Source organism: Chromobacterium sp. LK1 (genome assembly GCF_001043555.1).
GTDB classification, from domain to species: Bacteria; Pseudomonadota; Gammaproteobacteria; order Burkholderiales; family Chromobacteriaceae; genus Chromobacterium; species Chromobacterium aquaticum.
Genome location: NZ_LDUI01000052.1, coordinates 1 through 56,189 on the forward strand (window position 1 = coordinate 1; position 56,189 = coordinate 56,189).

General features: G+C 64.3%; 50 protein-coding genes (1 of these 50 running past the window's edge). 29 read left to right on the forward strand and 21 right to left on the reverse strand.

What is annotated here, in order from left to right; translation table 11 throughout:
* The first annotated feature begins 66 nt into the window (after positions 1 to 66).
* Positions 67 to 444, forward strand: coding sequence for an acyl-CoA thioesterase (locus VI26_RS19845; protein WP_019102937.1), 378 nt, complete (start codon positions 67 to 69; stop codon positions 442 to 444).
* A gap of 184 nt (positions 445 to 628) precedes the next feature.
* Positions 629 to 2,065 carry an OmpP1/FadL family transporter gene (locus VI26_RS19850; protein WP_048411498.1) on the forward strand — a complete coding sequence of 479 codons (1,437 nt, stop codon included), beginning with the start codon at positions 629 to 631 and terminating at the stop codon, positions 2,063 to 2,065.
* Here VI26_RS19850 and VI26_RS24735 read toward each other — a convergent pair.
* Entirely contained in the window at positions 2,053 to 2,337 is a 285-nt protein-coding gene (locus VI26_RS24735; protein WP_156183976.1) for a hypothetical protein, read from the reverse strand. The genes VI26_RS19850 and VI26_RS24735 overlap by 13 nt on opposite strands.
* Before the next feature lie 198 nt (positions 2,338 to 2,535).
* Here VI26_RS24735 and VI26_RS19855 point away from each other — a divergent pair, with 198 nt between their 5' ends.
* Positions 2,536 to 4,911: a 3-hydroxyacyl-CoA dehydrogenase/enoyl-CoA hydratase family protein gene (locus tag VI26_RS19855; RefSeq protein WP_048411499.1), complete on the forward strand. Its 2,376-nt coding sequence runs from the start codon at positions 2,536 to 2,538 to the stop codon at positions 4,909 to 4,911.
* A 194-nt stretch (positions 4,912 to 5,105) separates the two neighbouring features.
* Entirely contained in the window at positions 5,106 to 6,308 is a 1,203-nt protein-coding gene (locus tag VI26_RS19860) for an acetyl-CoA C-acyltransferase (RefSeq protein ID WP_048411500.1), read from the forward strand.
* 61 nt (positions 6,309 to 6,369) lie between these two features.
* Here VI26_RS19860 and VI26_RS19865 read toward each other — a convergent pair whose 3' ends face one another.
* On the reverse strand, positions 6,370 to 7,803 hold the full coding sequence (locus VI26_RS19865; RefSeq protein ID WP_231581068.1) for a PilZ domain-containing protein: 1,434 nt from the start codon (positions 7,801 to 7,803) through the stop codon (positions 6,370 to 6,372).
* Positions 7,804 to 8,042: 239 nt separating this feature from the next.
* Between VI26_RS19865 and VI26_RS19870 the strand changes: the two genes are divergently transcribed.
* The 3 genes from VI26_RS19870 (at position 8,043) to VI26_RS19880 (ending at position 12,389) form a co-directional block, all read left to right on the forward strand.
* Positions 8,043 to 10,250: a patatin-like phospholipase family protein gene (locus VI26_RS19870; RefSeq protein WP_197081545.1), complete on the forward strand. Its 2,208-nt coding sequence runs from the start codon at positions 8,043 to 8,045 to the stop codon at positions 10,248 to 10,250.
* 295 nt (positions 10,251 to 10,545) lie between these two features.
* A complete protein-coding gene (locus VI26_RS19875; RefSeq protein ID WP_048411503.1) occupies positions 10,546 to 11,475 on the forward strand; it encodes a triacylglycerol lipase in 930 nt (309 codons plus the stop codon).
* 14 nt (positions 11,476 to 11,489) lie between these two features.
* On the forward strand, positions 11,490 to 12,389 hold the full coding sequence (locus VI26_RS19880) for a lipase secretion chaperone (RefSeq protein WP_156183977.1): 900 nt from the start codon (positions 11,490 to 11,492) through the stop codon (positions 12,387 to 12,389).
* Between the two features lie 8 nt (positions 12,390 to 12,397).
* Here the strand turns inward: VI26_RS19880 and trpC are convergent, their stop codons facing one another.
* The 3 genes from trpC to bluB all read right to left on the reverse strand — a co-directional run bounded on the left by trpC (position 12,398) and on the right by bluB (position 14,478).
* On the reverse strand, positions 12,398 to 13,204 hold the full coding sequence (gene trpC / locus VI26_RS19885; protein ID WP_048411505.1) for an indole-3-glycerol phosphate synthase TrpC: 807 nt from the start codon (positions 13,202 to 13,204) through the stop codon (positions 12,398 to 12,400).
* A gap of 87 nt (positions 13,205 to 13,291) precedes the next feature.
* Positions 13,292 to 13,804 (reverse strand): prolyl-tRNA synthetase associated domain-containing protein, encoded by a 513-nt coding sequence (locus VI26_RS19890; protein ID WP_048411506.1) that lies wholly within the window; start codon positions 13,802 to 13,804, stop codon positions 13,292 to 13,294.
* A 32-nt stretch (positions 13,805 to 13,836) separates the two neighbouring features.
* A complete protein-coding gene (gene bluB / locus VI26_RS19895; protein ID WP_048411507.1) occupies positions 13,837 to 14,478 on the reverse strand; it encodes a 5,6-dimethylbenzimidazole synthase in 642 nt (213 codons plus the stop codon).
* Between the two features lie 429 nt (positions 14,479 to 14,907).
* Here bluB and VI26_RS19900 point away from each other — a divergent pair, with 429 nt between their 5' ends.
* The 6 genes from VI26_RS19900 to aroF all read left to right on the forward strand — a co-directional run bounded on the left by VI26_RS19900 (position 14,908) and on the right by aroF (position 21,563).
* Positions 14,908 to 16,362 (forward strand): aminoacyl-histidine dipeptidase, encoded by a 1,455-nt coding sequence (locus VI26_RS19900; protein ID WP_048411508.1) that lies wholly within the window; start codon positions 14,908 to 14,910, stop codon positions 16,360 to 16,362.
* 139 nt (positions 16,363 to 16,501) lie between these two features.
* Positions 16,502 to 17,710, forward strand: a complete 1,209-nt coding sequence (locus tag VI26_RS19905; RefSeq protein WP_048411509.1) for an MFS transporter — start codon at positions 16,502 to 16,504, stop codon at positions 17,708 to 17,710.
* A 274-nt stretch (positions 17,711 to 17,984) separates the two neighbouring features.
* Entirely contained in the window at positions 17,985 to 19,058 is a 1,074-nt protein-coding gene (gene pheA, locus VI26_RS19910; protein WP_048411510.1) for a prephenate dehydratase, read from the forward strand.
* Between the two features lie 299 nt (positions 19,059 to 19,357).
* Complete coding sequence (locus tag VI26_RS19915; RefSeq protein ID WP_048411511.1) at positions 19,358 to 19,939, forward strand: TIGR00730 family Rossman fold protein; 582 nt, start codon at positions 19,358 to 19,360, stop codon at positions 19,937 to 19,939.
* A gap of 18 nt (positions 19,940 to 19,957) precedes the next feature.
* Positions 19,958 to 20,524: a hypothetical protein gene (locus tag VI26_RS19920; protein ID WP_048411512.1), complete on the forward strand. Its 567-nt coding sequence runs from the start codon at positions 19,958 to 19,960 to the stop codon at positions 20,522 to 20,524.
* Between the two features lie 22 nt (positions 20,525 to 20,546).
* The gene (gene aroF / locus VI26_RS19925; RefSeq protein WP_048411513.1) at positions 20,547 to 21,563 is read left to right on the forward strand and encodes a 3-deoxy-7-phosphoheptulonate synthase; all 1,017 of its coding nucleotides are present in this window, start codon (positions 20,547 to 20,549) and stop codon (positions 21,561 to 21,563) included.
* A gap of 70 nt (positions 21,564 to 21,633) precedes the next feature.
* Here the strand turns inward: aroF and VI26_RS19930 are convergent, their stop codons facing one another.
* The 3 genes from VI26_RS19930 to VI26_RS19940 form a co-directional block, all read right to left on the reverse strand.
* The gene (locus VI26_RS19930) at positions 21,634 to 22,278 is read right to left on the reverse strand and encodes a TetR/AcrR family transcriptional regulator (RefSeq protein ID WP_048411514.1); all 645 of its coding nucleotides are present in this window, start codon (positions 22,276 to 22,278) and stop codon (positions 21,634 to 21,636) included.
* A 97-nt stretch (positions 22,279 to 22,375) separates the two neighbouring features.
* Positions 22,376 to 23,242 carry a mechanosensitive ion channel domain-containing protein gene (locus tag VI26_RS19935; protein WP_053074545.1) on the reverse strand — a complete coding sequence of 289 codons (867 nt, stop codon included), beginning with the start codon at positions 23,240 to 23,242 and terminating at the stop codon, positions 22,376 to 22,378.
* 15 nt (positions 23,243 to 23,257) lie between these two features.
* Positions 23,258 to 24,868: a peptide chain release factor 3 gene (locus tag VI26_RS19940; protein ID WP_048411515.1), complete on the reverse strand. Its 1,611-nt coding sequence runs from the start codon at positions 24,866 to 24,868 to the stop codon at positions 23,258 to 23,260.
* Between the two features lie 111 nt (positions 24,869 to 24,979).
* On the opposite strand from VI26_RS19940, the gene VI26_RS19945 reads away from it, so the two are divergent.
* From VI26_RS19945 to VI26_RS19985, 9 genes are all read left to right on the forward strand, one after another.
* Complete coding sequence (locus tag VI26_RS19945) at positions 24,980 to 27,223, forward strand: TonB-dependent receptor domain-containing protein (protein WP_082151171.1); 2,244 nt, start codon at positions 24,980 to 24,982, stop codon at positions 27,221 to 27,223.
* Between the two features lie 100 nt (positions 27,224 to 27,323).
* Entirely contained in the window at positions 27,324 to 27,941 is a 618-nt protein-coding gene (locus VI26_RS19950; protein ID WP_048411516.1) for a riboflavin synthase, read from the forward strand.
* A gap of 2 nt (positions 27,942 to 27,943) precedes the next feature.
* Positions 27,944 to 28,600, forward strand: a complete 657-nt coding sequence (locus VI26_RS19955; RefSeq protein ID WP_048411517.1) for a diphthine--ammonia ligase — start codon at positions 27,944 to 27,946, stop codon at positions 28,598 to 28,600.
* A gap of 61 nt (positions 28,601 to 28,661) precedes the next feature.
* Positions 28,662 to 29,768, forward strand: a complete 1,107-nt coding sequence (gene ribBA, locus VI26_RS19960; protein WP_048411518.1) for a bifunctional 3,4-dihydroxy-2-butanone-4-phosphate synthase/GTP cyclohydrolase II — start codon at positions 28,662 to 28,664, stop codon at positions 29,766 to 29,768.
* Positions 29,769 to 29,847: 79 nt separating this feature from the next.
* Positions 29,848 to 30,318 (forward strand): 6,7-dimethyl-8-ribityllumazine synthase, encoded by a 471-nt coding sequence (ribH, locus tag VI26_RS19965; protein WP_048411519.1) that lies wholly within the window; start codon positions 29,848 to 29,850, stop codon positions 30,316 to 30,318.
* Between the two features lie 66 nt (positions 30,319 to 30,384).
* Complete coding sequence (gene nusB / locus VI26_RS19970) at positions 30,385 to 30,831, forward strand: transcription antitermination factor NusB (protein WP_048411520.1); 447 nt, start codon at positions 30,385 to 30,387, stop codon at positions 30,829 to 30,831.
* An 82-nt stretch (positions 30,832 to 30,913) separates the two neighbouring features.
* Positions 30,914 to 31,864, forward strand: a complete 951-nt coding sequence (gene thiL, locus VI26_RS19975; protein WP_048411521.1) for a thiamine-phosphate kinase — start codon at positions 30,914 to 30,916, stop codon at positions 31,862 to 31,864.
* Positions 31,848 to 32,366 carry a phosphatidylglycerophosphatase A gene (locus VI26_RS19980; protein ID WP_048411522.1) on the forward strand — a complete coding sequence of 173 codons (519 nt, stop codon included), beginning with the start codon at positions 31,848 to 31,850 and terminating at the stop codon, positions 32,364 to 32,366. The genes thiL and VI26_RS19980 overlap by 17 nt, the downstream gene beginning before the upstream one ends.
* A gap of 177 nt (positions 32,367 to 32,543) precedes the next feature.
* A complete protein-coding gene (locus tag VI26_RS19985; RefSeq protein WP_048411523.1) occupies positions 32,544 to 33,401 on the forward strand; it encodes a neutral zinc metallopeptidase in 858 nt (285 codons plus the stop codon).
* Positions 33,402 to 33,464: 63 nt separating this feature from the next.
* On the opposite strand, the gene VI26_RS19990 is transcribed toward VI26_RS19985, so the two are convergent.
* Genes VI26_RS19990 through VI26_RS20010 form a run of 5 tightly spaced genes read right to left on the reverse strand, consistent with a single transcriptional unit; the run spans position 33,465 to position 38,627 of the window.
* Positions 33,465 to 34,322: an efflux RND transporter periplasmic adaptor subunit gene (locus VI26_RS19990; protein ID WP_048411524.1), complete on the reverse strand. Its 858-nt coding sequence runs from the start codon at positions 34,320 to 34,322 to the stop codon at positions 33,465 to 33,467.
* 44 nt (positions 34,323 to 34,366) lie between these two features.
* Positions 34,367 to 34,564 carry a DUF1656 domain-containing protein gene (locus tag VI26_RS19995; protein WP_048411525.1) on the reverse strand — a complete coding sequence of 66 codons (198 nt, stop codon included), beginning with the start codon at positions 34,562 to 34,564 and terminating at the stop codon, positions 34,367 to 34,369.
* Positions 34,554 to 36,704: an FUSC family protein gene (locus VI26_RS20000; protein ID WP_053074547.1), complete on the reverse strand. Its 2,151-nt coding sequence runs from the start codon at positions 36,702 to 36,704 to the stop codon at positions 34,554 to 34,556. Before VI26_RS20000 ends, VI26_RS19995 begins: the two co-directional genes overlap by 11 nt.
* Positions 36,691 to 37,206, reverse strand: coding sequence for a MarR family winged helix-turn-helix transcriptional regulator (locus VI26_RS20005; protein WP_048411526.1), 516 nt, complete (start codon positions 37,204 to 37,206; stop codon positions 36,691 to 36,693). Before VI26_RS20005 ends, VI26_RS20000 begins: the two co-directional genes overlap by 14 nt.
* Positions 37,203 to 38,627 carry an efflux transporter outer membrane subunit gene (locus VI26_RS20010; protein ID WP_048411527.1) on the reverse strand — a complete coding sequence of 475 codons (1,425 nt, stop codon included), beginning with the start codon at positions 38,625 to 38,627 and terminating at the stop codon, positions 37,203 to 37,205. Before VI26_RS20010 ends, VI26_RS20005 begins: the two co-directional genes overlap by 4 nt.
* A gap of 272 nt (positions 38,628 to 38,899) precedes the next feature.
* On the opposite strand from VI26_RS20010, the gene VI26_RS20015 reads away from it, so the two are divergent.
* On the forward strand, positions 38,900 to 40,534 hold the full coding sequence (locus tag VI26_RS20015; protein ID WP_048411528.1) for a methyl-accepting chemotaxis protein: 1,635 nt from the start codon (positions 38,900 to 38,902) through the stop codon (positions 40,532 to 40,534).
* Positions 40,535 to 40,600: 66 nt separating this feature from the next.
* Here the strand turns inward: VI26_RS20015 and VI26_RS20020 are convergent, their stop codons facing one another.
* Positions 40,601 to 41,389 (reverse strand): APH(3')-II family aminoglycoside O-phosphotransferase, encoded by a 789-nt coding sequence (locus VI26_RS20020; protein ID WP_048411529.1) that lies wholly within the window; start codon positions 41,387 to 41,389, stop codon positions 40,601 to 40,603.
* Between the two features lie 128 nt (positions 41,390 to 41,517).
* On the opposite strand from VI26_RS20020, the gene VI26_RS20025 reads away from it, so the two are divergent.
* The gene (locus tag VI26_RS20025) at positions 41,518 to 43,143 is read left to right on the forward strand and encodes an NAD(P)/FAD-dependent oxidoreductase (RefSeq protein ID WP_048411530.1); all 1,626 of its coding nucleotides are present in this window, start codon (positions 41,518 to 41,520) and stop codon (positions 43,141 to 43,143) included.
* Between the two features lie 102 nt (positions 43,144 to 43,245).
* On the opposite strand, the gene VI26_RS20030 is transcribed toward VI26_RS20025, so the two are convergent.
* Positions 43,246 to 43,989 carry a DUF2182 domain-containing protein gene (locus VI26_RS20030; protein WP_048411531.1) on the reverse strand — a complete coding sequence of 248 codons (744 nt, stop codon included), beginning with the start codon at positions 43,987 to 43,989 and terminating at the stop codon, positions 43,246 to 43,248.
* A gap of 13 nt (positions 43,990 to 44,002) precedes the next feature.
* Positions 44,003 to 45,520, reverse strand: a complete 1,518-nt coding sequence (locus tag VI26_RS20035) for a tyrosinase family protein (protein WP_231581069.1) — start codon at positions 45,518 to 45,520, stop codon at positions 44,003 to 44,005.
* A 291-nt stretch (positions 45,521 to 45,811) separates the two neighbouring features.
* Here VI26_RS20035 and VI26_RS20040 point away from each other — a divergent pair, with 291 nt between their 5' ends.
* Positions 45,812 to 46,696 carry a TraB/GumN family protein gene (locus tag VI26_RS20040; RefSeq protein WP_048411533.1) on the forward strand — a complete coding sequence of 295 codons (885 nt, stop codon included), beginning with the start codon at positions 45,812 to 45,814 and terminating at the stop codon, positions 46,694 to 46,696.
* Between the two features lie 152 nt (positions 46,697 to 46,848).
* Here VI26_RS20040 and VI26_RS20045 read toward each other — a convergent pair whose 3' ends face one another.
* A complete protein-coding gene (locus VI26_RS20045) occupies positions 46,849 to 47,277 on the reverse strand; it encodes a cytidine deaminase (RefSeq protein WP_048411534.1) in 429 nt (142 codons plus the stop codon).
* 120 nt (positions 47,278 to 47,397) lie between these two features.
* Complete coding sequence (locus tag VI26_RS20050; RefSeq protein WP_048411535.1) at positions 47,398 to 48,288, reverse strand: LysR family transcriptional regulator ArgP; 891 nt, start codon at positions 48,286 to 48,288, stop codon at positions 47,398 to 47,400.
* A gap of 209 nt (positions 48,289 to 48,497) precedes the next feature.
* On the opposite strand from VI26_RS20050, the gene VI26_RS20055 reads away from it, so the two are divergent.
* From VI26_RS20055 to VI26_RS20070, 4 genes are all read left to right on the forward strand, one after another.
* Entirely contained in the window at positions 48,498 to 50,870 is a 2,373-nt protein-coding gene (locus VI26_RS20055) for an EAL domain-containing protein (protein WP_048411632.1), read from the forward strand.
* Between the two features lie 69 nt (positions 50,871 to 50,939).
* Positions 50,940 to 51,569 (forward strand): LysE/ArgO family amino acid transporter, encoded by a 630-nt coding sequence (locus tag VI26_RS20060; protein WP_048411536.1) that lies wholly within the window; start codon positions 50,940 to 50,942, stop codon positions 51,567 to 51,569.
* 202 nt (positions 51,570 to 51,771) lie between these two features.
* Positions 51,772 to 52,323 (forward strand): hypothetical protein, encoded by a 552-nt coding sequence (locus VI26_RS20065; RefSeq protein WP_048411537.1) that lies wholly within the window; start codon positions 51,772 to 51,774, stop codon positions 52,321 to 52,323.
* 6 nt (positions 52,324 to 52,329) lie between these two features.
* Complete coding sequence (locus VI26_RS20070; protein WP_048411538.1) at positions 52,330 to 53,064, forward strand: hypothetical protein; 735 nt, start codon at positions 52,330 to 52,332, stop codon at positions 53,062 to 53,064.
* 331 nt (positions 53,065 to 53,395) lie between these two features.
* Here VI26_RS20070 and prmB read toward each other — a convergent pair whose 3' ends face one another.
* The 3 genes from prmB to trpD all read right to left on the reverse strand — a co-directional run.
* On the reverse strand, positions 53,396 to 54,310 hold the full coding sequence (gene prmB / locus VI26_RS20075; RefSeq protein ID WP_048411539.1) for a 50S ribosomal protein L3 N(5)-glutamine methyltransferase: 915 nt from the start codon (positions 54,308 to 54,310) through the stop codon (positions 53,396 to 53,398).
* A 102-nt stretch (positions 54,311 to 54,412) separates the two neighbouring features.
* Positions 54,413 to 55,789: a phosphomannomutase/phosphoglucomutase gene (locus tag VI26_RS20080; RefSeq protein ID WP_048411540.1), complete on the reverse strand. Its 1,377-nt coding sequence runs from the start codon at positions 55,787 to 55,789 to the stop codon at positions 54,413 to 54,415.
* Positions 55,790 to 55,859: 70 nt separating this feature from the next.
* On the reverse strand, positions 55,860 to 56,189 hold the final stretch of the coding sequence (gene trpD / locus VI26_RS20085; RefSeq protein ID WP_048411541.1) for an anthranilate phosphoribosyltransferase. 699 nt of this gene lie beyond the right edge of the window; the window shows 330 of its 1,029 coding nt (coding positions 700–1,029); its start codon lies off the right edge, out of view; the stop codon is at positions 55,860 to 55,862.

Sequence of the window (56,189 nt, forward strand, 5' to 3'; positions counted from 1 at the left end):
GGCCGCTTGGCTGAAATGCCGCCAAGTCGCAGGCGCCGAGCGGCGCATAATAACAAAGGAGCAAGCATGGACCGCCCTGAAGTCCGGATCCCGACGCTGCGCGTGCGCGCGCTGCCCACCAGCACCAATGCTTACGGCCGGGTCCAGGCCGGCTGGCTGATGAACCAGATCGACATGGCCGGCAGCCTGGATGCCGAACGCCTGTCTCGCGGGCCGGTGACCACGGTGGCGGTGAACACCTTCCAGTTCGCCGCGCCCATCCTGCTGGGCGATGTGGTGGATCTTTATGTCGAGAGGCTGAGGATAGGCCAGAAATCCATCACGCTGAAAATCACGGTCGAGGCGGAGCGCATCGATGGCTCGCACGAGGCGATCACCGAGGTGGTGGCCACCTATGTGGCCGTTGATTGCGATGGAAAATCGCGACTTTTGGGCGATATTTAGCGCATTTCAGTGCTTTTTTGCGTGCTTGTTGCAGAAATGTCTCATTAAACGTTTGTTTGGAACAAACACTCCAAAACCTTGGTGGAATTGCTCTAATTCTCTGGTAGCATCAAATATGACCAGTGCGTGCCATTGGTCATCTAAATCATAAAACGCTACAGCAATACAAAGAGAGAGGGAGAACATGAAACTCAAGCACCTCAGCCTGTCCGTGATGGTCATGGGCGCAACATTCGGTCTAATGTCCACCCAGGCCGTGGCCTCGGGTTATCAGTTTGGTTCGCAGAGCGTGTCCGGTCAGGGCACCGCGCATGCCAACGGCGCCGAAGCCAACGATCCTTCCACCATCTTCGCCAACCCGGCCGGCCTGTCGCGGCTGGACGGCACCCAGATTTCCGGCGGCGCGACACTGGTCGTGCCGCATTCTGAATACACCGACAACGGCTCGACCAATATTCTTGGGCAGCCGACCGGTGGTGGTAATGGCGGTTCTTTCGCGCCCAAGGCGGTGGCCGCGCCCAATTTCTACCTGTCGCACAAAGTGAACGACAAGATCAATGTGGGTGTCGGCGTGTTCGTGCCCTATGGTGCCAAGCTGGATTATGGTTTTGACTGGGCTGGCCGTTATGCGTTGAAAAGCGTGAACCTGCAGTCGTTCAACATCAACCCGTCGATGTCATTCAAGTTGGATGACCGTCACTCCTTCGGCTTCGGTATCTCCGCGCAATATATGGATGCCAAGTTGCAGCAGATGGCGGATGCAGCCTCGGGTTTGAAGCAGACTTTTGGCCCGTTGGCGGCGGGTGTGAGAGGTGATGGTCTTGCGGATGTGCAGGGTGATGACTGGGGCTTTGGTTGGAATATCGGCTATATGTTCCAGTTGGATGAGAATACCCGCTTTGGCCTCGCGTATCGTTCCAGTATCAAGCAGTCGTTGTCTGGTACGTCCACTTGGACGTTTAACAATGTCCAAGGTAATGTGGTGATTCCACCGATTCCTGGTTTGCCACTGCCCCCGGGAACCTATCGAGGGAGCGTATTGGCTAAAGCTAAGCATCCGAATGCTTCGGCTAAGGTGGATGTCACCACGCCGGAAACTGCTTCCGCCAACTTCTTCCATCAGTTGAATCCGAAATGGGCGCTGATGGGCGATGTGACCTGGGTGGCCAACTCCCAGATGAAGAATATCGCCATCCAACAGTCCACGGTGAATGGCACAGCGCAGGGCGATATGGTGATTCACCAGAACTGGCGCGATACCTGGCGCGTGTCCCTGGGCGCCAACTACCAGTACAACGACACCTGGCTGTTCCGTGGCGGCGTGGCTTGGGAGCAGTCGCCGCTGCAGTCCGACAGCGACCGTCACCCGGCGCTGCCGGATAGCGACCGCCTGTGGCTGTCGCTGGGCGCCAACTACAAGATCAATAAGCAAAGCTCGGTGGATGTCGCCTACAGCTTCATCAACTTCACCAACGCCAATGTGAACTACACCGACGGTTGCAGCCCGACAGGCAAGAGTCCGACGACCGGCGCCGCGTGTACCGGCAACGGCGGCACGGTCAAAGGTAGCTACAAGACCTATCTGCAGTTGATCGGCCTGCAGTACAACTATCGCTTCTGATTTTGATCCGGCCGGGGGGTCCGGCTGAGTGAAGGGGCGGGCGCTTGCGCTCGCCCCTGCTTGCGTTGTTGGCCGACCTGGCTGGCTGCTTTTTGCCCTGATTTTTCATCGAACACCCCCTGTTTTTTTGCCCAAATTGGGTTAGACTTATTCGAGAGAAAAGCGAGTGTTTGATATTTTTCAATACAAACTTTTCCTGACTGCGTTTGGCGGTGTTTGCTATGGCTGCCAAGCCGGTTTTTCAGTAGATTGATGGCTATCCGCCATGGCATGGGAAAGCATTCCCATCCGGGCAAGAGAGCCGGGCTGGCCGGGTATTACACAAGCACTTCCGACCAGCCGAGTAGTGCCGGCTGTAGCGGCGGCGCGCCGCCGACTCAGCGCAAGGACGAACAACGCCCGTCCTTGAAGCAGGCTGAGCAGGCGAGAGGGGCCTGTCTCATGTTGTGTTTCAACAAAACGAGGAAACCATGTCTCAAACCAAGTTCAACGTACGCAAGGTCGCCGTGCTAGGCGCTGGCGTGATGGGCGCTCAAATCGCCGCCCATCTGGTGAATGCCAAAGTTCCGACCATCCTGTTCGATCTGCCGGCCAAGGAAGGCGACAAGAACGGCATCGTGCTCAAGGCGCTGGAAGGCCTGAAAAAGCAGAAGCCGGCGCCCTTGGCCAACAAGGATGCCGTCAACCACATTCAGCCGGCCAATTACGACGACCATCTGCACCTCTTGAAGGATTGCGACCTGGTGATCGAGGCCATCGCCGAGCGCATGGACTGGAAAGTGGACCTGTACCACAAAGTGGCGCCGCATCTGGGCGAGCACACCATTTTCGCCACCAATACTTCCGGCCTGTCGATCAACACCCTGGCGCAGGGCTGCCCGGACAGCGTGCGCCCGCGTTTCTGCGGCGTGCATTTCTTCAATCCGCCGCGCTATATGCACCTGGTGGAAATCATCCCCTGCCTGACCTCGGACGCTCACATCCTGGATAATCTGGAGCGCTTCCTGGTGTCCAGCCTGGGCAAGGGCGTGGTGCGCGCCAAGGATACGCCCAACTTCGTCGCCAACCGCATCGGCGTGTTTTCGATGCTGGCCACCATCGCCAACGCGGCCAAGTTTGGCATCCGCTTCGATGTGGTGGACGATCTGACCGGCCCGCGCTTGGGCCGCCCCAAGTCCGCCACTTTCCGTACCGCCGACGTGGTGGGCCTGGACACCTTCGCCCACGTGGTCAAGACCATGCAGGACACCCTGCCGCAAGATCCGTGGCATGGCCTGTTCCAGACCCCGGAGTGGATGCAGAAGCTGATCGCCGCCGGCGCGCTGGGCGCCAAGACCAAGGCCGGCATCTATAAGAAAGACGGCAAGCGCATGTTGGTGCTGGACCCGGCCAAGGGCGAGTATGTCGGCGCCGGCGAGAAGGGCGACGACGCGGTCAAGGACATCCTGAAGATCGCCAATCCGGCGGAGAAATTCCAGAAACTGCGCGAGAGCAGCCACCCGCAGGCGCAATTCCTGTGGGCATGTTTCCGCGATGTGTTCCATTACATTTCCCACCATCTGGCCGATATCGCCAACTGCGCGCGCGATGTCGACTTCGCCATCCGCTGGGGCTTCGGCTGGAGCGTGGGTCCGTTCGAAACCTGGCAGGCCGCCGGTTGGCAGCAAGTGGCCAAGTGGCTGGACGAAGACGTGAAAGCCGGCAAGGCGCTGAGCGCCGCCGCGCTGCCGGCCTGGGTGCTGCAGGGCGACCGCGCCGGCGTGCACTTCGCCGAAGGTTCCTTCGATCCGGCCGGCAACAAGCTGGTGGGCCGTTCCACGCTGGACGTGTACCAGCGTCAGCTGGCGCCGGCCAAGGTGCTGGGCGAGGCGGCGGCGCCGCTGGGCGAAACCGTGTTCGAGAACGAGGGCGTGCGCGCCTTCACCACCGGCGACGAAGTATTGGTGGTGTCGTTCAAGAGCAAGGCGCACGCGATCGGCCCGGCCGTGATCGAGGGCTTGAACAAGGCCATCGACATCGCCGAAGACCGCTTCAAGGGCTTGGTGATCTGGCAGACCGAGGAGCCGTTCTCCGTTGGCGCCGATCTGCAGTCTATGATGCCGGCCTTCATGATGGGCGATTGGGACGCGATCGACGCGACGGTGCGCCGCTTCCAGGAAACCTCGATGCGCCTGCGCTATTGCCAGGTACCGACGGTGGCGGCGACCCAGGGCTATGTGTTCGGCGGCGGCTGCGAATTCGCGATGCACTGCGACAAGACCGTGGCGGCGCTGGAATCCTATGTCGGCCTGGTGGAAGTGGGCGTTGGCCTGCTGCCGGGCGGCGGCGGTTGCAAGGAGTTCGCGCTGCGCGCCGCTCAGGAAGCGCGCGGCGATGTGCTGGCCGCGCTGAAGGACTACTTCATGGCCATCGCCACCGCCAAAGTGGCCACCAGCGGCTTCGAGGCGCAGGAAATCGGCTTCTTCCGCAACGGCGACCCGGTGGTGTTCAACGCCTACGAGCTGCTGCACGTGGCCAAACAGCAGGCGATCGCGCTGGCCGAGGCCGGCTATCGTCCGCCGCTCAAGGTCAAGGGCTTCCCGGTGGCCGGCCGCAGCGGCGCCGCGTCGATCAAGGGCCAGTTGGTGAACATGCTGGAAGGCAACTTCATTTCCAAGCATGACTTCTTCATCGCCGGCCTGATCGCCGACGTGATGACCGGCGGCGACATCGAAGCCGGCACCCTGGTCAACGAGCAGTGGATTCTGGACCTGGAACGCAAGGCCTTCATGACCTTGCTGAAGAACTCCAAGACCCAGGATCGCATTGCCAATATGTTGACCACCGGTAAGCCGCTGCGCAACTAAGTGCTTGGGGATGATTCTGCTGCGCGCGCCGATATCGAATGCTGCGATGCTCGCCGTACCGCATGTACGGCTGCGCTTCTCGCTTCGATCTCGGCCCGCTCGCGACGAATCCTCCCGCAAGCACGGCCAATAGCCAGATGAAAGGCCGCCTGATCGCCGTAGCGCGGATCAGGCCGCCGACAGGAGAATCAAAAATGAGCAAACAAGTACAAGAAGCCTACATCGTCGCCGCCACCCGCACGCCGGTGGGCAAGGCGCCGCGCGGCATGATGCGCAATGTGCGTCCGGACGACATGCTGGCGCATGTGATCACCGGCGCGCTGGCCCAGGTGCCGAACCTGGATCCCAAGCTGATTTCCGATTGCGTGGTGGGTTGCGCGTTTCCGGAAGCGGAGCAGGGTCTGAACATGGCGCGCATCGGCGTGCTGCTGGCCGGTCTGCCCGACACCGTGGGCGGCATCACCATCAACCGTTACTGCTCGTCCGGCATCAACGCGGTGCAGATGGCCGCCGACCGCATCCGCCTGGGCGAGGCCGACGTGGTGATCGCCGCGGGTTCCGAGTCGATGTCCCTGGTGCCGATGATGGGCAACAAGGTGTCGCTGAATCCGGAAATCTTCAGCAAGGATGAGAACTACGGCATCGCTTACGGCATGGGCCTGACCGCCGAGAAAGTGGCGCAGCAATGGGGCGTGTCGCGTGAAGATCAGGACGCGTTCGCGGTGGAGTCGCATCGCCGCGCGCTGGCCGCGATCGACGGCGGCAAGTTCAAGAGCGAGATCACGCCGCTGGAAGCGATCTACCGCACGCCTAATCTGGAAACCGGCGAAGTGCTGGTCAAGAAGCGGGTGCTGGACACCGATGAAGGCCCGCGTCGCGAAACCACGCTGGAAGGCCTGGCCAAGCTGAAGACGGTATTCGACGCCAAGGGTTCGGTGACCGCAGGCAACTCCTCGCAGATGTCCGATGGCGCCGGCGCGGTGATTCTGGTGTCCGAGCGCGTGCTCAAGGAGTTCAACCTGACGCCGCTGGGTCGCTATGTGACTTTCGCGGTCAAGGGCGTGCCGCCGGAAATCATGGGCATAGGCCCGAAAGAGGCGATCCCGGCCGCGCTGAAGCAAGCTGGCCTGCAGCAGGACGATCTGAAGTGGATCGAGCTGAACGAAGCGTTCGCGGCTCAGGCGCTGGCGGTGATCCGCGATCTGAACCTGGACACTTCCAAGGTCAACCCGCATGGCGGCGCGATCGCCCTGGGTCACCCGCTGGGCGCCACCGGCGCCATCCGCACCGCCACCCTGGTGCACGGCATGCGCGATGCCGGCCAGAAGGGTTACGGCATGGTGACCATGTGCATCGGCACCGGCATGGGCGCAGCCGGCATCATCGAAGTGCTGTAAGACGCGTTTTTTCGACGCAAAAAAACCGGCTCGCGATGGTGAGCCGGTTTTTTATTGCGCCTCAGTCGACTTTGGACAGGGTGTCGAAGTCGCTGTGGCTGCAATCCTCGTACTCATGCTGCGGCGTCTTGAGGCGGATCTGGTAGGACTTGCCCTGCGCCGCCAGTACCAGTTGCTTGTCCGGCTGGGTCAAGGCCTTGGGCATCAAGAAGCAACGCTGGCCCTTGCGCGAATTGGGCTGGGTGATGTAGATCGCGGTGGACGGCGGCGACTCCGGGCGCTCCGGGTCCAGCAGCGATACGCCGACCGGGCTTTGACCGAGGATCTCGATGCCGACCTTGGTGCCGTTGCTCTGACGCAGTATCCGGCGGATCACGCCAAGCAATAGCGGGTGATTCTCCGCCTTGACCAGGATGACGCGGCCGATGGCCAGCTGTTCCACCGCCTTGCCGATGAAGGTGAGGCCCATGCCGGTGGCGCTGATGTCATTGATGCGCCAGTCGCTGGCCCGCTCGGAATCATGCTCCTGCACATCCTGAACCTTGACCTGGTAAGCGACGCGCTCGAAGCCGATATTGACCAGCGCATTGGACGCATGCAGGGAGCGCTCCGACTTGCGCAGCGACTTGCCGCCGTCGGTAGACCAGCGGATGGCCAGTTTTTCGCATAGAATGGCCCATTCCTCGCGCTCCAGATTGCCATCCATGGCGGCGAGGGCGGGCGGAATGCGGCGGTCCAGATCGAACATCAGATCAGCCAATCGGCTGGTGATGACATAGGCGGACCAATAGCGGTGCCATTTGCCGGCCATGCCGCGCAACATCGCCTGCGGCGGCTCAGGCATCGACAGATTGTAGACGAAGATGGGTTCCTCCACCGGTGGCTGCTTGTCCAGCGGTATGCCCTGGCTCAACATCATCAGCAACTGATCAACGGCGACGATTTCCCGGTGCAGCATATTGTCGGTTTGCGCCAGAAACAGCATGCCGGCCTGGATCAGCAATTGCTCGCAGCTGAATTCTTCCGGACTGTTCAGATACAGTTTGACCGGATGGCGTGCGAAACCGCTTTCCTCCGCCTGACTGTAAAAGCGGAAGCCGTTCTGCCAGGCCGAGCCTTCCGGCTTCAGGTAGCGCAGCGAATTCCAGGCGATCAGGCGCATCTGGTGGTGCAGGCCGCGGGTGGTGATGATGCGGATCTCGTCGTCGGGCACCGCGTTGGGGTGGCTTTTGTAGAGCCTCAGACAGATCTGGTAGGCGGAGGACAGCTCATGCCAGTAGGCGAGGATGGTGGGCAGATAGCCCTTGCTGCCGCCCTTGGACTGCAGATAATCCTGGCACAGCTGGCGGTGGATGTTATTGGCCTTGTCATCAACATAGACTAAGGTCTTGACACGTTCCTTGAGCGATATCTCGGTGTCGGTATTGATTTTTGCGACGGCCTTGATGATTTCGACCAGGGCGCCGAAATACTCGGCCTGCGGCAAATCGCGCACTAATAGCGTCGCTGACTGCGCCACTTCGGACGCTGTCGTGTTTTTGTTCAGAAGGGAACTGACTAGTGATTTGAAGTCAAACATTTAGCCCGGCTTTATAGGAAATTATGTTTTCATTAGCATATCGCTATATCTTACGCCACGCGCAGGCGCGGGTGAAACGGTAATTCTCATTATTTACCCATATGCTTACAAATAACAATCACGGGAATCGGCGGCAGCGGCTGCTGGGCTTGATCTTGGCCGGTGTTTTGGCGCAGACGGCCTGGGCCGGCGCTGAAGCCGCGGTCGACGCCTATCCGCCGCAAGGCGTGGGTCTGGTGCTGGGAGGCGGCGGCGCGCGGGGTTTTGCCCATTTGGGGGTGCTCAAGGAATTGGAGCGTTTGCGGGTGCCTATCGCCTGCATCGCCGGCACCAGCGCCGGCGCCTTGATTGGTGGTATTTATGCAAATGGCTTGCCGCTGGAGCAGATGGAGCGCGAATTCGATGGCGCCGACTGGGAGGCCTTGCTGTCCGGCAAGCCGGTGCGCGCCGATGTGCCCTATGACCGCAAGCGCGATGATTACAAGAACTATCTGGATATTACCTTCGGCCTGAAGAAAGACGGCCTGGGCGTGCCGCGCAGCGCGATCAATTCCCAGGAAATCGAGCTTTACATCCACAAGTTGACCCGCGATCGGGTGGTGGGCAATTTCGATCAATTGCCGATTCCGTTCCGCGCCATCGCCACCGATCTGGCCACCGGCGAACCGGTGGTGTTCTCCCAGGGCTCGCTGGCGCGCGCGCTGCGCGCCAGCATGGCGGTGCCGGGTCTGTTCGACTTGATCGAGGACGATGAGGGCCGCTTGCTGGTGGATGGCGGCCTGGCGCGCAACCTGCCTATCCAGGACGTCAAGGGCCGCTGCGCGGATCATGTGATCGTGGTCGATGTGTCCACGCCGCTGATGAAGGCGGGGGAAATCCATTCGCTGTTCGACGTGGTGGCGCAGACCTCCAATCTGATGGTCAGCCGCAACGCCAAGGAGCAGATGCGCAAGCTGGACAAGAGCGACATCGTGATCAAGCCGGATCTGAACGGCTACACCTCGGCCTCCTTCAATGAGCACCAGGCCATTACCCAGCGCGGCGAGGCAGCCGCCAAGGCGCTGGCCAAGCAGCTGGAAGCCTATTCGGTGTCGGAGGAGGAGTACGCCGCGTGGCGGCGCCGGCTGGCACGGCCGCATTTCCCGCTGATAGACAAGATCCAGGTGGAGGGTAAACCCGGCCAGTTCACCAAGCCGGAGCAATTGGCCAAGTCGCTGGCCTTCTCCTCGGTGGTTGAGCCGGTCAGCAGCGCCCAATCCAGGCTGCGCGGCGTGTTCGCCGGCGGCGATTACGACCGGTTGACCTATCGCGTCGACAATGTGTCCGGCCGTAATGTGATGACGGTGCTGCCGCTGGAGCGCAGCATCGGTCCTAATTTCATGCGTTTTGGCCTGAATCTGAGCAGCGCGACGCCGGGGGAGAGCAACTTCAATTTCTTGGCCTCGCATGAATGGCGCAACGCCAATAGCGCCGGCGGCGCCTGGCGCAACGATGTGTCCATAGGCCAGAACAAGCTGATCAAGACCGAGTGGTATCAGCCGCTGTACGAAGGCAGCCCGGTGTTCACCGCCGCCTCGCTGGGCTATCGCCAGGACTTCCTGCCGGTTTACAACTCTGACCACACGCTGAATCTGGAGTGGAATAATAATGTCGGTAGCGTGCGCCTGGATGGCGGCCTGGCCTTGGGGCGCTATGGCGAGTGGCGGATAGGCGCGTACCGGGACGACAACCATTTCAGCTCGCGGGTGTCATGGCTTCCCGGCGTGGTGCCGCCGAACTACCGAGATGCCGGCATTGCCAGCAGCCTGGTGGTCGATCAGTTCGACAATCCGAAATGGCCGCGCGCCGGCTATTTCTTCAGCGGCCGCGTCACCAAGAGCATTCCGTCCTGGGGCAGCGATGTCAATCTGACGAGTTACGACACCGTGCTGGAGTACGCCAAGACCCTGGGCAGCGTGACGATGCGGCTCAGCGCCAAGAACAAGGGAGCGTTGAACCGCGGCAACGACGAAGCTTTCCTGGTGGTGCCCAGATCGCTGGGCGGCTTCCTGAACCTGAGCGGCTATCAGGATTCCGAGTTGATCGGCGAGCGCTCATCCTTGTTCCGTTCCATGCTGTACTGGCGCGCATCCAGCCTGCCGGCGGCTTTGGGGTCCGGTGTTTATGCCGGTATTTCTATGGAATTGGGCAAAATCTGGGGCAGGGTAGGGACCAACGATTGGTCGCAGAGCAATAGCGACTGGATTCCCGCCGGCTCGGTGTTCCTGGCCGCCGACACCATCATCGGTCCGTTCTTCGTCGGCATGGGGACGGCAAGAGGCGGCAAGCCGACTGCCTATCTCTATCTGGGTACCGACTATTGAACTGATCTCGGTTTATCCGCTGTTGGGAAAACCAAAAACGCTATATGGCGCAAGCCATATAGCGTTTTGTTTTTACTGGGCATTAGTGGGCGCTAGCTGTGGCCAGGCGTTGTTGTTGATCTTTTGGACGGTTGAATTTTAAGTTCATGTATTTTCTGTTGTTGATATGTTACGTAAAAATACAAACGTTTGAATAATTCTGGTGTTTTTTCCGGCTTTCCCCTATCAACAGTCGTGGGCCCAAAAACCAGAGTAAATACTCAGCCCGCATTTCATCGACTAGAGGAGAAACACCATGAAGAAGTTGCTACACGGAGTACTGCTGTGCCTGGGTTTGCTGCTGCCCTTGACCGCGGCCCATGCCGCGGCCGGCTACACCCAGACCCGCTACCCCATCGTGCTGGTCCACGGCTTGTTCGGTTTCGGCCAATTACTGGGGGTGGATTATTTCTACCAGGTGCCGGCGGCCTTGCGCGGCGACGGCGCCCAGGTGTTCATCGCCGAGGTGTCGGCGCTCAATAGCAATGAAGCGCGCGGCGAGCAGTTGCTGCAGCAGGTGCAAAAAATCATCGCCATCACCGGCGCGGCCAAGGTCAATCTGATCGGACATAGCCAGGGCGCGCCCACCGCGCGCTACGTGGCCGGCGTGCGGCCGGACCTGGTGGCGTCGGTGACGTCGGTGGGCGGGGTCAACAAGGGCTCGGTGGTGGCCGATATCGCGCGCGGCGTCGCGCCTCCGGGATCGGTGTCGGAAGCGGTGGCCGCCGCGGTGGCCAAGGCGCTGAGCACGGTGATCCAGTTCTTCGCCGGCACTTCCGGCCAGCCGCAATACCCGGCAGGGGCGCTGGACTCGCTGACCACCGCCGGCTCCGCCGCCTTCAGCGCCAAGTTTCCGCAAGGGGTGCCGAGCAGCGCCTGCGGCGAGGGCGACTACCAGGTGAACGGCATCCGCTATTACTCATGGACCGGTTCGGCCACGGTCACCAATGTGCTGGATCCCTTGTCCGCGCCCATGGGCGTGCTGGGCCTGGCTTTCGGTTCCACGCCCACCGATGGCCTGGTCGGCGCGTGCTCCGCGCATTTGGGGCAGGTGATTCGCGATAATTACCGGATGAATCACATGAATGAGATCAATCAGAGCTTTGGTCTGGTCAGCCTGTTCGAAGTGAGTCCGGTGAGCTTGTACCGGCAGCAGGCCAACCGTTTGAAGAACGCGGGGCTGTGATGCGGCGGGCCTGGATGGCTTGGGGCTGCGCGCTGCTCTTGGGCGTGTTGGCCTGGCTGGGCTGGCCCGCCGCCGATGACGCTGCGGCGCAGGCTGGCGGCACGGCCCCGCTGGCGGCGGCGCCATCGCAGCGCGGCACCCAGGCCGATGGCCGGGCCGGCGTGGAGGCGGGCGGCGCCTTGCGGGTGGACGCCGAGCTGCGGCGCTTGTTCGACTACCAACTGGCGGCGCTGGGGGAGCGGGATTTATCCGCGGTGCGCAAGGCGGTGCAACAAGCGTTGCAGTCTCAGTTGAGCGGCGCGGCCCTGCGGCAGGCCTTGGAATTGTTCGACCGCTACGTCGCCTACCGGCGGGCCTTGAGCGAGACCAAGCTGGCGGGGGGGGGCGCGGCCGAGGGTTTGCAGCGGATGAGAGCGCTGCGTCTGCAATTCCTCTCCGCCCAAGAGGTGACCGGCCTGTTTGGCAGCGAAGACGTCTACGACGATTTCACCGTCAAGCGCTTGCGCATCATGGCCGACGCTGGCCTGAGCGCCGCGCAGCGGGCGGCGCAACTGAAGGCGCTGGAAGCCGGCTTGCCGGCCGAATTGCGCGCGGCGCGCCAAGAGCCGATCAAGCACCTGGCTTTGGCCGAGGCGGAAGAGGCGCTGAAGAAGCAGGGCGGCGGCGAGCAGGAACTGTACGCCTTGCGCGCCGGCATGGTGGGCCAGGCCGCCGCCGATCGCTTGTCGCAACTGGACCGCGAGCAGGCGCAGTGGCAGTCACGCGTCGATGCTTACCGGCGGGACGCGCAGCGCGTGCAGGCCACGCCCGGCCTGGACGCCGCGCGGCGGGATCAGGCGCTGGCCGACTTGCGCGCCAGGCGCTTCAATGCGCGGGAGCAATTGCGGCTGGAGGCGTTCATCCCGCCGCAATAGCCGACCGTTTAGTGGTTTTCTTGGCTCTGAAACAGCCGGGAGAGTCCTTCTCCCGGTTCTTTTTCGCGCATGAAGGCTTCGCCCACCAGGAAGGTGTGCACCTCGTGGCTGCGCATCAGCCGCACGTCGTCGATGGTGGCGATGCCGCTTTCGGTGATGGCGATGCGGCCGTTCTCGATTGGTGGCAGCAGCTTCAGCGTGGTGGCCAGGCTGACCTCGAAGCTGCGCAGATTGCGGTTGTTGACGCCGATCAGCTCGGTGCGCAGTTGCAGCGCCTGTTCCAGTTCCTCGGCGTCGTGCACCTCGGCCAGCACCGCCATGCCCAGTTCCATCGCCAGCGCTTCCAGCTCGCGCATCAGCGGCAGCTCCAGCGCGGCGGCGATCAGCAGAATGCAGTCGGCCCCCATCGCGCGGGCTTCGTATACCTGGTAGGGGTCGACAATGAAATCCTTGCGCAGCACCGGCAGCCGGCAGGCGGCGCGGGCGGCCTGCAGATAGGCGGCGTCGCCCTGGAAATACTGGCGGTCGGTCAGCACCGACAGGCAGGCGGCGCCGTGCTCGGCATAGCTGGCGGCGATCTCGGCCGGACGGAAGTCCTCGCGGATCACGCCCTTGCTCGGACTGGCCTTCTTGATCTCGGCGATCACCGCGGCCTGGCCCAGCGCGTGTTTGGCACGCAGCGCGGCGACGAAATCGCGGCGGTCGCCGCTGCGTTGTTCCGCGGCGGCGCGCACCGCGCTCAGCGGCTGCTGACGCAAGGCGGCGGCGATTTCCTCGCGCTTGGTGGCGATGATGGTGTTGAGTATGTCTGACATGCTTGAGTCTGCGATCCAGGCGAAGCGAAAGAAACGACCATCATGCAGGAACTGCCGTGGCCTTGACAAGCCGTGGCGCCGTTCCGGCTAGAGCGGGTCCGAGGGGGCTTGGCGGCGCGGCACCGCGACGAGGCGCGGCGCATGGCCGGTCAAGTCCAGGAAGCGCAGCAGTTCTTCCATCGGCAGCGCCAGCGTGCTGGTATTCACCAGCGGGTGACAGAGGATGGCGTGCTGACGGCTCAGCTCCTGGTCAATCACCACGGCGACCTGGCGCTCGCTGTCATTGAGCGCGGCCAGCAGCGTCACCGCGCCCGGCGTCAGGCCCAGATAGCGTTGCAGGCGTTCCGGCGAGGCGAAGCGCAGGCCTTTGAGCTCCAGCTGCTCGCCCAGGGCCTTGATGTCGACGCCGGCGGCGGCGGGCACCGCCAGCAGCACGTGCTGGCGGCCCTTGGCATCGCATAGAAACAGGTTCTTGCATTCCGCGCCGGGCAGGCCTGGCGTCAGGCGAGCGGCTTCTTCGCAGGTATAGACCGGCGGGTGATCGAAGCGTTGATGGCGGATCTGGTGCCGCTCTAGAAAGCGGTATAGGGCGTGTTCCATCCCCGCAGGCTAGCATGGCGCCGGCCGGCAGCTCAATGGTCGCGCCAGCGGTCCTCGAACACCAGTTGCTCCAGCGGTTGGCGGCTGGCCCACTTTTCCTGTTCCAGCATCGGTTGGGGATAGAACTCGGCGACATGGCCGAGGCACAGCACGGCGATGGGCTTGGCGCCTTCCGGCATGCCCAGCAACGCGGCCAGCGCGGCCGGGTCGAACAAGGACACCCAGCCCAGGCCCAGTCCTTCGGCGCGCGCCGCCAGCCACAGGTTCTGGATGGCGCAGGCCACCGAGGCCAGGTCCATTTCCGGCAGGGTGCGGCGGCCGAACACATGGCGCTCGCGGCCGTCCATCAGGGCGGCCACCAGCACCTCGCCGCAGTCGCGGATGCCTTCCACCTTCAGGCGCAGGAACTCGGCCTGGCGCTCGCCCAATTGCTCGGCGGTGCGCAGCCGCTCCGCGTCCACCAGTTTGCCGATGCTCTCGCGCAAGTCGCGGTCGACGATGCGGATGAAGCGCCACGGCTGCATATAGCCGACGCTGGGCGCGTGATGGGCGGCTTCGAGCAGGCGCCGCAGCAGCGCCGGGTCCACCGGGTCCGGCAGGAAGTGGCGCATGTCGCGGCGCTGCTCTATCACCCGGTAAATGGCGGCGATGTCTTGATCGGGATAGCGGTGCATGGCGGACCTTTCTTTAGATGCTGTCCAAAGTCTGCTAGGCAGGGTGAGACTTTGTGCGGCGAGAGCGATTTTCCCATGCGGATGCGCCATTAGTCCAAAGCCGCTTGCTTCACCGTTTTGCCTTGTCTCGCCCCGGCTCGCGGGCCTTGGAGCAGGCGGTGGCGAACAGACGGGGGGCGACTTTCCAGTGTCGGAGGATAGCGACTTTGTTACAGCTGGCAAATAGCATGGCGACGCCCCGTGACCGGCGCATGACTTCGGTCAAGCGATTCAGCGCATTAGACGCTTTTGGCATGAGTTTCCCACATGACGCCGCGCATGCGACCGTGATAAAGTCGACAGTCTGAATTTCCGCGTTGCCGCTTTTGTGCGGCGCGTTGGGCCATGGCAGTGGCCGCCATGGCGAATCGATGATTTAGAGGAATCTCCGTGACCCAAATTGCAGAACTGGAACCAAAAGTCGTCTGGGAGCATTTCCAGACCCTGTGCGAAATCCCGCGTCCGTCCAAGCATGAACAGCAGCTGCGCGACTATCTGAAAGGCTGGGCGGAACTGCGCGGCCTGAGCACCGTGGTGGACGAGGTCGGCAACCTGATCATCCGCAAGCCGGCGACAGCGGGCTATGAAGACCGTGTCGGCGTGGTGCTGCAGGGCCATCTGGACATGGTGTGCCAGGCCAATGCCGGCACCGAGCACGACTTTTTCAAGGATCCTATCCGTCCGGTGCTGCAAGACGGCTGGCTGGTGGCGGAAAACACCACCCTGGGCGCGGACAACGGCATAGGCGTGGCGCTGGGCATGGCGGTGCTCAATAGCGAGGAGGTGCCGCACGGCCCGATCGAGGTGCTGCTGACCCTGGACGAGGAAGCCGGCATGGGTGGCGCGCTGGGCCTGGGCACCGGCCTGCTGCAGGGCCAGTACCTGATCAATATCGATACCGAGGAGTGGGGCGAGTTCTACATGGGCTGCGCCGGCGGCGTCGACGTCAATGTCAGCCGCGCTTACGCGAGCGAAGCGCTGCCGGCCGGCTACCAGGCCGCCAGCCTGGTGATCAAGGGCCTGCGCGGCGGTCATTCCGGCGCCGACATTCATCTGGGCCGCGGCAACGCCAACAAGATCCTGATTCGCCTGATCCGCGAACTGGAAGCGGAAACCGATCTGCGCGTGTCCTCCTTCAAGGGCGGCACCGCGCGCAATGCCTTGTCGCGCGAGGCTTTCGCCGCCGTGGCCTTCCCAGCCGCCGACGCGGCCAAGGTGGCGGCCAAGCTGGACGCGTTCCAGAGCCTGCTGCGTTTCGAACTGGCCGGCGTCGATGAGGGCGTCACCGTGGTGCAGGAACAGATCGCGTTGGGCAGCGTGCTGGCGCGCGCCGACCAGAGCGCGATCTTCGCCGCGCTGCACGCGGCGCCGCATGGCGTCAAGCGCATGAGCCAGCGCGTCGAGGGCGTGGTGGAAACCTCCAACAATCTGGGCGTGGTGGTGCTGGAGCAGGGCAAGCTGTTCGCCAATCTGATGGTGCGTTCCTTGCTGGATTCCGGCACCTGGATGCTGGCGCGCGAGGTGGAAAGCCTGTTCCTGCTGGCCGGTTGCCAGGTGGGCATGGAAGGCGGCTATCCGGGCTGGGCGCCGAATCCGCAATCCAAGCTGCTGGCCTTGTTCCAGCAGGTCTATGCCAAGGAATTCGGCGGCGAGGCCCAGGTGCAGGTGATCCACGCCGGCCTGGAATGCGGCATCCTGGGTTCCAAGTACCCGGGCATGGACATGGTGTCCTTCGGCCCGAACATCCGCGGCGCGCATGCGCCGGGCGAACGCGTGGAAGTGGAATCGGTGGGCAAGGCCTGGCATTTGCTGAAGGCGGTGCTGGCGGCGGTGCCCGCGCGTTAAGCCTCGTCGAACAGCGGTTCGAGACGATACCCGGCCAGCGCCAGCGCTGGCCGGTTTTGTTTTTGCTGTCCTGGTTTTGCCCTATGATCACAACTGATCACCACTGCCTCGCCGCTGTGGTTTCGCATGGAGACAGTCAATGAACGATTCCATCAAACGCCTGCTGCTGGCTGGCGGCCTGATCGTGTCGCTGGCCATGGGCATACGCCATGGCTTCGGTTTTTTCATGCCGCCGATGACCCAGGCCTTCGGCTGGAGCCGCGAGGCCTTCGCGCTGGCGCTGGGCTTGCAGAACCTGGTGTGGGGCCTGGCCCAGCCATTCGCCGGCGCGCTGGCGGATAGGCACGGCTCCGGCAAGGTGTTGCTGGGCGGCGCGCTGCTATACGTCGCCGGCCTGGGCCTGATGACGGTGTCCGGCACGCCGCTGCTGTTTTCGCTGTCCGCCGGCCTGCTGCTCGGCCTGGCCTTGTCCTGTGTCACCTATAGCGTGATTTTCGGCGTGGTGGCGCGCAATGTGCCGCCGGCCTACCGTTCGCGCGCGATGGGCATCGTCGCGGCGGCCGGTTCCTTCGGCCAGTTCGCGATGATTCCGGTGGAACAGGGGCTGATCGATGGCCTGGGCTGGCTGCCGGCGCTGCTGATCCTGGCCGGCTGCGCGGCCTTGATGCTGCCCTTGTCTCGCTGGCTGGCGCGCGAGGACCGGCAGGCGCCGCCGGCCGCGGCCACGCATCTGCTGCGCGGCATGGCGGCCACATTCGCCACCGCCTGGAGCGAGCGTGGCTTCCGCCTGCTGATGGCCGGTTATTTCGTCTGCGGTTTCCAGGTGGTGTTCATCGGCGTGCACCTGCCGGCCTATCTGCGCGACCATGGACTGGGCGGCCATACCGCCAGCCTGGCGCTGGCGCTGATCGGTCTGTTCAATATCTTCGGCACCATGGCGTTCGGCGAGCTGGGCAGCCGCTGGTCCAAGCCCGGCCTGCTCAGCTTCATCTACCTGGCGCGCAGCGTGGTGATCGCCATCTTCCTGTTGTTGCCGCTCAGCGGCGCGTCGGTGACGGTATTCGCCGCGGCGATGGGCTTTTTGTGGCTGTCCACGGTGCCGCTGACCAATGGCGTGATCGCCGGCATGTTTGGCGTGCGCCATCTGGGCATGTTGTCCGGCGCGGTGTTTTTCTCGCATCAGCTGGGCAGCTTTCTCGGCGTGTGGCTGGGCGGCGTGATCTATGATCTGCGCGGCAATTACGATCTGGTATGGCTGCTGGCGATAGCGCTGGGCCTGCTGGCCGCGGCCGCCAATCTGCCGGTGCGGGAAACGCCGTCGGCCAGCTTCGCCAAGGAGGGCGCGTGAAGTCGGTGCTGCTCGCCGCTGGCGCGGCGGCGCTGCTGGCGGTGCTGACCGGCATGTATTTGCGCGCCGATTTCGTCGTCGACCTGGCCAACCGGGTGTGGACCTGTTTTGGCTGATCGCGGAAGGCTTGGTTTGAGCCGGAGCGGGTTTTCTCGCGGCAAAGGCTTGCGAGCGCTGCGCATCTCGCGGAAACTGGACGTTTCGAGAACCGAGCGCCCGAGTCCGGGCGCGCGCGCCTCCACCGGATGTGTGCAATAGAGAAAGACTGGAAGCCGTGTCGGAACATCTACTTAAACAGCATCGCGACGCCATCGACAATATCGATGTCGAAATCCTCAATCTGCTGAATCAGCGCGCCAGTCACGCGCGCGAGATCGGCGAGATCAAGGGCGGAGGCATCATCTATCGGCCCGAGCGCGAGGCGCAGGTGCTGCGCCGCGTCAAGGAGCTGAATCCGGGTCCGCTGCCGGGCGAATCGGTGGCGCGCCTGTTCCGCGAGGTGATGTCCGAATGCCTGGCGCTGGAAAAACCATTGTCCATCGCCTACCTGGGGCCGGAAGGCACGTTCAGCCAGCTGGCCACGCTCAAGCACTTCGGCCATGCCGCGCGCACCGTGGCCTGTAGCTCGATAGACGAGGCCTTCCGCCTGGTGGAGTCGCGCGGCCTGGATTACGTGGTGGCGCCGGTGGAAAACTCCACCGAAGGCGCGGTGGGCCGCACGCTGGATCTGATGGTGACCAGCCCCTTGAAGATCTGCGGCGAAGTGGTGCTGCGCATTCATCACCATCTACTGCGCAAAACCGAAGGCATGGACGGCATCCGCCGCGTGTACGCGCATGCGCAGGCGCTGGCGCAGTGCCACGAATGGCTGAACAAGAATTTGCCGGAAGCGGTGGAGCGGGTGTCAGTGGCCAGCAATGCCGAGGCGGCGCGACTGGCGGCCGAGGACGAGGGCGCGGCGGCGATCGCCGGCCAGGCCGCGGCCGAGCGCTACGCCTTGCTGAAGCTGGCGTCCAATATCGAGGACGAGCCGAACAACACCACCCGTTTCCTGGTGCTGGGCTTGCAGGATGTGGGCGCCACCGGCCAGGACCGGACCTCGGTGGTGGTGTCGGCGCCGAACCGGCCGGGGGCGGTGCACCACTTGCTGGCGCCCATCGCCGGCAACGGGGTGTCGATGAGCAAGTTCGAATCGCGGCCGTCGCGCGCCGGGCTGTGGGACTACGTGTTCTTCATCGATATGGAAGGGCATCGCGACGACGCCAATGTGCGGCAGGCGCTGGCCGGCTTGGCCGAGTGCACGTCCTTCGTCAAGGTGCTGGGGTCCTATCCGCAGGCGGTGCTCTGAGAACCTGTTTACGATCTGCTGCGCGTCGTGAAACGTGACACGGTGAGTACCGTTTCGAAATGCTCATGTACCGCGTGTACATTCCGCTTTCTCAGCGGTTTTCGCCTTGTCTCGCTCTGGCTCGCGAGATCGTAAACACGTTCTGAGAACCTGCTCGCGAGACTTTGAGCAGGCTCTGAGCACTGTTGATGGTCTCTGCGCACCGTCAGGCGAGCATGGTGGGTAGCGAGGAATGAGGTTCAGGCGGGCCGCGCAGCGGCCCGCTGTGTTTTTGAAACTGATTTTTTGGGGAAACAAGAATGAAAGCGATCTGTCTGTTTTGCGGTTCCAACAAGGGCGCCAAGCCGGAGTACGAAGCGGCCGCGCGCGAGTTTGGCCGCACGCTGGCTGAGCAGGGCATCACCCTGGTTTACGGCGCTGGCAAAGTCGGTCTGATGGGCGTGGCGGCGGATGCGGCGTTGGCGGCCGGCGGCAAGGTCATCGGCGTGATCCCGGAATTTCTCAAGGCCAAGGAAGTGGCCCATACCGGGCTGACGGAAATCCATGTCACCGAAACCATGCATCAGCGCAAGGCGTTGATGGCCGAGCTGTCCGACGGCTTCGTCGCCTTGCCGGGCGGTTTCGGCACTTTCGACGAATTGTTCGAGATCCTGACCTGGGGCCAACTGTCCTTGCATGGCAAGCCGGTGGGCCTGCTGGACGCGGCCGGCTATTACCAGCCCTTGCACCGGATGATGGAGCACGCGGTGGCCGAGGGCTTCGCCCGTCCCGGCAATATGGATTTGTTCCGCATCAGCGAAGACCTGCCCACGCTGCTGGCGCAGATGCGCGCTTACCAGCCGCAAGAGGTGGCCAAATGGCTGGACCTGGCCAAGGCCTGAGCCGACGTTGAAGCCGAGATGACGAGAGAAGCGGCGGCGCAGGGCTGGCGTCGATTGAAACGGGCGCTGACCTGGCCGCTGGCCTTGCTGGCGGCCTTGATCATCCTGTTCGAGGAATACGCGTGGGACGAGCTGTCCGCGGCCTTGGGGCGGTTGGCCGCCTGGCCGCCGTTGGCGGCGCTGGAGCGGCGCATCGCCAATTTGCCGCCATGGGCCGCGTTGGCGATGTTCGCGCTGCCGGCCGCCTTGTTGCTGCCGGTGAAGCTGGCGGCGCTATTCCTGATCGGGCGCGGCCACGCGCTGCTGGGCTTGCTGATCATCCTGCTGGCCAAGCTGGGTGGCACCGCACTGGCGGCGCGGCTGTTCACGCTGACCCGGCCGGCGTTGATGCGGGTGGCCTGGTTTGTGCGGCTGTATAATGGTTTCGTTTACTGGCGCGGGCGTATTTTCGAACGCTTGCATGCTTCGGCGCCGTGGCGGCTGGCGCATGCGCTTGCCGGTTTTTTCCGGCGTGGCGCGCAACGCTCGTCATTCTGGTCGCGCATAGGCCGGCGCTTGGCTCGGCGCTGGCGCGGACGGCGATGAAGGACTTTGAACAGGATAGCGGATGATCATCATCATGAACCGGCTGGCGCCGGAAAGCGAAGTGACGGCGGTGGTGGACAAGATTCGCGCCGCGGGTCTCAGCGAGCATGTATCGCGCGGCGCGGAGCGCACCATCATCGGCGCGGTGGGCGATGAGCGCAGCCTGTCGCCGGAGATGTTCGAATCCATGCCCGGCGTGGAGCGGGCGATGCGGGTGGTGCGCGAATACCGCATCGTGTCGCGGGAAACCCATCCGCAGGACAGCGTGGTGCAGGTGCGCGGCCTGGCCTTCGGTGGCCCGGCCTGGCAGGTGATCGCCGGCCCGTCGGCGGTGGAGTCCGGCGCCCAGGTCGCTGCCGCCGCCCGGGCCGCGCGCGAAGCCGGTTGCCGCCTGCTGCATGGCGGGGTGTTCAAGCAGCATCCCAGTCCCTATGGCTTTCAGGGCCTGGGGGTCGAAGGCATCGAGCAATTGATCGCCGCCGGTCGCGCCGAAGGCCTGCCGGTGGTGTCCGAACTGGCCGATGTGCGCATGCTGGATGTGTTCCTGGAGCAGGGCGTGGACGTGATCCAGATCGGTTCGCGCAGCATGCAGAATGTCGAGCTGCTGAAGGAGGTGGGGCGCTTGAACAAGCCGGTCATCCTCAAGCGCGGCGTCGCCGCGACCTTGGGAGACTGGCTGATGGCGGCCGAGTACATCGCCGCCGGCGGCAACCACAACATCGTGTTCTGCGAGCGCGGCATCCGCAGCTTTGAACCAGCCTACCGCGCCACGCTGGACGTGAGCGCGATTCCCTTGCTCAAGCGCGAGACCCATTTGCCGGTGATCGTCGATCCCAGCCATGCCGCCGGCAAGGCCTGGCTGGTGCCTGCCTTGGCCAAGGCGGCGCTGGCGGCTGGCGCCGACGGCTTGCTGCTGGACATGCATCCGCAGCCGGAGGCCGCTTTGTGCGAGGCGGACCAGGCCTTGACGCCGGCCGGGCTGGCCGCGCTGATGGCGGAGTTGCGGCCCTTGGCGCAAGCCTTGGGGCGCAGCCTGTAATCTGCTTCGACGCGTCGATGCATGAAAAAAGCCGCGGACACGCGGCTTTGCTTTTTTCTGCGCCTAGCGCTCAAACCTTGTGGCGTTCGCACAGCGCGCGGAAGGCGCCCATGTATTCGTCCTGCACATAGGGTTTGAGCAGGGCCAGCACTTGCAGCACGCCGCGATGGCCGGATTCCTCGGTGATCGGCGCTTTCGGGCGCGCGGTCTGCTCGAAGGCGAACCAGAACTTCACCACCAGCCAGATATTGATGCTGACCGGCTCGATGTCCTCTTCATCCATCTGCAGCAGACCCAGACGGATGAATTCGCGGAAGTGCTCGGCCAGGATGTTCTTCAGCTCGGTATTGACGAATTGGTGGTACTCCGACTGCATCTGCGGATTGCGCGCCAGCATGCCCGGCAGGTCATAGAACATGAAGCGGAACTGCCACATCGCCAGGAAGGCGGTGTCCAGATAGTTGACCAGGTCGTCCACCGTCATTTCGCGGTTTTCCGGCACCGCCAGGCGCTGATTGATGAACTCGCGGTACATCAGGAAGATCTGGTAGACGATCTCTTCCTTGTTGCGGAAGTGGTAGTACAGATTGCCGGGGCTGATGCCCAGGTGGGCGGCGATGTGATTGGTGGTGATGCTGCGCTCGCCCTGTTCGTTGAACAGCTTGAGGCTCTCCTGGATGATGCGGTCGTAGGTTTTGATTCGGTTTTTGCTCATGATGCGCTTGGACTGCTCAATGACATTCGCGATTCGCCATTCTAACGCATACTTGGAGTTCTTGCTCTAATTTTTTGGGTATGAAACGCCCGTCGCTTCAGGCTAGGGCGGCGCTATCCTGTTCCGGGAAGCACTGCGCCAGGAAGCTGTGCAGAATGGTCTGTTCGATACGATGCCGGTCCCGCGCCGGAATCGCGATGCGCAAGATCAACTGATAGCGTTTTTCGTCCACCGGCTGCAGCGCGATGCGCGGTTCCACCGACGGAATGTCCACCAGATTGCGCTTGGCCATGTCTTCCATGTGCTGGCGCGCCACTTCCAGATGCGGCTGGCAGGATTCCAGCGCCGCCGTCATCAGCAGCCGCTCGGCGCGGATGGGCGATACGGTGTAGGCCATCGGCACGTTGACGATGTGCATCACGTAATCGCCCATATAGTTTTCGCGTATCACCGGCGTGGACAGCAGCAGGCTGTTGGGAAAGGTCAGCGCCCGCCCGGTCATCTGGTGCGAGCTGTGATTGGGGCCGATTTCCATCACCGTGGTGGACAGCAGGCCGATGTCCACCACTCGGCCGCGCACCGTGCCCACCTCGATGTGATCGCCCAGGCTGTAGCTGTTGGAGGTCTGGCGCACCAGGCCGCCGGACAGGCACATGATCAGCTCCTTGGTGGCCAGGATCAGCGCGGCGGCGAAGGCCAGCATCGACACCGCGATGGTTTGCAGCTCGCTGGCCCAGATCAGGCCGATGCCGGCCAGGCCGGAGACGAACAGCACATTGCGGGTGTTGACCGACCAGCGCCGCTTGGACTCGATCGCGATGCTGCTATTGGCCGCCAGCAGCCGGTCCACCACCAGGCGGATGATCAGCAGGGTGGCGACCAGGATCAGCGAGCGCGCGATCTCGTGCGAGTAGTTGTCGCGTAGATAGTTGATCAAGTCGAACAAGGTGGCCTTGGGCTCCATGGTGCGGTTTCAGTGTCAGTCGTTGAGTTTGACCGCGTGCTCCCTGGTTTCGTGGAACACGATGTCCGGCCAGCGTTCCTGGGTCAGTTGCAGATTGACGCGGTTGGGCGCCAGGTAGGCGAGGTTGCCGCCGGCATCGGTGGCGATGTTGATTTGCAGCGCCTTGACGAATTCGTCCAGCTTCTTGCGGTCGTCGCAGCTGAACCAGCGCGCCGACCAGATGCTGGCGGATTCGAACATCGCGTCGACGCCGTATTCTGCGGCCAGGCGCGAGGCCACCACTTCGAACTGCAGCACGCCCACCGCGCCCAGGATCAGGTCGCCGCCGCTATGCGGCTTGAACACTTGCACCGCGCCTTCCTCGCCCAACTGCTGCAAGCCCTTTTGCAACTGCTTCAGCTTCAAGGGGTTTTTGATGCGCACGCCGCGGAACAGTTCCGGCGCGAAGAAGGGAATGCCGGTGAAGGTCAGTTCCTCGCCCTCGGAAAAGCTGTCGCCGATCTGGATATTGCCGTGGTTGGGGATGCCGATGATGTCGCCGGCGAACGCTTCTTCCACGATCTCGCGGTCATGCGACATGAAGGTCACCACGCTGGAGGCGGCGATGTCGCGGTTCAGGCGCAGGTGCTTCATCTTCATGCCGCGCTCGAACTTGCCGGAACACACGCGCAGGAAGGCGATGCGGTCGCGGTGCTTGGGGTCCATATTGGCCTGGATCTTGAACACGAAGCCGGAAAACTTGCTCTCGGTGGGCGCGACCGCGCGCACGGTGGCGTCGCGCAACTGCGGCGCCGGCGCCCAGTTGATCAGCGCGTCCAGGATCTCGCGCACGCCGAAGTTGTTGATGGCGGAACCGAAGAACACCGGGGTCAGTTCGCCGGCCAGGAATTGCTCCAGGTTCCACTCATTGGACGCGCCCTTGACCAGTTCGATCTCCATGCGCAGCTGTTCCATTTCCAGCGGGAACAGTTGATCCAGACGCGGATTGTCTATGCCCTTTATCACTTCCACATCGGTGATCAGCTTTTCCGCGCCCGGCTCGAACAGGATCACCTCGTCGTTCAGCAGGCTGTAGACGCCGCGGAAGGCCTTGCCCATGCCGATGGGCCAGGTGATCGGCGCGCAGCGTATCTTCAGTACATTCTCCACTTCGTCCAGCAGTTCCAGGCTGTCGCGCACTTCGCGGTCGTACTTGTTCATGAAGGTGACGATGGGAGTGTCGCGCAGCCGGCAGACGTTCAACAGCTTGATGGTCTGTTCTTCCACGCCCTTGGCGGCGTCTATCACCATCAGCGCGCTGTCCACCGCGGTCAGCACGCGGTAGGTGTCTTCGGAGAAGTCCTGGTGGCCGGGGGTGTCCAGCAGGTTGACGGTGTGCTCGCGGTATTCGAACTGCATCACCGAGGACGCCACCGAGATGCCGCGCTGCTTCTCGATTTCCATCCAGTCTGAGGTGGCGAACTTGCCGCCTTTCTTGCCCTTGACGGTGCCGGCCATCTGAATCGCGCCGGAGAACAGCAGCAGCTTCTCGGTCAGCGTGGTTTTACCGGCGTCGGGGTGGGAGATGATGGCGAAGGTGCGGCGGTGCGACACTTCTTCGGCGATGTTGGCGAGTTCGGCGGACATGTGGATGCGTGTTGGGAATTCAATAAAGCCGGGTATTTTACCGGACTTGCCTTAAGGTGGAAGTTTTATGTTAATATTGAGAATGATTATCATTAATAAAACAAAACCGTGATGCCTTGCTCTCGCTTTTCTCTGCCTTGCCTCAAGCCCATTTCCCTCGTTCAACATCCGCCGCGTTTCCGTCCCAAGATCCTGGTCTTGAGCCTGGCCTGCCTGGCCGCGCCCGCCGCCTGGGCGGAGGAGGCCGCCGGAAGGCTGGACACGGTGCACGTCAGCGCCGACGCGCCGCCGGCGCGGGTGGGCAGCAATAAGCTGAACCGCGAGGAGATCGAGCGGCCGCAGGCTCGCTCCCTGGCCGAGGTGCTGGACGCATTGCCCGGCGTCAATGCCGGCGGCTCGCAGCGGCCCGGCGGTCAGACCATCAATGTCTGGGGCTTCGAGTCGGTGGAGCATGTGCAGGTGATGCTGGATGGCGCGCCGCAAGGCTTCGACAAATACCAGCAGGGTAGCTCCTTCATCGATCCGGAGTTGCTGGGCTCGGTGGAGGTGCTGAAGGGCGGGCATTCGCCGTTCTACGGCAATGGCGCGTTCGGCGCCGTGGTCAAGGCGGAAACCAAGACCGTGGCGGAGCTGTTGCAGCCGGGCAAGTCGGTGGGCGGTTTCGCCAAGCTGATGTATCAGGACAACGGCAATCAGTTCGGTCAGTCGCTGGCCGCCTATGCCGGCGGACCGGGCAGCAAGGCCGACATCCTGGCCTATATGACCCGTTCGCGCGCCGGTAACGGCAAGCTGGGCGATGGCTCAAGCATGATGTTCTCCGGCAACGACCTGGAGGGCGGTATGTTGAAGCTGGCCTGGCGTCCGGTGGCGGGCCATCGACTGCGCCTGGGCTGGACGCGCCAGGAGGAGGAGCGGCGCACGCCGTGGGCGGCCAAGCGCGGCGATATCCCGGCGCCGAGCGAGAGCGAAATCAAGCAATACGGTTTTGAAGGCGCGTGGCTGCGCAAATCCGTCTGGCGCGAGCAGGAAAACGAAACGGTGAGCGCGGACTGGAGCTTTGCCGGCGATTCGCCGTGGTTGGACTTGCAATTGAGCTATGCCCAGTCGCGCCGCTATCAGCACGACACCCGTCCTCCGACGGCGAGCATCTATGCCTTTTCCTCGCAATTTGGCAATGAAAGCTGGGTGACTCAGCGTGATCGGCGCCTGGAGTTGCGCAACACCGCCCGCTTCGGTTCCGGCTGGGCGAGCCAGGAAGTCACCGTGGGCGTCAGCTGGGCGCACAAGACGCTGGACGCGCTGTTCTACCGCCCGGACAAGCGCAAGGACCCCGCCTATAACTACGGCTATCTGAACCCGCGGTACCAGCCTCCGGGCGAGGAAACCGTGCGTTCCGCCTACTGGGTGCATCAATGGCAGCCGCTGGCCGGCCTGACGCTGACGCCTTCGCTGCGTTACGACCATGTGTGGATACAAGGGCGGGAAAACCTGGCTTCCGCGTATAACGACCCGGCCAAGGGGCATGACTACAGCGGTCTGGCCTATTCCGGCTGGTCGCCGCGGCTGGGCGCGCGCTGGAATTTCCGTCCCGGCTGGGCGCTGGACACCGCTTACAGTCGCACCTGGCGCGCGCCGGGCGTGGACGAGGTCTACGATACCCAGACTTTGGGTAGCACCACCGCCAGCAGCCGCCAACTACGGCCGGAAACGCTGAATGCGTTCAAGCTGGGCCTGGAATACGAGCGCGGCAATGTGCTGAGGCCTGGAGACAATCTGTCGGCGGCGCTGACCTGGTATCGCCAAATCGTCAAGAGCGATATCGCTCAGCGCTTGGGGAAAAACCGTGGCGACGGGCCGGGCTGGCCGCTGCCGCCAGGGGCGGGTCTTTACCGCAACATGCCCGGCTACGTGATCCAGGGCTTCGAATTGGAGGGGCGTTATCAGGTCGGCGGCTGGTTCGGCAGCCTGTCCTTGTCTTCCACCAAGGGGGATCGCAATCACAGCCTGCTGGATCCGTGGGGCAAGGATGAGCCGATCACCAATATCCCGCCGCGCAAGGCGATGGTGAATCTGGGTTATCGCTGGAACAAGCTCGGTCTGTCCTTGAGCGGGCAGGGCAAGTTCGTGCGCAAGCAGGACCGGGTGTTGCACGATAATGCCTTCGCTTATCCGGCGCAGCATGGCTACTCGCTGTATGGCCTGTTCCTGGGCTGGCAGCCGCAGGGCCGGCTCAAGGGCCTGGAGGCGCGGCTGGCGGTGGACAATCTGTTCAACACCCAATACATCCCCTACCTGACCGAGGGTGCCGAGGGCATGGGGCGGGCGATACGCACCAGCGTGTCCTGGCGCTTCTGATTGCTGGGAAAGGCTTGAGTCCGATTTGAGACCAGGAGGGGCCGCGCGCCCCTCCTTGCGTTACAATGGCGCTCCGAATCCCTAGCAAAGGAGCGTCTTCGTGTTCACCGGTATTGTCCAAGGCATGGCGGAAGTGGTCGCCATCACGGAGAAGCAGGACTTCCGTACTCATACGCTGCGCCTGCCGGCGGCCTTGCTGCCCGGCCTGGAGCTGGGCGCCTCGGTGGCTCATAACGGCTGCTGCCTCACCGTCACCGCCATCAATGGCGATCAAGTTTCCTTCGACCTGATGCGCGAAACCCTGCGCGTCACCAATCTGGGCCTGCTGCAAGTGGGCGACCGCGTCAATATCGAGCGCGCCGCGCGTTTCGGCGACGAAATCGGCGGCCACGCGATGTCCGGCCACATCATCTGCCTGGCCAAGGTGCTCAAGGTCATCGACCAGCCCGATAATCGCAGCGTCTGGTTCGAGCTGCCGTCCGAATACGGCAAATTCGTGTTCACCAAGGGCTATATCGGTATAGACGGCATCAGCCTGACCATAGGCGAGGTGGCGGACAACCGTTTCTGCGTGCACCTGATTCCGGAAACGCTGGAGCGCACCATCATCAAGTCGCGCAAGGTGGGCGATCTGATCAATATTGAAGTCGATCCGCAGACCCAGGCCATCGTGGAAACGGTGGAACGGGTGCTGGCCCAGCGCGGGACCGCGGCGTGAGCATGGCCGGCCGGCGCGTGCTGGCCTCCTGGAGCGGCGGCAAGGATTCCTGTCTGGCGCTGTGGCGCGCGGTGAGCGCCGGCGCCAGCACGCAGGGTTTGCTGACCATGATGGACGAACACGGCCAGCGCTCGCGTTCGCACGGCGTGCGGCCGGAAGTGCTGGCTTTGCAGGCGGCGGCCCTGGGCCTGCCCTTGCGCGTGGGACGCGCGAGCTGGGACGGCTATGAAGCCGAGTTCATCGCCCGGCTTGGCGAGGCGCGCGCCGACGGCTGCGAGGCCGTGGTGTTCGGCGACATCGACCTGGACGCCCACCGCGAGTGGGAGGAAAAAGTCTGCGCCGCCGCCGGCGTGCAAGCCTGGCTGCCCTTGTGGCAGCAGCCGCGCGCCCAATTGGTGCGAGAATTCATCGATGCCGGCTTCAGCGCCCGCATCGTGGTGGTGAACACCCGGCTGGCGGACGCGCAATGGCTGGGCTGCGAGTTGAGCCACGAAGTGGTGGAGCGGATGCTGGCGGCGGGATTGGACCCCTGCGCCGAAGCCGGCGAGTTTCATTCCCTGGCGACGGCCGGACCCTTGTTCGCGCGGCCGCTGAGCCTGCGCGACGGCGGCATCCATCGCCATGGAGATTATGTCAGCCTGGACCTGTTGCCAGGCTGATAGCGAATTCACCGCGGGCGCCGGCCCGCGCTAAAAACAAGTGCTTACGAAGGAAAATGGAATGGCTATTTCCCCGATTCAGGACATTATCGCCGACATCAAGGCCGGCAAGATGGTGGTGCTGGTGGACGCCGAGGACCGCGAGAACGAAGGCGATCTGGTGATGGCGGCGGAGTTCGTCACCCCGGAGGCGATCAACTTCATGGCCAAGCACGGCCGCGGGCTGATCTGCCTGACGCTGACCGAAGAGCGCTGCCAGCAGTTGAACCTGCCGCTGATGGTCAGCAATAACGGCACCCCGTACAGCACCAACTTCACCGTCTCCATCGAAGCCGCCACCGGTGTGACCACCGGCATTTCCGCGGCGGATCGCGCCCGCACCGTGCAAGCCGCGGTGGCGCGGCTGGCCAAGCCGGCGGACCTGGTGCAGCCGGGTCACATCTTCCCGCTGAAGGCGCAAAAGGGCGGTGTGCTGATCCGCGCCGGCCATACCGAGGCCGGTTGCGACCTGGCGATGCTGGCCGGACTGGAGCCGGCCGGTGTGATCTGCGAGATCATGAACGACGATGGCACCATGGCGCGCCTGCCGGAGCTGCAGGCATTCGCGCGCGAGCACGATCTGAAAGTGGGCACCATCGCCGATCTGATCCAATACCGCAGCCGTACCGAGTCGCTGGTGGAAAAAGTGGGCCAGCGCCCGGTGGAAACCCCGTTCGGCTCCTTCGCGCTGCATGTGTTCCGCGACATCACCACCGGCGCCACCCATCTGGCCCTGGTCAAGGGCGAGATCCAGGCGCAGCGCGAAACCCTGGTGCGGGTGCATGAGCCCTTGTCGGTGATCGACGTGCTGGCGCCCTTGTGCAGCCAGCATTCCTGGACCGTGCCCAATGCGCTGGAAATGATAGAGGAGGCCGGCCACGGCGTGGTGGTGCTGCTGTATCGCGACGAAACCGGCGAGGCGCTGGCGCAGCGCGCGCTGGGCCTGGAGCAACAGAAGCAGCGCTGGGACAGCAAGACCTTCGGCATCGGCGCGCAAATGCTCAAGGCGCTGGGCGTCGGCAAGATGAAGCTGATGACCTCGCCGGTCAGCCTGCCATCCATGACCGGTTTCGACCTGGAAGTCACCGGCTTCTGCCAGCCGGGCGCCTTCCACGTCGACGTGGAATGACCGGCCGCGCCATGGCTAAGCCCCGGGGATTAAGGTACAATCTCCGGTTTTCCGTAGTGATTCCGCCGCGAGGAACAAGATGCTTCAAGCTATCCAGCGTATAGAACCCGATCTGACGGGCAAGGGCCTGAAAATCGGTATTGTGATGGCGCGTTTCAACACCCCGGTTTGCGAAGGCCTGCGCGACGCCTGCCTGGGCGAGCTGGCCCGGCTGGGCGTGGACGCTCAAGACGTGACCCTGGCCACGGTGCCGGGCGCGCTGGAAGCGCCGCTGGTATTGCAGACCATGGCCAAGAGCGGCCGCTTCGACGCCTTGGTGGCGCTGGGAGCGGTGATCCGCGGCGAAACCTACCATTTCGAACTGGTGTCGAATGAATCCGGCGCGGGCGTGACCCGGGTCGGCCTGGACTTCGACATCCCGATCGCCAACGCGATTCTGACCACCGAAACCGACGAGCAGGCCGAAGTGCGCATGCTGGAGAAGGGCGGCGACGCCGCCCGCGTCGCGGTGGAGATGGCGAATCTGCGCAAGCGCATTTTGCGCGGCTGATCGGCTCCCGCCAAGATACCGGAGCCGGGCTTGCCCGGCTCACCGCTCTTTACAAGGAACACCGCTATGAAAACCGCCCGCCGCCGCGCTCGCGAATTTGCCATTCAGGGCATTTATGAGTGGGAGCTGAACCCGGATCGTCCGGCCTCCCTGATCGAAAAGCATCTGCGAGAGAACGAATACTTCGCCAAGGCCGATGAAGCCTTGTTCCGCGAAATCCTGTACGGCGTGCTGAAGGACGTGGGCGCGCTGTCCAAGCAGATCGGCCACTATTACGAACGCGCCGAGGACGAAGTCAGCCCGGTGGAGCGCGCGGTGCTGCTGATGGCCGCGCTGGAACTGACCCAGCATCCGGAAACCCCGTATCCGGTGATCATCAATGAAGCCATCGAGATCACCAAGACCTTCGGCGGCACCGACGGCCATAAATTCGTCAACGGCGTGCTGGACAAGCTGGCTGCCGAAGTGCGCACCGACGAAGTGGCGTCGCAGAAGGCCCGTCGCCAGAACTGAGGCAGCGCAGCAGACGCGCTATCTGGTTAAAACACACCCGCGGCAGCGGGTGTTTTTGCATCGGACGCGCAGAAAGACCGCAATGAATGAATTTGAACTGATCCGCCGTTATTTCACCCGCCCGGCGCAGCGCGCGGTGTTGGGCGTGGGCGACGACGCCGCCATCCTGCGGCCGGCGGCGGACTGCGATCTGCATGTGTCGGTGGACATGCTGGTGCAAGGCCGGCATTTCTTCGCCGACGTCGCGCCGCGGGCCTTGGGCCACAAGACGCTGGCGGTGAACTTGTCCGACATGGCGGCCATGGGCGCCGCTCCGCGCTGGGTGGTGCTGTCGCTGGCGCTGCCGGCGGCGGACGAGGCCTGGATCGCCGGCTTCGCCCAAGGTTTTTTCGAACTGGCCGAGCGCTACGGCGTGGACGTGGTCGGCGGCGACACCACGCGCGGCCCGTTGACGCTGTCGGTCACCGTCGGCGGCGAGACGCCGCGCGGCCAGGCTTTGCGCCGCGCGGCCGCGCGGCCGGGCGACGATATCTGGGTCAGCGGCGAACTGGGCCTGGGGGCGATGGCGGTGCGCAGCCGGCTGGGCAAGATCGAGCCCTTGCCGGACGGCCTGCGCGAAGCGGCCTGGCGCAAGCTGGAATATCCGGAGCCGCGCATTGCGCTGGGCCAGGCGTTGTTGCCGCTGGCGCATGCCGCCGCCGACGTGTCGGACGGCTTGTTGTCGGACCTGTGGCACATCGCCGCCGCCTCGCATGTGGCGGCGGAAGTCTGGGCCGATGCGCTGCCCTCGCATCCACAGGCGGAGGCGGCGCGCGGGCAATGGCTGGATTGCCTGGCCGCCGGCGGCGACGATTACGAACTGGTGTTCACCGCGCCGGCCGAGCGCCGGACGCAGATCGAGGCCTGCGCCGCAACGGCCGGTTGCCGTCTCAGCCGCATCGGCCGCGTTGTCGCGGGTCAGGGCGTCAGCCTGCTGGACGGCGCCGGCACCATCATCAAACTGGGGAGCATCGGCTATGACCACTTCAACTGAGCGGGAAACGCTGAAACTGCAGCCGGACTGGCGTTTCGTGCTCAGCCATCCGGCCCATTTCCTGGCCTTTGGCTTCGGCAGCGGCCTGGCGCGCAAGGCGCCGGGCACTTGGGGCACGCTGGCCGCTTATCCCTTGTTCTTTGTGCTGAACGCGCTGGGAGTGCAAGGCCTGGCTTTGGCCGTGCTGTGTCTGCCCTTGTTCGTCGCAGGTGTCTGGATCTGCGGCTACACCGGCAAGGCGCTGGGCGTGCACGACTACGGTGGCATTGTCTGGGACGAGATCGTCGCCATGCTGTTGGTGCTGGCGTTTACGCCGGCCACGCCGCTGGGCTGGCTGTTGGCTTTTGCGCTGTTCCGCCTGTTCGACATTCTCAAGCCCTGGCCGATACGCTGGCTGGATCGCCGCGTCGGCGGCGGCTTCGGCGTGATGGTGGACGACCTGCTCGCCGCGGCGTTCGCGCTGGCGGCGATGTGGCTGCTGCTGCGCGGCTGGCCGCTGTAGCGGGCAGCGCGGCCGGATGGAGAAAAAGGGGTGATAGCCCCTTTTTTTGCGACCGGCGGCGGGGTCCGGCTAGGCGATGTCAATGCGAGCGCGTACCATGTCAGGCTTTTTCATGCTCATGGTCTTGCCGCCGCGGCGAGGCATGGGACGGTATGGATTGAGTTTTGGAGGCCGTGCATGCGTTGGGATGGGAACCGGGAAAGCGATAATGTGGAAGATCGCCGTGGCGAAAGCGGCGGCGGGGGTGGCGGGGCGTTCGGCGTCGGCGCGGTCTTGATCGGCCTGGTGGCCTGGTTGGTGTTCGATGTCAACCCGCTGACGGTGATCAATCTGCTCAGTGAAATGGAGCCGGTGGCCGAGCAGCAGGCCCCGGCCAGAGCGAGTGCGCCGGACGACCGCGACGCCAAGTTCATCCGCGTGATGCTGGCGGATACTGAGGACGTGTGGCGGCCCTTGTTCCAGGCGCAAGGTCAGCGTTACCAGCCACCCAAGCTGGTGATGTTCACAGCGGCGACACCGACGGCCTGCGGTCGCGGCGACGCGGCCATCGGTCCGTTCTACTGTCCCGGCGACGAGAAAATCTATATCGACCTGTCCTTCTTCCATACCCTGGGCCGGGAGTTGGGCGCGCCGGGCGAGTTCGCCCAGGCTTATGTGATCGCGCACGAGGTAGGGCATCATGTCCAGCATCAGCTCGGCATTTCCGCCAAGGTGGACGAGGAAATGGCGCGCAGCGGCGAGAGCCGGGCCAATGCCTTGTCGGTGCGGCTGGAGTTGCAGGCGGACTGTCTGGCCGGGGTATGGGGGCATCATGCCGATCAGGCGCGGCAAATCCTGGAGCAGGGCGACTTGGAGCAGGCGATGAACGCGGCGACCAAGATTGGCGACGATGCCTTGCAGCGCTCGGCCGGGCATGAAGTAGTGCCGGATTCCTTTACCCACGGCAGCGGCGAGCAGCGCGTGCGCTGGTTCCGCCGCGGCTTCGACAGCGGCGACATGGCGCAGTGCGATACCTTCCGCGCGCGGCGGCTGTAACAGCGGCTCAGTAGGAAATGACAAAAGGGGCCAACGGCCCCTTTTGTCATGCTTGTCACCGAGCTAGCGCACCACCACGGTGCAGGTGGTGCCCGCCACCAGCAGCTGTCCGGCCGGCAAGGCGTCCAGCTCGATGCGCACCGGCACTCGCTGCGCCAGGCGCACCCAGTTGAAAGTGGGATTGACGTCGGCCAGCAGTTCGCGGCCGGTGCCGGCGTCGCGGTCGGTGATGCCGCGGGCGATGCTGGCGACGTGGCCGCGCAGCGTGGGACCGCCGCTGAGCAGGGTGATGTCCACCTTGGCGCCGGGTTTGAGCAGCGGCAGCTTGGTTTCCTCGAAATAGCCTTCCACGCGATAGGAATTGCGGTCTATCAGCGCCAGCTTGGGGGCCCCGACGGCGGCGAAGTCGCCGACGTGGACATTGAGATTAGTGACGAAGCCATCCACCGGCGCGCGCACCACGGTGCGTTCCAGATTGAGTTGGGCCAGATCGCGCGCGGCCAGCGCCGCCTGGTATTGGGAACCGGCGGCGGCGGCGGCGTAGGCTGCGGTTTCGCGGTTTTCCGCCGAGACCACCGCGCTATCCAGACCGTTGCGGCGCGCGGCCTCCTGGCCACGACGATTCTTCTCGGTGCGCTGGCCGGCCAGCGCGGCCTCGGCCTGGGTCAGCGCCGCGGCGTAGCGGGCGCGGTCCACCACGAAGAGCACATCGCCCTTGCGCACCGGCTGGTTGTCCTTGACCGCCACCTGGGTGACCAGGCCGGCGACGTCGGCGGACAGGGTGATCACGTCGGCGCGCACGCGGCCGTCGCGGGTCCATGGCGAGTGCATGTAATGATCCCATAGCGCCTTGCCCAGCCAGATGGCGAGCGCCAGCAGCAGCAAGGTGATCAGGTAGCGGATGAGGGTATTTATTCGCATATTGATTATCCGGTTTGGTATTTCAGGGTGGGCCGGAGGCGCACTCAATAAAGCAGCAAGGCCAGGCTGCTGAACACGCAGATCAGCAGGCTGAGGCGGAACAAGGCCGGGTGCCAGACCCGGCGGTAGAGTCCGGCCCGGCCCAGCAGCCAGTCCAGCCCGGCCTGGCACAGCAGGCTGAACAGGAACAAGGGCAGCAGGGTGGGGATCAGGATGCCGAACACGGCGATTTCACGAGTCATGGTCGTTTCCTTCCGCGGCTTGTTCGGCCACGTCCAGCAATGAGGTATGGATCAGGTGCAGATCGGCCAGCGCGCGCTGAATCCGCGTGGCGCGGTCGGCGTCGGCCAGCGCCAGGTGGACGCGCAACACCGGTCCGGCCGCGCGCATGGTGGCGATGGCCTGCTGCAGTCGCTCCGGCGACGGCGCGGCGAAATAGCGCGCCAGCTGCGCCACCGTGTGCTCCAGATCGGCGCGCAACTGCGGCGATGGCGATTCCGCGGTCAGGGTGCGCAGATTGATCACCGCCAGGCCCAGTTCCAGCAGGGTGATGGCCTGGGCGGTAATGGTCTGTTTCAACTCGGCCTGGGCCGGGCTCAGCGTGTTCAGCAGATTGAGCAGGTCGCGGATGCGGTTCTCGTAACGCTGCTTCAGGTGCGGCAGCTTGGCGTCGCAGGCGCGGCGCGCCTCGCGCCACAGCGCCGCCGCGATGTGGCGCGGCGAGCCCATGGTGTGTTCGGGCAGCACCAGCTGAAAGAAAGCCGCCGCCAGCGCCAGCCCCAGGATGCGGGAGATGCTGTTGTTGAGGAAGGCGACGATGTCGTAATTCATCTGGTTCTGCGGATTGATCGCATTGGCCAGCACGATGGTCATGCCGGCGCCGATGCCGGCGTATTTGGGCAGGCATTTCAGATAACTGCCCAGCGCCAGAAAGGGCAGCAGGCCCAGCACCAGCATCGGGAAGCCATTGCCCTGGCTCAGCAGCCAGAACAGGCTGATATAGGCCAGCGGCGTGCCCAGCGCGAAGCCGGTCAGGAATTGCTTGACCATCAGCACCGGCCGCGGCGAGGAGGCGGCCAGGCCGCAGAGCACCGTGGCCAACAGCACCGCTTCCAGCGCGCTGGGCCAGGCCAGCCAATACCAGGCGATGGACAGGGTGCCCAGCGTCAGCGCCGCGCGCACGCCGCCGGCTATGGCCACCGGCAGCGGCGTGCCCGGCACATAGGCGGCCAGCGCGCTGATCTGCTGCGGCGTCTTGCTGGCGAAGCCGTGGTAGACGCCGACGAAGGCGTGCATTTCCTCGATGAAGCGGGTCAGCAGTTCGGTGGCGGTGTCGAAGTCTATGCGCCAGTGTTCCGCCTGTTCGCCGCCAGGCAGCTTTTCGCGCGCGGCGTCGATGCGGCGCGGCCAGCCAGCGCGCAGCCGGCCCAGCTGGACCACGGTGTCCTGCGCCTCGGCGGCGTTGCGCGCCGGGCCGTCGGCGTCGCTGAGCACGGCGGCCACCTCGGCGAACAGCGGCAGCAGCAGGCCGGGCAAGGGCGAATCCGCATCGCGGCGCAGCCGCTCCATTTGCCGGTGCAGGGTGTGGAAGGTGGTCAGCGCGGCCATGAAGGTGGCGTTGAAGGCGTGTAGCTGATTACTGCGCGAACGCACATTGCCGGCCTCGAAGAAGGCGGTGGCGCGGCCGGCTTCCAGCGCGGCGATGTCGGCGGCGAACTTGAGCTGGGCCTGTTCCATGTCGCGGGCGTGCAGCTTCTGCGCCAGCGCGTCCTGGCACAGCAGGATGAAGCGCAGATAGCGGCCGCGCACATTGCTGACCACCTGTTCGGCCTGGTAGCGCGGAAACACGATGTCGTAGACCACCGCGCTGCAGATCAGGCCCAGCGAGATTTCCGAGGCCCGGGTCACCGCCAGGTCGAACACCGCCAGCGGGCGATCTATCGCCGGCAACGCGATGATGCAGGCGGTGTAGCCGGCCAGCACGAAACCGTAGGAGCGCGAGTTGCGGTACAGGGTGGCGCAGCCGGCGCACAGTCCTATCCATAGCGACAGCGCCGCCAGCAGCAAGACCGGCTGCGAGGCCAGCATGCCGACCAGGATCAAGGCCGCCGCGCAGCCGGCCAGCGTGCCGAGCAGCCGGTAAAATCCTTTCTCCAGCACCAGGCCGCTTTGCGGCGAGCTGACGATGAGCACGGTGAGCAGCGCGGTGCCCGGCGAGTCGAAACCCAGGCGGAAGGCCAGCCACAGCGCGGCGAAGCCGGCCAGCAGCGTCTTGAGGACAAAGATCCAGCGCTCGCCCTCCAGCCGCAGCCAATCACGGCTGGCGCCGCGCAGCGCCTGGCCCAGCAGCCGATGCCAGGCGGCGAGGCTAGCTGTGTTCATCGCTAGGCTCCGCCCGGTTCAGATTGCTGAGCTGGCGCAGGTAGTACTGCTCCTGCTGCTGCATCTCCTCGGCGCTGAAGCCGTCGAAGGTATTGCGCAGATTGCCCCAGACATCGGGCAGCAGCCGGCGTATGCATTCGCGTCCGGCGTCGTTGAGCGTCACCGTCACCGCGCGGCGATCGTCGCTGAGGCTGCCGCGGCGGATCAGGCCCTGCTTCTCCAGATCGTTGCAGATACGGGTCATATTGGCCGGTTTCTGCGAACAGGTTTCCGCCAGCGTGCCCGGCGTCATGGTTTCCTGTTCCGAGCCGTAGAGCACCGCCAGCACCAGATAGCTGCTTTCGGTCAGGCCATGCTTGCGCAGCGCGGCATTGGTCAGGTCCTGTATCCGTTTTTGCACATGGTAGTTCAGCCGTGTCAGCGTCAGCAGTTGCAGCGGGAATTCCGGGATTCTGGCCTTGACGCGCTGCAGGCGCTTGCTGGTTTCTTCGAAACGACTCATTGCTTGACTCCGTTTTCGCTTGGGCTCAGGGTTTCAATGCCGCCGCCCAGCGCCGCCATCAGCGCGGCGTAACCATCCAGCCGCTGCGCCTGGGCCTGCGCTTGCTTCTGCCGCGCGGACAGTTGGCTCAGCCGCAGTTGCCGCACCGGGCTTTGGTCGCTGAGGCCGGCGCGATAGCTTTGCTCCGCCAGCGCCAGTTCGCGGTTGGCGGCGGCTAGCGCGCGATCGGCCTGTTCGGCCTGCTTGACCGTGGACTGGACATGGGCGATGGCGCTGGCGGTCTCGCTCAAGGCGTTGATCAATGTGGCGTTATAGCTTTCCACCGCCTGATCGTAGGCGGCGGTCTGGGCGCGCAGCTGGCCGCGCAGGCGGCCGCCTTCGAAGATAGGCAGGCTGATCGCCGGCGCGAAGCCGCGCAGCGCGGTGGCGGGGGAGATCAGATTGGCGAAGCCGATTCCCTGGTAGCCGGCGAAGGCGCTCAGATTGATATTGGGGTAGAAGGCGGCGCGGGCGACCTTGATGCGCGCGGCCTCGGCCTCCACCCGCCAGCGCTGCGCGCTCAGGTCCGGGCGCCGGCCCAGCAACTGGGCCGGAATGGTGGCCAGCGAGCTCAGCGGCTGTGCCAGGCTCAGCGTCGGGCGGCGCAGCCGGCCGGCGGCCTCCGGCGGCTGGCCGCTGAGAGCGGCCAACTGATTGCCCAGCGTGGCGATGCGTTCGTCTATCTGTTCGACTTGGGTGCGGCTGGGCGGTAGTCGGCCTTGCTGCTGCACCACTTCCGGTTCCGCCGCCAGCCCGGCGGCCTTGCGGCGCCGGCTGAGCTCCAGCAACGCCTGTTGCTGTTGCAGCGCGGCCGCGGCCAAGTCTTTTTGCTGGTATTGCTCGGCCAATTGCAGATAGCCGCGCACGATCGCGGTTTCCAGGTTCAAGGCGCTGATCCTGGCGTCGGCCGCCGCCACCTGGGCATCGTTGAGCGAGGCGGTCAGCGCTTCGCGCTCACGCCCCCACAGGTCCAGGTCGTAGCTGACGCTGACCGTGGCGCGGGTCTGCCAGTCGTAGTTGCCATTGCCGATAGGCGATACCAGATTGTCCTCGGCGTGCAGCTGCCGTGTGCTCTGTCCTTGCGCGTTGACCTGGGGCAGCGTCGCGGCGGCGCTGACGTCGCTCAGCGCTTGCGCCTGACGCAGCCGCGCGGCGGCGCCGCGCAGACCCGGATTGTCGCGCAAGGCTTGGCGGATCAGCGCTTCCAGTTGTGGGTCCCGCCATTGCCGCCACCACTCGGCGGCGGGCGCGCCCGCCCATTCGGCAGGCGGAGCGGCGTGCAGTAGCGTGGATTGCGGCGCAACGGCATCCATGCCGGCGCAAGCGCTGAGCATGAGTGTCGCGGCCAGGGCGGCTACGGGGGCGGGAGCTAAGAACTTCATCGGGGGCTTTCTGGTATCACATCCGGTATATTTTATTTGTTGATATTACATTTGTAAAATACTATCCACGCTTTGAAACAGCTCTATGACGAAGTAATTCTTGCTTCATCACTGGCTGATCCAAATCAAGCGCATGTCATTAAAAATGGTCAACTAGATAATGACGAGTGTATTATTTGCTATTTGCTTATAAACACGGCAGACAAAACCGGATTCCGCCGCGCGGCGGAAGCGGCCTGCCTAGTCCTTGCGTCGATATTTTTGGAGACATCATGCCAGCCGGTCTTTCCTTGAAGCAGCGTCTGCTGTTCTTGATTTGTAGCGTGATTGCGCTGACTTGCCTATTGGGCGGGCTGGTGCTGCGCAGCATGCACCAACAGATGATGACGGATCGTCAGGAACTGATCCGCGGACAAGTGGAGAACGCGCTCAGCCTGGTGGCCAGCTACGAGGAGCGGGCGGCTGCCGGCGCGCTGCCGGAGGCGGAGGCACAGCGCCAGGCGTTGCTGGCGCTGACCCGGCTGCGTTTCGCCGGCAAGGAGTACTTCTTTACTCTGAACAAGGATCTGGTCTGGCTCGCGCACGGCGTCAATCCCAAGCTGATAGGCAAGGATATGCACGCGGTGAAGGATTCCGACGGCAACAGCCTGGGTGCTACTTTCGACCGCACGCTGCGCGATGGGCGCGGCCGCGGCTTCGCCGAGTTCGTCTGGGACAAGCCTGGCTCCGAACAGCCGCAGCCCAAGCTGGCATATCTACAATCCAGTCCGCGTTGGGGCTGGGTGGTGGGCACCGGCCTGTACATGGACGATGTGTGGGCGGCCTTGCGCGGGCAGTTGCTGAGCGTGGCGGCACAGGTGCTGCTGATCGCCGCGGTATGCGGCGGGCTGGGCTGGTGGTTGTTCCGCAGCGTGACGCGGCAGTTGGGCGCTGAACCGGCGCGCGCGGCCGAAGTGGTGCGTCAGATCGCCGGCGGCCGGCTGGACGCGGCGGTGCCGGTCAGCGCCGGCGACGAGGACAGCCTGATGGCCAATATCGCGCATATGCAGCGGGCGCTGCGGCAGATGATAGCCGACATCGTGGCCAGCGCCGGCGAACTGGGACGCTTGAGCGGGGAAGTGGTGGCCGGCGCGCAGGCGGTGGCGGACAACTCGCACCAGCAAAGCGAGAGCGCCACGTCGATGGCGGCGTCTATCGAGGAGCTGACGGTCAGCATCAACCATATTTCCCAATACGCCCAGGACGCGCGCGAGGTATCGCAGCGCTCCGGCAGCCTGTCCGACCAAGGCGGCGAGGTGATCGCCAAGGCCGTGGCCGAGATGAAGGGCATCAGCGACACCGTGGATCTGACCGCCGGCGCGATTTCCGCGCTGGCGGACAAGACCGCCACCATTTCCAGCATCATGCAGGTGATCAAGGACATCGCCGATCAGACCAATCTGCTGGCCTTGAACGCGGCGATCGAGGCGGCGCGCGCCGGCGAGACCGGGCGCGGCTTCGCGGTGGTGGCCGACGAGGTGCGCAAGCTGTCCGAGCGCACCGCGCAGGCCACCGAGGAAATCGCCGGCATGATAGACGAGATCCAGCTCAGCTCCGACCAGTCGCGCGCCAATATGAGCCAGACCGTGGAGCGGGTGCGCACTGGGTTGGCGCTGGCGGAGCAGGGCGGCGAAATGATCCAGCAGATACGCGGCAGCGCCGGCCAGGTGGTGCAAGTGGTGCGCGATATCTCCCATGCGCTGCAGGAGCAGGGCGTGGCCAGTCAGGACATCGCCCGTCACGTGGAGCAGATCGCCCAGGTGGCGGCCGGCAACGCCACCGCGGCGACCCAGGCGTCCAGCGGGATCCAGAGCATGGACGAAGTGACCGGCGGCTTGCGGCAGACGGTGGCCGGTTTTCAGGTATAGGCGTCGCTGCTTTCAATGTCCTTTTCCATGCATCCCGCCGACGCGCGGCAGACTTTGAACAGGTTTTCAGAAGAACTCGTCCAGCAGTTGGTAGAAGGCGATGCGACTCGGGTCCGGCTGGATGCCGTAACGCAGCAGGAAGGGCGAGACCCAGCGCGGGCCGAGTTCAGTGGCGATGTCGCGCGCAGCCAGCGCCAGGTCCTGGTGGCGGTCGGCCACGCCCAGGCGGCCGCAGTCGATGAAGCCGCTGAAGCGGCCGTCCTCGGCCAGCAGATTCGGCAGGCAGGCGTCGCCGTGAGTGAGGACCAGATCCTCGTGCTGCGGGCGGCTGGCCAGTAATTGCGCGAATACCGCCGCCGGCGTCTGGCCCAGCCGTTCTTCGTCGAAGTCCTCGGCGTCGACGCAGCCGGCCTCCAGTCGTTGCCGGGCCGCGGCGATGCGCGCGTCGGCGCGATGGTCGAAGGGGCAGCCGGCGACGGGTAGGCGGTGCAGGCACAGCAGCGCGTCGGCCATGATGCGCACCGTCGCCTCCGGTTCCAGTCCGCAATCCAGCAGATTCTTGCCCGGCACCGCGCTCAGCAGCGCCCAGTCGCGGCCGGCGCAGCGCGTCGCGTCCAGCACTTGCGCGCAGGGCAGGCCGTTGTCGGCCAGCCAGCGCAGCCGGGCGATCTCGCCGTCCAGCTCCGCCAGCGGCCCGGCCGCCTCGGTTTTGGCGAATAGCGCGGGCTGGCCCGGCGCCTGCAGCCGGAACACCGCGGCATTGGAGTCGCCGTCGTTCTGCCGGGTCCAGGCGTAGCCGTCCAGCCGCTCCCGCCAGGCGGCGGGAGGGCTCAGAGTGTTGTCCTGTTGTGTCATCGTGTTCCTGTCGGGCGATGGCCCGGTTTTTTTTTAACGGAAGTGTGCGCGCGGCGATAGGGGCGAACCCGGTTTGCCGCTACAATACCGCCTCGTTGAATAGACACCAACCCGTACTGGAATTCAAGATGTTGCGCATTACCGAATTGAAACTGCCGCTGGACCACGCTCCGGAGGCTTTGAACACCGCGATCGCCGCCTACCTGGGCGTGGCGGAGTCGCAGATCCGCGAAGTCCTGGTCTTCAAGCGCAGCTACGACGCGCGCAAGGGCATGATGAATCTGGCCTATATCGTCGATATCGACGTGGCCGACGAGGCCAGGCTGTTGGCGCGCTTCAAGTCCGATCCGCATGTGATGGAGACTCCGGACACCAATTACCACTTCGTCGGTCAGGCGCCGGAAAACCTGGAGCGCCGCCCGGTGGTGGTCGGTTTCGGTCCCTGTGGCATCTTCGCCGCGCTGCTGCTGGCGCAGATGGGCTTCAAGCCCATCGTGCTGGAGCGCGGCAAGAAAGTGCGCGAGCGCACCAAGGACACCTGGGGCCTGTGGCGCAAGAATGTGCTGAACCCGGAGTCCAATGTGCAGTTCGGCGAAGGCGGCGCCGGCACCTTCTCCGACGGCAAGCTGTACAGCCAGATCAAGGATCCGCGTCACCTCGGCCGCAAAGTGCTGACCGAGTTCGTCAAGGCCGGCGCACCGGAGGAAATCCTCTATGTCGCCAAGCCGCATATCGGCACTTTCCGCCTGGTGAGCATGGTGGAGAAAATGCGCGCCGAGATCGAGGCGCTGGGCGGCGAGATCCGTTTCCAGCAGCGCGTCGTCGACATTCATCTGGAAGACGGGCCGGACGGCCGCAAGGTGGCGCGCGGCCTGACCCTGGCCGGCGGCGAGCAGATCCGCGCCGACCATATCGTGCTGGCGCTGGGCCACAGCGCGCGCGACACCTTTGAAATGCTGCACGGCCACGGCGTGTTCATGGAGGCCAAGCCGTTCTCGGTGGGCTTCCGCATCGAGCACCCGCAAACGCTGATCGACAAGGCGCGCTGGGGCAAGTACGCCGGCCATCCGCTATTGGGCGCGGCGGATTACAAGCTGGTGCACCACGCCGCCAACGGCCGCGCGGTATACAGCTTCTGCATGTGCCCGGGCGGCCAGGTGGTGGCCGCCACCTCGGAAGAAGGCCGGGTGGTGACCAATGGCATGAGCCAGTATTCGCGCGCCGAGCGCAATGCCAACTCCGGCCTGGTGGTCAGCATCAATCCGGACGACTACCCAGGCGGCCCGCTGGCCGGCATCGCTTTCCAGCGTGAGTTGGAAAGCCGCGCCTATGTGCTGGGCGGCGGCACTTACGAAGCGCCGGCGCAACTGGTCGGCGATTTCCTGGCCGGCAAGCCGTCAAGCGGGGTCGGTTCGGTGGAACCGTCCTATCAGCCTGGCGTGCATTGGACCGACCTGGCGGCGGCCTTGCCGGATTATTGCATCGAGGCGATGCGCGAGGCCTTGCCGGCCTTCGGCAAGAAAATACGCGGCTACGATATGCACGACGCGGTGCTGACCGGGGTGGAAACCCGCACCAGCGCGCCATTGCGCATCACTCGCGGCGAGGATTGCCAGAGTCTGAACGTGCGTGGCCTGTATCCGGCCGGCGAAGGCGCCGGCTATGCCGGCGGGATCCTGTCCGCCGGCGTCGACGGCATCAAGGTGGCGGAAGCGGTGGCGCAGGCGGTGCAGGCCGAGCGCCATAAAGCCTGAGTTAGTCCAGGATCATCCCGCGCGCAGCTAGCTCATTAATGCGCGCGAACGGCCCGCTTGCGCGGGCCGTTGCTTTATGTGGCGATGGAGAAGAAAGCGCGCTCAGGCATTTTGAGCGGACCGGGCCGGCCGTCTGGGCCAGGACCATAAGGGCGGAGCGCCTTCCGGCCGACGCCGCTCCAGCAGCAGCCACAGGCTTATCGCCGCCATCAAGGGCAGATGGCCGCCACCGCCGAGCAGCGGCGGCAGCATCCAGGCCCAGCAAGCGCCGACGCACCAGACGCCGCCGGCGAGGCCGCTACGCAGCGCGGACCAGGCGGCCGGCCAACCGAACGGGGATAGCCGCGGTTGGCGGTGGCAGGCCCGCAGGCTGTAGAGCCGCGGCGGCGCAGCCTGCCAGAGCCAGGCGATGGCGCAGGCGGCGGCGAAGGCCTGCCACGGCGCGACGCTGAAGGTCAGCAGCGCCAGGCCCAGCAAGTGCAGCGGCAGGCCGGCGGCGAGCCAGGGCAGCAGATAGCCGCAGCAATACAGCGCCAGCGCCAGCGCGCGCTTGCGCGCCAGGCTGCGCAGCCACAGCTGCCGCAGCGGATCGGCCAGCAGCGGCGCCATCATCGCCAGCAGCATCAGCAGCCAGGACGGCAGCCATTGCATCGGCGGATTGAGCCACAGCGCGGCCAGCAGCGCGTCCCAGCCGCCGCCGGGGCGCTCCAGGACCCAGGCGCCGCAATAGCCCGGCGCGGCCAGCCGCCGCTCCAGCGCGAGCAGGCCGAGCCAGCCCAGCAGGCTGGCGCACAGCAGCGGCCAGGGCGTGTCGCGCAGCGCGGCGAGCAGGGTCTTGAGCGGCATCGGGCGTCAAGCGCTATTGGCCATGGCGGTAGACGCTGATGCGGCCTATCGTCACCTCGTCGTCGTCCTCGATATCGGACACCGGCACCAGTTGCACTTCCATCGGCGCCGTGTCCAGCGTCTGGCTCTGGCACATGCGATCGACGATGTCGGTGATCTCCAGCACCTGGCTGACGCCATTGCCGCCATGCTCGGCCTGCGAAGCCTTGCGCGCGCCGAACAGGGCGATGGTGCCGGCCAGGTTCTGCGGGTATTGCGCCGGATCGGCGCCCGGGGGCAGGCCGACGTAGACGTTGAAGGTGCCGCCGTCCACCTTGCAGCGGATGTTTTCCAGGCTGAGGAAGACCCGGTCCGGCTCTTGCGGCGGCGCGGCGTTCTGCGGCGCCTGCAGCTGGCGGGTGGCGGCCTGGCTGGCCTGGAAGCTGCTCAGCACCTTGTTCTTGGCGCCGCTGTCCAACTGCATCTGCGCGTGGACGGTGTTGTTGCTCAGCTTGATCGCCGCGGTGTTGGCGCCCAGCAGCTCGGTTTTCGGATTGTTCGCCATGGTGCTTGCCGCCGCGATATCGGGATGGACCGCCGCCAGCGTCTGCATGCGCTGCGCGACGCGGCTGGCGCCGCCAAGGGGGTCAGATACGTCCTGATAAACGTAGTTCAGATTCGGCGCCTGGGTGTTGAGCACATCCTTGGCGACGAAGGTGTAGCCGCTGCCGCTGGGACGCGGCATCGCGAACTTGCGGTTGACCGGCCCCTCCAGCCAATTGTCGCTGCCGGGGTTCTGATGGCCGGGGTTGCGGTTCAGCCATACCTGCCACAGCCGGTCGATATTGGAGTGATGGATCCAGAACACCGGGTCCAGGCCGGCCAGGTCCGGGTCCGACATCAGGCCGTTGCGGCCGCCGATATTGGTGTGCACCGGATTGTGCGGCAGGTTTTCCAGGCCGCCGCTATTGCCGCCGCCATGCCAGAATGGAGTTTGCGGCCCGCCGTAGCCCGGCGGGATGCCGTTGGCGGTGCCGATGAATTGCGCGTCCTTCAAGGCGGTGAGCTGCACGGTTTCCGGGCGCAGCGTGATGTGGTTGGGCTGATTGTTCCAGCCATAGCGCTGCGCCAGCCATAATGGATTGGTGCTGCCGTCCGGCAAGGTCTTGGACTGGAAACAGGTGGGTAGGTCGCGCGCCTTGGCATTGGCGCTGTCGCTGTAGTTCCAGTAGGGCAAGGCCCAGTCGGCGGGGCCGCCGAGCTTGACGATTTCGGCCAGCACGATGGCCTCGAAGGCGGCCAGATAGCCTCGGTGCCAAGGCATGAAATACCAACTCTGGTGCTGGCATTGCCGCCAATAGGTGTTTTGATCTGCCGGGCTGGGCAGCGCTTCGCCGGCTTGCAAATAGCCGTGCTGCTGCCAAAGCTGGGAGTCGAAGCCGTGGATGGCGGCCAGATAGCGCCAGCTGGTCGGATCCTTGATCGGCCGTTTCTGCATTTCCCTGACCGCGCGCGCGTACCACAGCACGATGGGATCCCAGGGATTGCTCATTTTCAAGATGTCTTTGCGAACGCGAACCATGTCGCTCTCCTCGATGCGGACGCCGTTCGGGGCGGTCATGGCGGGAGTGGCATGGCCGGAGCGGAGGCGGTGTATTCGGATTAGCAAAGCATGGCTGGTTCGAACTGTCCTAAAGGACGGTTTTTGCCTGGTGGGAACTACTTATTGAAAGTGTTTTATTTTGAATTATAGCGATTAGTTTGAGTGATGAATTTAAAGTCCTCGCCGGACGCGCGCGCGGCGGGCTGGTATCCTTGCCGGGTTTGGATGGAAAGCGCAGACATGAAGCGATGGCATTTTCTCTGGTGCGGCTGGCTGGCCTTGTGGCTGGTCTTGCCGGCGCTGGCGGCGCCGGCCTATGGGCCCTTGTACTCTTTCAGCAAGCAGGGCCGCGTGCATTATCTGTACGGCACCATGCACGTGGGTCGACCCGGCACGGACACGCCGGACTGGGGGCTGAGCCAGGCGATGGCGCGGAGCGAGGCCTTGGTGCTGGAACTGGATGTCGACGCGCCGGGAGCGCCGGCCGAGGTGTTGGCGCTGGCGCGGCAAGGCGCCGCCAGGCAATGGCGGCAGCTGGGTCCGGACAGTCGGCGCTTGCTGCTGGCTCAGTTGCAGCGCACCGGTGTCGAGCCTGATCAGGCGCGGAGCCTGGCTCCGGCGATGTGGCTGATGCAGTTGACGCTGAACGAGTATCAGCGGCTGGGTCAGGCGACGCAGGAGGGTAGCGAGACGATGTTGCTGCAGATGGCGCGCCGGGAGCAGCGCCCCTTGCTGGCGTTGGAGACGACCGGCGAGCAGGGGCGCATGCTGTTCGAGATGCCGGCGGCGGCTCTGCGTGAATGGGTGCGGCAGACCGCAGAATGGCAGGATAAGCCGGAGGCGGAGCGGTATTATCGCGACTTGATCGCCGCCTGGGAGCGCGGAGACCTGCCTGCCTTGCAGTCCATGGTGGTCTTGCCTGGCTATCCGCGGCTCAGCGCCTGGACCCAGCGCGAGATGCTGGACCGCCGCAACCAGGCGATGGCGCGCCGCATCGACGAGATGGCGGCGTCGCGGCGCTTGCTGGTGGCGGTGGGAGCGCTACACCTGGCCGGGCCTCAGGGCCTGGTCAAGCTGCTGCGGCAGCGCGGCTACCAGGTGACAGTGGCGCCGCGCGCGCCGTGAGCGTGCGCAAGAACCTGTTCAAAGTCTGCTGCGCTTCGTGAGACGTGCTAGGTGAGCGCTGCGTCGAAATGCTCATGTACCACGTGTGCATTCCGCCTTCTCAGCGGTTTTCGCCTTGTCTCGCTCTTGCTCGCTAGACCTTGAACGGGCTCTTAGCTCGCGTCTTGGAGATTCTTGGGCCCGAAAGCGCCTGGCAGCAGCACGTTCAGCGTGGTGTCTATGCTGTCCTCGCCGTCACAGATCGCGCGCACATGCATGCCGGGGCCGAACTCGTTCAGCACCTGGCGGCAGGCGCCGCACGGCGGCGTGGGCGTGGCGGTGGGGGTGTAGATGCATACCGCCAGCACCTCCTGGATGCCGTGGTTGGCGCGCGCGGCGTAGACCGCGGTGCGCTCGGCGCAGTTGGTCAGACCGTAGGAGGCATTCTCCACATTGCAGCCGATGTGGATCTTGCCGGCGCCGTCGAGGATGGCGGCGCCGACGGCGAATTTGCTGTAAGGGACATAGGCTTGGCGCGCGGCCAGGCGGGCGGCCATTTCCAACTCGGCCCACTGCTCGTTATTGGGGGTGTTGCCGGTCATATTGCCTCCATTGCGGTTGGCGTGGCATGTTGCGCCGCGCGCGGGGCGGCTGTCAATATGCGTCCGCGCGCTCTTCAGTACAGCAGACGACGGCCGCGTGGCGCAAGCCGCGCCGACTGATCATTGCCGCAGGTGTTGCCGGCAATGCCGCTGCATCGCGTCGGCCAGCGCCTGCGACAATTCGGATTCCACCCGCCAGTGGTGCCAGTACAGCGGGATATCCAGGTGCTGCTGCGGGAACAGGTCGATCAGCCGGCCGGCGGTCATGTCGTCTTCCAGCATCAGCTCCGGCAGCAGGCTGTAAGCCAGGCCCTGGCGCGTCACTTCGACGAAGCCCTGCGGGGTGGGCACGGTCAGGTAGGGAAAGCTGCCGTGGTAGGCGGCGGTGTGCTGCAGGAACTGGCGATGAACGTCATCCTTGCGGCTGTACAAAATGGTGGGCGCGGCGGCCAGCGCCGCCTCGCTGATGCCGGCCGGGAAATAGCGCTGGGCGAAGCCGCGGGTGGCGACGCACAGATAGCGCATTTGGCCCAGGAACAGGCTGTCTCCGCCCTGTATCGGCTGCGGCCGGGTGCTGACGCAACCTATCACATGGCCGGAACGCATCAGTTCATGGGTGTAATCCTGATCGTCCACCATGATGTCCAGCAATACCGGCTGGCTGTCCAGCACAGGCTGCACCGCCTGCAGAAACCAGGTGGCTAGGCTGTCGGCGTTGACGGCGATGGCCAAGGTGGTGAACTCCGGCCGCGGCCCGCTGGGCAGCAGGGTGTTCATCAGTTGGTTTTCCATCAGGCTGATCTGGCGGAAGTATTGCAGCAACTGACGGCCGGCCTCGGTGGGCTCGGCCGGAATGGTCCGGGTCAGCACCGGCTGGCCCAGTTGTTCTTCCAGTTGGCGGATGCGCTGGGAGATCGCGGATTGGGTGAGAAACAGCTTTTTGGCGGCTTTGTCGAAGCCGCCGGTTTCGGCGACGGCCGATAAGGTTTCCAGTTGTTTCGGATCAAGCATGTTTTTACGTCCTTACCGTGATAATTCCACGGTGTTTCTTGCCTTATCGGCGCCACCTATGGCATGTTGTGCTGCTTCGTCCGAACACGGACGGTGGCAAAGGATTGCCTGCACGCGGTGGCGGCATAAAAATAATTAGAGCGGCTGGCTGCGACGGTTCTGACCGGTCTGGCGCTGGCGGCTCATGGCCAAAGACAGGCATGTTGAAGATGCAAGCAGATAATAAGGCACTATTGGATGGCATGTGCCGTTTTATCGGGGTCAGGGCGGATCATATGGCGCGGCTGAGCGTCCATGCTCCGCTGCTGTTGTCGCGCAAGGAGGCGCTGGGCAAGGAGTTCTACTGGTATGCGCTGAAATGTCCGGACACGCTGGCGCTGCTGAGCGAGCGCCTGCCGGGCGGCATCGATTCGCTGGTGGATGCCTTGCTGCAGTATTGCGAACGGATGCTGACCCGTCCGGTGAATGACCGCGCCGCCTGGCGCGTGGTGGAACAGGGACGCTTGATGCGCCAGTTGGGCGTGGGCCTGATGTGGGTGGTGGGCGCTTACGAGCGCTGCCAGGCGCATTTCCTGGCGCGGCTGGCCGAGGCCGGCCTGGAGCTGGCCGAGCTCGCCGCGCTGTCGCGGCTGCTGCGCAAGCGTATCTTGCTGGATCAGATGCTGCAGTTGCACGGACACCAGCAGTCCTTGCAGGAGGCGGTAGACAGCAAGCACCGCCATCTGCAGACCATGTCCGGACTGTACGCCACCCTCAGCGGCGTCAGCATGGCCTTGGTGCGCTGTTCCGAGCGCCGCGAACTGTTCCAATCGATCTGCGATGTCTGCGTGCGCGAAGGCGATTTCTCCCATGCCTGGGTGGGCTTGCTGGACGCCGATTCCCAATTCATCCGTCCGGCGGCGATGGCCGGCGCGCTGGCCGAGGCCTTCATTCCACGCCTGGAAGTGTCGGCGCAGCCGGACAAGCAGCATGGCCGCGGGCCCAGCGGCCGGGCGATCCGCGGCTTGACGGTGCAAGTGGTCAACGATTGCGGCGAAGATCCGTCGATGCAGCCATGGATGCGGGTGTTGACCGCCAGGAATGTGCGCAGCGCCTTGGTGGCGCCGCTGACGCTGCGCGAGCAGGTGATAGGCACTTTGTCCTTGTATTCAGGGCAGCCAGGCTTCTTCGATGACACCAAGGTTGAGCTGGTGGACACCATGGCGCGCGAGATCAGCCGCGCGCTGGAGCGCCAGGACGCGCTGGAACGCAGCCACCGGGCCGAATCCGAGCTGGCTTTCCTGTCCTTCCACGATCCGCTGACCGGTCTGCCCAACCGCCACCTGATGAAGGAACACATCGACAAGCAATTGCAGATCCGTCGCGCCAACGCGCAACTGGCGGTGCTGGTGCTGTCCATCGAGGGTTTCCATGAAATCAACGCTCGCCTCGGGCACGAGGGCGGCGACGCGGTGCTGTGCGAAGTGGCCAACCGGCTTCGGCGCTGCATCTATCCCTATGGTTATGTCGGCCGCGTGGGCGCATCGCGCTTTGTCGCCTGCAGTGATCGTCACGAGCAGCTGGACCAACTGGTGGACAGTCTGATGAGCAGTCTGCAGCAGCCGGTGGATTGCATGGGAGTGGTGATCCACACCCGTTGCAGCATGGGTATCGTGGTGGAACCGGTGAACGGCCGCAGCGACGCCGCGGCGTTGCTGCGCCGCGGTGAACTGGCGCTGAGCCGCGCCAAGGACGCCGGCGGCGGCCATTGTCGCTATTACCATGTGACCATGGATGAGGAAATCCAGCACATGCACGCGGTGCGCAACGCTTTCGCGCTCGCCATCGCCCGCGACGAACTGGCCTTGTTTTACCAACCCAAGATCAATCTGCGCAACAACCGCATCGAAGGAGTGGAAGCGCTGGTGCGCTGGCGCCGCAACGGCCGGCTGGAAATGCCGGGCGCCTTCTTCCCGGCGATAGAGAACACCGACCTGATGCGGGAGCTGGACTGGTGGGTGTTGCGCGAAGCCTTGCGCCAGTCCGGCGAATGGCTGGCGGAAGGCCGCCATATCCCGGTCAGCGTCAATCTGTCCGCCATCACGCTGAAGCACGAGGGTTTCGTGCCCGGCATTCAGGCGCTGCTGCAAGCCTATCCGCTGCCGGCGGGCTATCTCGAGCTGGAAGTGCTGGAGAGCGTGACCCAGCAGGAGGCGGAGCAGATCACCGCCAAGCTGGAGCATTGCCGCGATCTGGGGCTGTCCATCGCGCTGGATGACTTCGGCACCGGCGCGTCCTCGCTGGTGCATCTGCAGCAGCTACCCTTCGACACCATCAAGATAGACCAGCGCTTCGTGCGCCTGCTGCTGGACACGCCGGGCAACGAGGCCATCATCCGCAGCATGGTGTCCTTCGCCCACTACACCGGCCGCAAGCTGGTGGTGGAAGGGGTGGAGAGCCGGGCGATCTGGGACCGGCTGCTGGAGATAGGCTGCCTGGACGGCCAGGGCTACGAGATTTCGCCGCCGGTGGATCCGCGGCAGCTGCCGGAATGGATCGCCGATTGGGAGCGGCGCTCGAATATTAGTTCTGCTTATATCTGATAATTTTTATTAGTTTTACTTAGCGGCGCCGCTGCCTTAGTCTGCGTAAAAACTTTCTGGGAGCGGTGCTTGTTCAACTTCAGCGTTTATCTATCTGCCCTTGGGCTATCCATCGGGCAGATCGTCGGCATTGGGCCGCAGAATGCCTTTGTGCTGCGGCAGGGCATAGGCCGCAGTCACATCCTGCCCATCGTCGCGATCTGCATCGTCGCCGATGTGTTCCTGATCGCCTGCGGCGTGATGGGCGTGGGCAAGCTGCTCAATGCGATTCCCGGCTTCATCGTCACCGTTACCTGGCTGGGCGCGGGCTTCATCCTGTGGTTGGGCTACAAGGCTTTCCGCTCCGCGCTGACGCCGGGAGCGATGTCGCTGGCCGGCGGCGTGGAGCGCGACCGCAAGCGCGCGATCCGCACCGTGCTGGCGGTGACCCTGCTCAATCCCTATACCTGGCTGGATACCGTGGTGTTGATCGGCGGCGTGTCCGCGATTTACGGCGAAAGCGCCGCGCCATCCTTTCTGTTGGGCAGCCTCAGCGCCTCGGTGCTGTGGTTCGGCGGCATCGGCTGCTTCGCCGGCAAGTTGGCGCCGCTGTTCCAGCGGCCGCAAAGCTGGCGGGTGCTGGATTGCGTGATCGGCCTGGTGATGCTGTTCACCGCCTTCATGTTGTTGCGCAATTATGGTTTCGAGGCGATGGCCTGAGTAGACGAGGTCCGACGGGCGTGTATCTTTGAGAGTGACGGCTTGCTTTCGGCAACCCGTCACTTTTTCATGTACGGCTTGTCGTGACAAGGTAATTTTTCACTGTCTATTTATTCATATGGAATTGCAAAATAACTTTGTAAATCCAAAATCATTTACCATAACTAAATCTCCGTTGTGAACAACATAAGGAGAGTTAGTCATGAGAAGTCTGATCCAAGCCAGTCTAGTCGGGGTTTCCATGCTGGCCAGCCTGTCGTCCCCGGTGGTGGCAGCCCCGGTGAACAATAGCTACATCCAGTCCAGCGCCAATGAGATCCGCGGCTTCCTCGGCGGTTACGCGCGGCCGACGGTTTACGTCAACCAATACGCCTGCCGCGAACCCCAGCTCAGCGCGATGGCGTGCGGACCGTACACCATCAGCGTCGGCACCGGCTTCTTGCAGCAGCAGGAAAACAGCTACGGCAATTACGTGGCCAAATTCATCCTGGCGCACGAATGGGGCCACTCCATCCAGTTCACCAACAATATCTACCGCCAGGCGCCGATGCAGGAACTGCAGGCCGACTGCGTGGGCGGCACTTTCGCCAAGTACGCTGAAACCAATCTGCGTTATCCCAGCTTCATCGAAAACGCGGTGGCTTCGGCGCGCAACGCGGCCGATTACGGCGAACACGGCACGCCGTCGCAGCGCGATTATTATTCGCGCTATGGTCACGCCAATGGCCTCAACGCTTGCCTGAACTCGATCTGATCGACGATGGGCAAGCGCTTATGGGCGGCGGCCGGCGGGCTGGCGCTGCTGGGGCTGGCCTGGGCCAATCTGCCTGAGCCGGTGCGCGCCCAGCTAGGCCTGGACGAGCCGGCGCCGGCGTCAAGGCGCGCCGGCCAGGCTGAGGCGCCCGCGCCCGCGGTCAGCAGCGCGGCGCCTGCCGCTTCCTACCAAGGGCTGAGTTTCGCGGTGGGAGACGGTCCGGCGCCGGCTGCTGCGGCACTGGCGCCGCCACAGGAAAGCCGGGCCGAGCGCCAACGCAAGCAGCAGCTGCGCCAGCTGGGCTACGCCATCGACGAGCGCTTGTACCGGCTGCCGCTGGCGGAGCTACGCAAGCTGGCCGCCGCCGGCAATGTGCAGGCCTTGACCCATCTGGCCGAGCGCTATCTGTTCGAACTGGACGGCAAGCCGCAGCGGCCGGACTTCGAGCCGGGCACGCGCTACCGCGAAGAGGCGCGCGCGGCCTTGCAGCAGGCCTACCAGCTGGGCAACCGTCACGCGGCGGCGATGATCTCGGAGAGCTATCTGCTGGAGAAGCAGCCCTTGGAGGCGGCGGCCTGGAACCTGGTGGCGCGGCGCGCCGGCGACGCGTTGAGCGCGGACTGGTTTCTGACCACCAAGGACTACCGGCAGCTGGACGCCGGGCAGAAAGCCGCGGCGGCGGTGCGCGCCGAGCAGATCTGGCGCGATTTGCAGCCGGGCAAGGGCGCGGCCAAAGGCTAGCGGCGGCAAAAAACCGGCGGCCCCTCGCGGGCGCCGCCGGTTTTTCTTATTTCACGAATCCTGCCTGCCGGGTGAAACCGGCGGTTTAGAGCCTGTTCAAAGTCTTGCGAGCAAGAGCGAGACAAGGCGTTGCGGCTGAGAAAGCGGAATGTACACACGGTACATGAGCATTTCGAAGTCGTTTTCAACGCCGTATCGCCGAAGCACAGCAGACTATGAACAGGTTCTTAGAGTCGCTAGCAAAACGCTGAGCCAAGGCGCGCCGACGCAGACGGTAGCTTGGGTACGGCAAGTCGGCGCAACGCAGCTTCAGGGGTTTTGTTAGCGGGTGTTACTGCGCGTCGGCGGCCAGGCCGGCCACCAGATCCTCACGCGTGATCAGGAACACGAAGCCGTCGCCGCTTTCGGTTTCCATCCACATGAAGGGCAGGGTGGGGAAGCACTCTTCCAGCATGTCGCGGTTGTGGCCGATCTCCACCAGCAGCACGCCTTTGTCGTTCAGGAAGTCCGGCGCGCGGCGCAGGATTTCGCGGGTGGCGTCCAGGCCGTCCTCGCCGGAGCCCAGCGCCAGTTCCGGCTCGTGCAGGTATTCCGGCGGCAGCGCGTCCACCGATTCGGCATCGACATAGGGCGGGTTGGAAATGATCAGGTCGTACTTCTCTTCTATGCCCTCGAACATATCGGTGTGGATCAGCTGCACGCGCTCGTCCAGGCCGTAGTTCTGCACATTGATGGCCGCGACTTCCAGCGCGTCCAGCGAGATGTCCACCGCGTCGATTTCCGCGTCCGGGTAATGGTGCGCCAGCTGGACGGCCAGGCAGCCGGAACCGGTGCACAGGTCCAGCGCGCGCTGCACCAGCTCCGGGTGTTCGATCCACGGCTGCAGCGGTTCGCCCAGCAGCTCGTAAATGAAGGAGCGCGGCACCAGCACGCGTTCGTCCACGTAGAAGTTGAAATCGCCCTGCCAGGCTTCGTGGGTCAGATAGGCCACCGGCACCCGCTCCTCGGCGCGGCGCTCGATCAGGTCGATCACGTCCTTGACCTCGGTGGGTAGCAGCTTGGCGTCGAGAAAGGGCTCGAGCTGGTCCACTGGCAGTTTCAGCGCCGACAAAATCAGGTAAGCGGCTTCGTCGTAGGCGTTCTGGGTGCCGTGGCCGTAGAACAGGCCGGCGTCGTTGAAGCGTGATACGGCGAAGCGCAGCAGGTCGCGCGCGGTGTTGAAGCTGGATGCAGCCTGGGCGTACATGGTTTTCCTTTCAATACAACAGGGACATGGCTGCGGCCATGTCCCCGGCGGTGTTGATTCGCGTTCATGTGGAACGCTGGCAAGACGTTGGACTGTCCGGTGTCAGAACGGCAGCTTGGCGTCAGTGGCGGTGCCCAGCACGCGGCGGAAGTCACCCTTGATGCGCTCCAGCGCCACGTCGTTGTCGGCCTCGAAGCGCAGCACGATCACCGGCGTGGTGTTGGACGCGCGCGCCAGGCCGAAGCCGTCCTTGTATTCCACGCGCAGGCCGTCCAGGGTGTTGACCTCTTCGGCGCCGTCGAAGCTGGCGGAGGCCTGCAATTTTGCGATCAAGGCGTGGTTCTCGCCTTCCTTGGCCATCTTCAGGTTGAGTTCCGGCGTGGAGACCGCATTGGGCAGCGCATTGAGCAGCGCGCTGGGGTCCTCGACGCGGGACAGCACTTCCAGCAGGCGGGCGCCGGCGTACATGCCGTCGTCGAAGCCGTACCAGCGTTCCTTGAAGAACACATGGCCGCTCATCTCGCCGGCCAGCAGCGCGCCGGTTTCCTTGATCTTGGCCTTGATGAAGCTGTGGCCGGTGCGCGCCATCACCGGCACGCCGCCGTTTTGCTTGATCCACGGCTTGAGCAGGCGGGTGGATTTCACATCGTAGATGATTTTGGCCTTGGGATTGCGCTCCAGCACGTCGGCGGCGAACAACATCAGCTGGCGGTCCGGCCAGATGATGGTGCCGTCCTTGGTGACCACGCCCAGGCGGTCGCCGTCGCCGTCGAAGGCCAGGCCGATTTCGGCGTCGGTCTTCTGCAGCGCGTCGATCACATCCTGCAGATTTTCCGGCTTGGCCGGATCCGGGTGGTGATTGGGGAAGTTGCCGTCCACGTCGCAGAACAACTCGCGCACGCGGCAGCCCAGGCGGCGGAACAACACCGGCGCGAACGCGCCGGGCACGCCGTTGCCGCAGTCCACCACGATATTGAGCGGGCGCTCCAGCTTGATGTCGGAGGTGATGCGGTCCAGATAGGCTTCGGCGATGTCATGAGTGCCGTAGCCGCCTTCGCCGCTGGCGAGATCGCCATCGACGATGCGCTGGTACAGCTTCTGGATATCGTCGCCAGCCAGGGTATTGCCGGCCAGCATCATCTTGAAGCCGTTGTAATCCGGAGGATTGTGGCTGCCGGTGACCATCACGCCGGACAGCGAGCCCAGCTCATGGGCGGCGAAATACAGCATCGGCGTGGCGACGCGGCCCACGTCGACCACGTCGACGCCGGCGGCCTGGATGCCTTCGGCCAGCGCCTGGCACAGCTCGGGGCCGGACAGGCGGCCGTCGCGGCCGACCACGATGGATTTCACTTTGCGGGCCTTGGCTTCGGAACCGATGGCCTGGCCGATCTGGCGGGCGACGTCATTGGTCAGGGTCTTGCCGACGATGCCGCGGATGTCATAGGCCTTGAAGATGTCTTTGGACAGTTTGCTCATGGCTTTAATGGTGCATTCATATCTAGGGGCGCCGGCAAGGGCTGCGATGCCGGCGCGGATTACTCTGGGCTCAAGCCGTCAGCGCGTGACTGAGCTGGATCAATTGATCCAGCTTGGCTCGGGCGCGGCCCGAGTCTAGCGCTTCGCGCGCCATGGTAACACCGTCGGCCAGGCTAGGGGAAACCCCGGCCGTGTAGATGGCGGCGGCGGCGTTGAGGATGACGATGTCGCGCGCAGGGCCGGTTTCCTGATTCAGCACCGCCAGCAGAATGTCGCGCGAGGCGGCGGCGGTTTCGGCGCGCAACTGCTTGAGTTCGGCGAATTCGAAGCCCAGTTCGCGCGGGTCCAGCAAGTATTCCTCAATCTGGCCGTCCTTTAGCTCCGCCACCATGCTGGGCCC

What these genes read in the sequence shown, in the direction of transcription:
- VI26_RS19845 (WP_019102937.1), top strand. Translation starts at nt 67, where the DNA reads ATGGACCGCCCTGAAGTCCGGATCCCGACGCTGCGCGTGCGCGCGCTG.
- VI26_RS19850 (WP_048411498.1), top strand. Translation starts at nt 629, where the DNA reads ATGAAACTCAAGCACCTCAGCCTGTCCGTGATGGTCATGGGCGCAACA.
- VI26_RS24735 (WP_156183976.1), bottom strand. Translation starts at nt 2,337, where the DNA reads ATGCCATGGCGGATAGCCATCAATCTACTGAAAAACCGGCTTGGCAGC.
- VI26_RS19855 (WP_048411499.1), top strand. Translation starts at nt 2,536, where the DNA reads ATGTCTCAAACCAAGTTCAACGTACGCAAGGTCGCCGTGCTAGGCGCT.
- VI26_RS19860 (WP_048411500.1), top strand. Translation starts at nt 5,106, where the DNA reads ATGAGCAAACAAGTACAAGAAGCCTACATCGTCGCCGCCACCCGCACG.
- VI26_RS19875 (WP_048411503.1), top strand. Translation starts at nt 10,546, where the DNA reads ATGAAGAAGTTGCTACACGGAGTACTGCTGTGCCTGGGTTTGCTGCTG.
- VI26_RS19880 (WP_156183977.1), top strand. Translation starts at nt 11,490, where the DNA reads ATGGCTTGGGGCTGCGCGCTGCTCTTGGGCGTGTTGGCCTGGCTGGGC.
- trpC (WP_048411505.1), bottom strand. Translation starts at nt 13,204, where the DNA reads ATGTCAGACATACTCAACACCATCATCGCCACCAAGCGCGAGGAAATC.
- VI26_RS19890 (WP_048411506.1), bottom strand. Translation starts at nt 13,804, where the DNA reads ATGGAACACGCCCTATACCGCTTTCTAGAGCGGCACCAGATCCGCCAT.
- bluB (WP_048411507.1), bottom strand. Translation starts at nt 14,478, where the DNA reads ATGCACCGCTATCCCGATCAAGACATCGCCGCCATTTACCGGGTGATA.
- VI26_RS19905 (WP_048411509.1), top strand. Translation starts at nt 16,502, where the DNA reads ATGAACGATTCCATCAAACGCCTGCTGCTGGCTGGCGGCCTGATCGTG.
- VI26_RS19915 (WP_048411511.1), top strand. Translation starts at nt 19,358, where the DNA reads ATGAAAGCGATCTGTCTGTTTTGCGGTTCCAACAAGGGCGCCAAGCCG.
- VI26_RS19920 (WP_048411512.1), top strand. Translation starts at nt 19,958, where the DNA reads ATGACGAGAGAAGCGGCGGCGCAGGGCTGGCGTCGATTGAAACGGGCG.
- aroF (WP_048411513.1), top strand. Translation starts at nt 20,547, where the DNA reads ATGATCATCATCATGAACCGGCTGGCGCCGGAAAGCGAAGTGACGGCG.
- VI26_RS19930 (WP_048411514.1), bottom strand. Translation starts at nt 22,278, where the DNA reads ATGAGCAAAAACCGAATCAAAACCTACGACCGCATCATCCAGGAGAGC.
- VI26_RS19935 (WP_053074545.1), bottom strand. Translation starts at nt 23,242, where the DNA reads ATGGAGCCCAAGGCCACCTTGTTCGACTTGATCAACTATCTACGCGAC.
- VI26_RS19940 (WP_048411515.1), bottom strand. Translation starts at nt 24,868, where the DNA reads ATGTCCGCCGAACTCGCCAACATCGCCGAAGAAGTGTCGCACCGCCGC.
- VI26_RS19945 (WP_082151171.1), top strand. Translation starts at nt 24,980, where the DNA reads ATGCCTTGCTCTCGCTTTTCTCTGCCTTGCCTCAAGCCCATTTCCCTC.
- VI26_RS19955 (WP_048411517.1), top strand. Translation starts at nt 27,944, where the DNA reads ATGGCCGGCCGGCGCGTGCTGGCCTCCTGGAGCGGCGGCAAGGATTCC.
- ribBA (WP_048411518.1), top strand. Translation starts at nt 28,662, where the DNA reads ATGGCTATTTCCCCGATTCAGGACATTATCGCCGACATCAAGGCCGGC.
- ribH (WP_048411519.1), top strand. Translation starts at nt 29,848, where the DNA reads ATGCTTCAAGCTATCCAGCGTATAGAACCCGATCTGACGGGCAAGGGC.
- nusB (WP_048411520.1), top strand. Translation starts at nt 30,385, where the DNA reads ATGAAAACCGCCCGCCGCCGCGCTCGCGAATTTGCCATTCAGGGCATT.
- thiL (WP_048411521.1), top strand. Translation starts at nt 30,914, where the DNA reads ATGAATGAATTTGAACTGATCCGCCGTTATTTCACCCGCCCGGCGCAG.
- VI26_RS19980 (WP_048411522.1), top strand. Translation starts at nt 31,848, where the DNA reads ATGACCACTTCAACTGAGCGGGAAACGCTGAAACTGCAGCCGGACTGG.
- VI26_RS19985 (WP_048411523.1), top strand. Translation starts at nt 32,544, where the DNA reads ATGCGTTGGGATGGGAACCGGGAAAGCGATAATGTGGAAGATCGCCGT.
- VI26_RS19990 (WP_048411524.1), bottom strand. Translation starts at nt 34,322, where the DNA reads ATGCGAATAAATACCCTCATCCGCTACCTGATCACCTTGCTGCTGCTG.
- VI26_RS19995 (WP_048411525.1), bottom strand. Translation starts at nt 34,564, where the DNA reads ATGACTCGTGAAATCGCCGTGTTCGGCATCCTGATCCCCACCCTGCTG.
- VI26_RS20000 (WP_053074547.1), bottom strand. Translation starts at nt 36,704, where the DNA reads ATGAACACAGCTAGCCTCGCCGCCTGGCATCGGCTGCTGGGCCAGGCG.
- VI26_RS20005 (WP_048411526.1), bottom strand. Translation starts at nt 37,206, where the DNA reads ATGAGTCGTTTCGAAGAAACCAGCAAGCGCCTGCAGCGCGTCAAGGCC.
- VI26_RS20010 (WP_048411527.1), bottom strand. Translation starts at nt 38,627, where the DNA reads ATGAAGTTCTTAGCTCCCGCCCCCGTAGCCGCCCTGGCCGCGACACTC.
- VI26_RS20015 (WP_048411528.1), top strand. Translation starts at nt 38,900, where the DNA reads ATGCCAGCCGGTCTTTCCTTGAAGCAGCGTCTGCTGTTCTTGATTTGT.
- VI26_RS20020 (WP_048411529.1), bottom strand. Translation starts at nt 41,389, where the DNA reads ATGACACAACAGGACAACACTCTGAGCCCTCCCGCCGCCTGGCGGGAG.
- VI26_RS20025 (WP_048411530.1), top strand. Translation starts at nt 41,518, where the DNA reads ATGTTGCGCATTACCGAATTGAAACTGCCGCTGGACCACGCTCCGGAG.
- VI26_RS20030 (WP_048411531.1), bottom strand. Translation starts at nt 43,989, where the DNA reads ATGCCGCTCAAGACCCTGCTCGCCGCGCTGCGCGACACGCCCTGGCCG.
- VI26_RS20035 (WP_231581069.1), bottom strand. Translation starts at nt 45,520, where the DNA reads ATGAGCAATCCCTGGGATCCCATCGTGCTGTGGTACGCGCGCGCGGTC.
- VI26_RS20040 (WP_048411533.1), top strand. Translation starts at nt 45,812, where the DNA reads ATGAAGCGATGGCATTTTCTCTGGTGCGGCTGGCTGGCCTTGTGGCTG.
- VI26_RS20045 (WP_048411534.1), bottom strand. Translation starts at nt 47,277, where the DNA reads ATGACCGGCAACACCCCCAATAACGAGCAGTGGGCCGAGTTGGAAATG.
- VI26_RS20050 (WP_048411535.1), bottom strand. Translation starts at nt 48,288, where the DNA reads ATGCTTGATCCGAAACAACTGGAAACCTTATCGGCCGTCGCCGAAACC.
- VI26_RS20055 (WP_048411632.1), top strand. Translation starts at nt 48,498, where the DNA reads ATGCAAGCAGATAATAAGGCACTATTGGATGGCATGTGCCGTTTTATC.
- VI26_RS20065 (WP_048411537.1), top strand. Translation starts at nt 51,772, where the DNA reads ATGAGAAGTCTGATCCAAGCCAGTCTAGTCGGGGTTTCCATGCTGGCC.
- VI26_RS20070 (WP_048411538.1), top strand. Translation starts at nt 52,330, where the DNA reads ATGGGCAAGCGCTTATGGGCGGCGGCCGGCGGGCTGGCGCTGCTGGGG.
- prmB (WP_048411539.1), bottom strand. Translation starts at nt 54,310, where the DNA reads ATGTACGCCCAGGCTGCATCCAGCTTCAACACCGCGCGCGACCTGCTG.
- VI26_RS20080 (WP_048411540.1), bottom strand. Translation starts at nt 55,789, where the DNA reads ATGAGCAAACTGTCCAAAGACATCTTCAAGGCCTATGACATCCGCGGC.